The organism is Novosphingobium sp. BAM6, assembly GCF_057784955.1.
On the sequence record NZ_JBYNTR010000012.1, the window covers coordinates 1 to 44590 of the forward strand.

A 44590-nucleotide genomic window follows, 5' to 3' on the forward strand; every position below is an offset into this window, starting at 1 on the left:
TAGACCCGTCTGATCGGTTCCGGTCGGTACGTCTCCTTCCTGAGCGACAGCGCCAGTTCCGCCAGCCACCGCTCGACGCCGTAGTCCTCGATATCCGCAAAGTCCTGTCCATCCACACCCGGCGCGCCCTTATTGGAACGACACTGGGCGTAGGCATGGGCCAGAATGTCATCGCGGCTGATCTTGTCGTACAGCGCGTAAAACCGGTAGCCGACTTCTGCCTTCGCTTTCGCGTGCAACGCCTTCTGCAGTTTCTGGACGCTTATCGGAGTTGATAGGTTACCCAATCTCCTGCCCCTCACCACGTGTTGCGTTCATCTTGAACTGAGGCCCCTTCCCTCCACCGGCATTACCCGGCTTCCTCGGTACTACGGACCTCTCCGCCACCCCATCGCGCCCTTCCCTCCCTCGCGGGCGTCCGGTTGCCGATCACTCGGCACGCCATGGGGCTTCCCGTGTTGCGTGCACTTTCCTTGCGTACATGCTGTCGCCACTACCCCGGCGCAGCAGACGGGCTCAAGCGTCGCTCAGACTCGCCCATCATATCAGCCTTCCCCGTATGGGTTGACGGGTCGGCCTGCACATCGGCATTTTCGAGGATTGCTCAGCGTTCACTCACGTTACGGCCTGTACGCTCGCACGATCACCTACGTGACCGTTATCCGGGGGCTTCAGACATTTCGTCACCTCCATGCCTGCCCCGGTCGCTTCCGGCTGGAGCATCGCCGGGTAGGCCTCTCACCCACTAGAAAGTGCCGCCTTTTCACGGCGCACACCCATTATTGCCGTTCAGGCGCCAAATTTTTGGCGCCTAGGTCCGGACTTACAGCTATTCTGGCGGGTGTCGACGAGGCACTGTTTTTCCTCATTCGCTAGAAGAACGGTCGGGTTCGCCGTGGCCTGCCGTTTGTTCGCCGACGATAGATCGGATGAACGCCTAGTTTCAGGCCGGTGATGTGTCCTTGGGGAAGGCTATGACGAGGTTATTTCTCGTTGCGCCGAAACTATTTCCAGCCACCGCCTGCGGCCTGATAGAGTCTCACGGTCGCTAGCAATCGCGCACTGCGGGCTTGTATCAGGCCGAGGCGCGCTTGAAGTAAAGTCCTCTGGGCATCGATCACGTCGAAATAGTCGCCTTGTCCTACATCGAAGCGATGCCGCGCGTGATCGTAGACACCGGCGTCGGCATCGCGCGAGGCTACGGCAGCCTTCTCTTCCCGAGCGGTCTGCTTGAGCGCACTGAGCTGATCGTCGACTTCGCGGAAGGCATCGAGCGCAATGGCGCGATAGGCGTAGGCTGCCTCGTCACGCCGGGCGGCTGCAGCATCCTCGTTCGCGCGCAGGCGCCCGCCTTCGAAGAGCGGCGCCAGCACGCTGCCGAACAGCGACCACAGGTTGACCGGTCCCGGATAGACGTCGGCATTGGTGCGGCCCAATGTACCGCCCAGCGAAAAGTCCGGCAGGAACGCCGCCCGCGACGCGCTGAGCGAATGGTCGGCGGCGATCAGCTGCTCCTCCGCTGCCGCGATGTCCGGACGGCGGCGCAACAACCGCGATGGCAACTGGCCGACGGCGGGCAGGAGCGGCAGATCCATCAGCGATGCGCCGCGGGGGATCGCCTGCGGATTCTCTCCCAGCAACAGCGCCAGCGCGTTCTCCTGCTCGACCATCTGCTGCGTCATTTGCGCCTGTTGCAGCTCGACCTGATGCAGTGCGGCATCTGCCTGGAGGACCACGTCCTGCCCAATCTGGCCGACGGCGCGCTGGTGCTGGCGCATGGCCAGTTCGCGCGCCAGGCTGGCATGGGTATCGTCCAGGACCTGCTGCGTCGCGTCCAGCGCGCGAAGCTGGCAGTAGTCCGCGACGACCGAGGCGACGACGGCAATGCGCACGCCGTCCTGAGTGGCGCGCTGGGCCAGGTATTGCGCCTGCGCGGCGGCGGTCTGGCTGCGCAGCTTGCCGAAGATATCGGCTTCGTAATTCACCGAGGCCTGCGCCTGATACTGCGTCAGATCGACGCCGACGAGCGTGGTCTGGCTGAGGATACGTTCACGCGGGTAGCCGGTTGCACCCGCACTTATTTGCGGCAATTGATAGCTGCGCGTGCCTTTGACTTGCGCTGCGGCCTGCTCGACACGAGCAGCGGCCTGTCCGAGATCGGTATTGTGCGCAAGGGCCTGCGTGACCAGCCCTGACAGTACCGGGTCGCCCAACTGCTTCCACCACTCGGGATCGATATCGACACCTGCCATGTCGGGGTCTGCTCGCCACGCTTGCGGAGCACGGACCTGCGCATCGGCAGGGGGCTGGGGCCGTGGCCCCATGCAGCCACTCAACACCAGCGAAACCGCTGTCGACAAGAGCAATACCGTCCCGCGTGAAGCGAATACGGCCTTCACGAGCCCCGCTCCGCTTGGCGAACCGGGGTGGTCGTGTCGATCCTGGTTTCTACCGACATGCCCGGCCGCAGCCGCGCAGCCAGCGGCTGGTCGATATCGGGAGAGATGCGGATACCAATGCGTTGCGGGATCTTCACGAAGTTGCCCACCGCATTGCTGGGACTGACAGCGGAAAACTCCGCTGCCGTCGCCGGGGCGATCTGCGTTACCCGCCCGCGCAGCTTCGCGCCGCCCAGCGCATCGACGGTGAACCACACCCGCTGCCCCAGCCGCACGTTGGCGATATCCGATTCCTTGTAGTTCGCGATCACCCAGGCGCCGCGCGGGATCAGCGTGAACAACTGGCTTCCGCTGGCAACCAACTGGCCAAGGTGAATGGTGACACGTCCCAACTGGCCATCCTCGGGCGCGACGATGCGGGTACGTGAGAGGTCGATATCGCTGGAAAGCTGGCCAGCCTTCGCGGCGTCAAGCTGGGCTGCCAGTTGGGTGCGATCGACATGCGCCGTCTCAAGGTTCTCCTGCGCGATGCGGATCTGTGCGCGGGTCTCGTTCAAGGCCGAGCGTGCGGCATGATAGGCCATGGCCGCTGCATCCAGATCGGCCTGCGAGACGCTGCCATCACCAACGAGCGCCTTTGCCCGCTGAAAATCCGCTGCTGCCTTGCGTTCGCTGGCCTGCGCCTTTTCCAGCCCTGCCTGCTGGCCTGCCAGTTGCGCCGCAGCACTGGCCTGCTGCTGCACATTATTGGCAAGATTGGCGCGGGCTACTTCGACTTGCGCGGCGGCCTGCCGGGCTTGCGCGCGATACGTACTCGGATCGATCTCCAGCAGGACCTGTCCCTTATGAACCATGGCATAATCGCTCACGTAAACCTTGGTCACATAGCCGGTCGCCTGCGGCGCGATCACTGTCGTGCGCCCCTGGACATAGCTGTTGTCGGTCTGCGGCCCTATCCCACGAAACGGCCAGAGCCCCCAAGCTGCAAGCACGGCCAGCACTGCGACCAGTGCCAGCACCGCGATAATCACCCACGTCAGCGGGTGCTTCTTAGGGGGCGTCCAGTTGACCGGGGCATCGGCGTCATCGTTCGGCGGCGTCATGTCTTCGCTCAAGGTTCCACTCTTTCCCAGCGTGCGATGCCGCGCATCACCAGCATGTAGACAAACAGGCAGGCCGCTCCGCTCGCGGTCAGAACGCCTACGAAGCGAAAGGCGTCCAGATATCCGAAAACGCCCGCGCCGGAGGTTATCGTGGCCGCGCCGGTTGCGGCGGCATCACCGCCCGATGCGGCGAAGGGGCTGGCAAGTGGGCTCCATGACGCCAGCACCGTCAAGGCATCCTGCTGTGCCACGAACTGGTAGCTGCCGATCAGCGCTGAGCCGATCAGCCCCCCCATGTTCTGCGTGAAGGCAAACATCAGGATCATCGTCACCAGATTGTGCGGGCCGCTGCTCATGACCTTGCCGACCATGAACAGCAGGCCGGACGCGACGAAGGCCACGCTCGCACCGCCGATCACGAATTGCGTGACCAAAACGTCCATCGGCGTCACGAAGCCGTTGCGGCCACCGTCGAACCATGCCGCGCCCGCTGTTGCCAGCATACAGATCAGCATGATCCATCCTGCCCGCTCAGGCTGAAAGAAGCGGGCGAGAAGGACGACACCTGTAACCTGCCCCAGTAGCGAGGCCAGCGACATCAGGTGAAGCTGGTCACTGTCGAAACCCAAGGCCGCCATCAACCCGCGCATGCCGGTGGTCTGCTCGGCGAGGCCGATCCGTTCGAACACAACGACAAAGATCAGCATCAGGAACTGGCGCGAGGTCATCCACTCAATCTGGAGTAGGGGGTGGCCGCGGCGATGCTCGCGGATCATGGCTGCGGCCACCAGAGCGATCCCGCCCGCCAGCATCCAGCCGATCCACGGGGCCTGCGACCACCAGTACGTGCGCCCCTGCGCCAATGCCCCTGCCAGCAACAGAACGCCAGGCACCGCCATAGCAATCGTCACGAAATCGCCTGGCGAAAATACCTTGTAGCGATCCGTTGGGGTCAGCGGGAACAGCAGCGTCAGCGCCAGCATGGCACAGGGTGCAGCGAGGCAGATCAGCCTGAACCCCAGCGCGCCATTTTCGGCGATCGTCTCGACCGGTACGAAGCCCACTAAAGAGGAAGAGGCCAGCAATGCCCCGATAGCGGTCATTGGCGCGCGGAAGCGCTTGTCTGCCGGCACGACCACCAGCATGTAATAGACAGCCATGGCAATCGCCATCGAGTAGACCGCACCGTTCGCGGCCCGGTTCAGCAGCAGCGTGACGAAGGTGGGATACAACAAAAACAGCAGCGACGTCGCCGCATAGATGCTAATGACAATATGGAAGAAGCGCGTAGTGCCGAACTGCATCCGTCCCTTAATGACGAAGAGCGCGTTGCTGGCTCCAAAGCCGTAGTAGAGCGCCGTTGCCCAAGTCGCCTGCGCGCTGGTCAGATGAAGCGGGCCTGCCAGATAGGCAATATCGGTCGCAAACAGAAACTCACCGAACGTCGCGAGCGTGGCGATGCTGATGGCGCAGATGACATAGGCTATCTTCAGCTTTGGCCCGATGGGAAAGAGATAAGGCCCGCTCGGCATCGTCGGGCGGAGTGCAGGAGATATCCGGGCATGGCGCAGATCAGATGTCATGCAACCAACCCGTTGCCACTGCTGAGGCGCCGGTGAACTCGCTCGATACTACCCTAAAACCCATGCCCACCATCTGCCATCTCCGGAGATCGGGCACAAAACGCGAGGTCGTCAAATCGCGTGCCCGTCCCCCTATAAATGCGTGCTTCTCTCCTTTCCTGTCATGCTGGCAAGAGCGCGTGACTTTGATCTCGCTGGGCAACGCACCTTTCCAGAGTTTGTTTCATGGGCTGCCCATCTTATTGATGGCGATAGTGACCCGCTTTCTGGCTCCCCGATCATAAAGAGAGACCAGAGGTTAGATACAATGGCCTGCAGGCGTCTGCACAAGAGCGTCGGGCATGGCGACCCGGTCCTGCTCTGACTGAAGCCGACCGATAGTGTTGAAAAACTCGGGCTTGAAGTAGTCTTCGGGGTCTGATTCACTGTTCTCGCAGGACGGAGACAGACCGATGATGGGCGAGCGGACGGTGGCGCAAGAGGCGCTGTTTTACAGCTTCAACCTAGAACGGCACGTACCGGCAGGACATCTGCTGCGATCGATTGACAGGTTCGTCGATCTGTCCGGCATTCGCGAGCATTTGCAGCCCTATTACAGCGAGACAGGTCGCCCTTCGATTGATCCGGAACTGATGATCCGGATGCTGCTTATCGGCTACTGCATGGGGATCCGCTCGGAACGCCGGTTATGCGACGAGGTACACCTCAATCTGGCCTATCGTTGGTTTTGCAGACTGGGACTGGAAGGCGATGTGCCCAACCACTCGACATTTTCCAAGAACCGCCATGGCCGGTTCCGCGACAGTGATCTGTTGCGCAAGCTGTTCGAGACGACGGTAGAGCGCTGCATGACAGAGGGACTGGTCGGCGGTGAAGGCTTTGCCGTCGATGCGAGCCTGATCGCAGCCGACGCCAATCGCCAGCGCGGGGTTCGCGGCGGTGAGCCCTTGCCGCCGGAGGCGACCAACCATGCTGTGAACGAGTATCTGGCCGTTCTCGACAATGCCGCGTTTGGCGCCGCGACGCCTGTCGTCCCGAAGTTCCTGTCGCCTGCCGATCCTGCCGCGCGCTGGACCAGCGCCAAGGGCGGTCAGGCGTTCTTCGCCTACTGCACCAATTATCTGATCGACCTGAAGAACGCCGTCATCATGGATGTGGAAGCGAGCACGGCGGTGCGTCAGGCTGAGTTGACTGCCGCACGGCGGATGATCGATCGCGTCCAAGACCGGTTCAAAGTCTGGCCTGCGCGACTGGCGGCGGATACCGCCTATGGCTCTGCAGAAAACCTAGCGTGGCTGGTGCACGAGAAAGGGATCGAGCCGCATATCCCGGTCTTTGATCATAGCAACAGGCGCACCGGCAGCTTCCAGCGATCCGCCTTACGCTTCGAGCATAAGCGCGATGTCTATGTCTGCCCGGGGGAAAAGGATCTGAAGCGGCAGCATCGCAACTTCGCCACAGCGCGTTCCGGTGTCGATCAGGATGGCTTCATGCGATATCGCGCGTCCAAAGCCGATTGTGACGGTTGCGCGCTCAAGCCGGACTGCTGCCCGGGCCAGCCCGTCCGCAAAATCCTGCGTTCAGTCCATGAAGGCGCTCGCGATCTGGCCCGCGATCTGGCGCTGACCGACGCCTATGTCACTTCACGCCGGGAAAGAAAGAAGGTCGAGATGCTGTTCGCGCATCTCAAGCGCATACTGAAGCTGGACCGGTTGCGCCTGCGTGGGCCAAATGGAGCAAATGACGAGTTCCTCCTCGCCGCTACCGCTCAGAACCTCCGCAAGATGGCCAAGCTTCTGCCGATGAAGGCTCAACCAGCAATGGGCTGAAGGTCAAAACGTCATTCAGGCCATTCCCGCGTCGATCCCAGTATCCGGCGAAGATCGACTTCTTCAACACTATCCACCCTTTATGGTCGTTCAAAGACGCCTTTCCGTTGCCTAGGTGCGGATGGGCAGCTTTCCTTTTCTGGACACCCAAAACGGGCCGTGAAGAGACGGTCCGCTCAAAGACCAGCAGATTTGGCGACCTCGGCACCAAATAAGGTTCCACGTCACCAAGGTTCATCACAACAGTACGCGAGACCCATCACGAAATCGCTGCATCATATTGATCGATGAGGATACTCCCGATGCGTGCAGCTTTGTAAATCGTAGGGTTGTGCGATGATACCGCACGTGCATTGCGCCAATGTCGGTCGAGCCTGCTGTCCGTTTCAATCGACGATGCGCTTCCCGCATCGAACAGCAGCCATGCCGCTTCCCCTACCAAACGCGTATTGGAAACTTGCGCTGCTGCTGCTGCCAACTCCGCATTTTCAAGCAATACGCCCCGAGGGAGTTCGGTGGGAAGGGACGTGAACGCATCCAGATCTGTCGCCAGTTGTCGAGCCGTGGCGCGCGCAGCATAGGCGCGGCTCTCCACTTCGCCGATGACACCCAGCACTTGCGGATCTTCCCTGGGGCTCGCGGTCGACGCCAAGGGATAGGATCGGGTTCGCCCGTGAACGACCTGCGTAATGTCACGGCTTGCTCGGGTCGCGATTCCGGCCTGGGTCGCGACATGCACGAATTGATAGAAGGCCTGTATATACCGGAAAATGTCGGGGTCGGAGTGCGCGAACACATTCTGGGGGTCTACGGCGACGCGATCGAAGGTTGCTGTCCCGCTTGCGGTCAGGCGCTGGCCGAACCCGTTCCAGTCGTCGATCACCGACACTCCGGGCGCATCGCGAGCGACGACGACTTCGAGGAAACCGTCTTCGGTGCGGACAAGAACGTTGATCCAGTCAGCAAAGAGACTCCCTGTGGTGTAATACTTTTCTCCTGACAGCCACAGCCCGTCAGCATCTTCGTTCAACGTCGTACGAATATCGAATGGTGTGGTCGCCCCGCTATCCGGGCGGGCTTTTTCGGACGCGGCGGGGCCAAACAACTGGCCCTCGCCAGCCGCTTTCAGCAAGGCCTGCGATGCGGGTGTCCGGGGCCAGGCTAACAGTAACTCCACGAACCCAAGATGACCGCGAAATATCTGCGCCAGGTTCGAATCCGCTGCAGCCAGTGAAATCAGGACATCGGCAAGTTCGCCGATGGTGCTGCCGCGCCCGCCGAATTCTTGGGGCACGCGCAACGAACCGAGACCGGAAATCAGCAGGCGCTTCACATAGAGCGCGGGCAACTCACGCTCCCGGTCCCGCCGAGGCGCATCAGACGCGAGATCTGCGATGATCTGCTCTAGCGTTTCGATTTCGGGGACGGTTTCGATCAAGATGGTACGGGACATCCGATATCTCCTTAACGGGCCGAGGAAGGGAGCGGCTTGACGGGTGTGTTTTCCCAGACGCTGAAGGGCGTTGCCTCATCGACGATTTCTCGTCCGTGCTCGATGTGACCTTGGAATGCCCACACATTCGCCTGCCGGGGCTGTCCGATGTTGCTGGCAGCAGAGGGTACGGTGAAATCGATAGGATGCAGCAGCGTGGAGCCGATGTCCGGGCCGAAGCTCTTCGCGTGGCTCACGTAATCGCGGAAGCTATCGGCGCTGACTTTATCCAGCTTGCGCGCGATCTGGGCGAACGACCACACCGCATACCAGTCCGTGGTCACTGACCCATCGGTAGGGCTGGTGACTTTGCCTTGTGGATCGTACTTGGCCAGCTGGCGCAGATATTCCTTCCATATCGGGAAGCGGGCGGCATCCTCGCCCTTTTCCAGCGCGATGGAGTTGGGGAACGGCGCGGCGCTCAGCGCCGAGATCGTCGCATTTTCGATGACGTTGTTGCTGCCGACAAACGGGATAGCGAGACCTTGCGCGACTGCGGCTTCAACAAGCTGCGTTTGCTGACTAGGGGGATAAAGCATGCCGCCCCAGACATCAGGATGAAGGCTTCTGATCCGGGCGATATAAGGGGCGAAATCGGTGGTGGCAGGCGGGATCTCGATCACCGTGACGTTTTTCACGCCCGCGCGCGCATATCCGAACTTCGCCGTCTCGGCATAAGTGACGTTACCCGTCATGGTCACAAAAACGCCGGACTTCGCGCCAAAACGCTTCGCCCCGAGGTACGTGCCCTGTGCCGCACCTGCCGAGTTGAGTGCCGTGATGAAAGACAGCGGATTCTTCACATCGGACGGAAGACTACCCATCGGAAACCAGTTGACGATACCTTTTGCACGGCTGATGCGGTCGACGCCGCTAGCACTGCTGCCACCGATGAACGTGACCACGCCTTCGTCCGCCAGCTTGCGGGCGCAGGCCAGGCTGGCGGCAGCCTGACCCTTGGTATCGCAGACCAGAACCTCAAGGGCTCGCCCGCGGATGCCGCCGGTGTCGTTGACCGCTTTTACCGCAATCCGGGCGACTGCACTGGGGTCGGTCGCGGCGAAGGGGGAGCTTGTCTCCGGCAGGATCATGCCGATCTTGACGGCGTGGTCAGACGTTCCCTGACCGTTATTGGAACAGGCGGTCAAGGCGGTGCCAAGTGCCAGCAAGGCAAGAGCACCGGTATGCGAAGCGGAAAAACGGGCACGGCTCATGGCGTGTTCTCCGAACATGGAAAGTCAAACAGGAAGGTGTCGAAAGATTGAGGGGGCGTGGCTTCACACGTCTGGCGGCCGCCCCAGGTAAATGCGTTCAATCTCGTCGCCCCGGCGAGCCAGTTCCTCCCGCGGGACGTGGAGGCGAACGAGTCCATCGCCGATCACAGCGGCGTGGGTGGCAATTCGTTCGGCAACGTGCAGGTGTTGCTCCACCGCCAGCACGGCGACGCCATCGTGACGCGCCTGGTGTACAACGGCATCGACGACACGAACCGCCATGGCCGGGCTGAGACCGAAGGTCAGCTCATCAAGCAGCACGATCTTGGGTCGCCGCAGCAGCGCTCGCGCCACGGCGACCATCTGCTGCTCCCCGCCACTGAGTTGCCCTGCCGGAACATCGAGACGATGCTCCAGTTCGGGAAAGAGCTCCAGCAAAGCGTTTGCAGTGACAGCGGCGAGTTGCAGGTTTGCGCGCACGGTCAGCGAAGCCGCGAGACTGCGGCCCTTCACCACGAGCCCCACATCGGTTCGTGCCCGCTTGTAGGCCGGGCCCGATAGCGGCTGGCCGTGCAGCAGGATTTCTCCGGCAGTCGTGGCCAGGAAACCGGCGATGGCTAGAAGCACAGTGGACTTGCCCGCGCCATTACGCCCGAGCAGCGCCAGTACCTCGCCCGGCCCGACATCGAGATCAATGCCATGAAGCACCTGGCGGCGACCGTAGGAAGCGCATAATCCGCGCACGGACAAAGCAGGTGCAGGACGATCCGGCGAGAGAAGTGGGGTTTCCTTCATAGCGGGCTCACTTCCTGAGAATGAGGAATAGGGGATGCCAGAGGCACGCGCTCCGGGACTTCATCGGGCGGGGCACCGAGGTAAGCGCGCTTCACGTCATCGCGGGCGAGCACATCGCGCGGCGTGCCCCGCGCCAAAACGCGCCCGGCATCCAGCACCACGGCTTCGTCACAGGCATCGAGCACCACGTCGAGGTTATGTTCGACCAGCAAGACCCCGATATTCAGTTCGCGCGCAACCCGCTTGATCAGCGTCGTCATGTGCCGACGTGCCTCGGCACTGAGTGCAGCGGCAGGTTCATCAAGCATCAACACACGCGGACGTGCAGCCAGAGCGCGCGCCACGGTGACACGCGCATGCCAGCCGAGCGAGAGGCTTTCGACCAGAGAATCGAGGTGATCCGATAGTCCCGTGACGCTGGCGGCGGCTTCGGCGACCTGAATTTCACGCCGGCCAGTGGGGCGGGCCGGACCAGTCACGTAAGCGAGCGCGTCCTGTGGTTCGGCCGCGACCAGCAAATTCTCCCGGACACTGAGATCCTCGAACAGCAGATGATCCTGAAAAGTGCGGGTCAGCCCGAAGCGCGCGCGTTTGTGTGGTGGCAGTCGTGACAGGTCATGGCCGGTGACGCGTATGCTGCCAGAGGCCGGGACGAACCCGGAAATGGCATCGATCAGCGTGCTTTTACCCGCGCCGTTCGGCCCCAGCACGCCGAGAACCTGACCGGCACGCACGTCGAGCGAGAGGCCGTCGACGGCCAGACTTGATCCGTAGCGAACCTGCAGGTTCTCGACATGCAACACGGTCTCACCTGCGCGCGCGCCCACAGGCGCAAGGGGTGACCAAACATGCGGATCGGCCTGTTGCTGGATCACGGGCGTTGGCACTGATGCCTCGCCATGCTTCTTCACACGACGGATCCCGCGCAACACTTGCGCGACGAAGCCGTCCGGCTCGGATACCAGGACGAATGTCAGGTTGAGGCCCAGCACCAGTGAAAGCCAGTCGTTGATCGAGGCACTGAACGTCAGCAACTGGTCGATGACACCGCCGGGCGCGAAAACCCCGGCAAGGATGCCGCCGACGATGTAGCCAGCACCGCCCAGTACCGTCATCGCGATGATTGCCAGCGAGTCCGAATAGGTCAGCCCTTCACCGAAGCGCATGCCGCCTACAGTCCCGCTTTGCAGCGCCAGCAGAACCCCGGCCATGCCTGCAAGAGCAGAGGCCAGCGTCGAGGCGGCGAGCTTTGCACCGCCCACCGAAATGCCGCTGGCCGCTGCGGCGCGCTCGTCCGCGCGCATTGCCAGGATACGCCGACCGGCACGGCTGCTCCGCAATCTGGCGATTATCAGCGCAGCCGTCAGCACAAGGCCCCAGATCAACAGGGCAAAACGGTCAGGATAAAGGGCATTGTCGAAAGAGACGCCCAGGATCGAGGCATTGGAGATGACCCAGCCGTCAACACCGTTGAGGAAAAGACCGCTCCGGAAGACCCAGCTTTCCAATATCGTCGCGACGGCCAGCGTAGCAATGGTCAGCCCTACGCCGCGCGTACGGACCGTTGGAAGCGCCACCACCGTTCCGAAAATCGCTGCCACGGCTATGCTGCCAACAAGCGTTTCGGTCAGCGAAGCGCCGATCTGGTTGATCCAGCCCGCCAGCAGTGTCGTCGCGCCTGCAAGGCCGATCGGCAGGAGGTTGATCTGTCCCGCGTATCCCGTGGAGATCACGACCGACAGCCCCAGCAGAGCAAAGATGCCGGTAACAGCGATCACATCGGCCCAGCGGTCGGCGAGCCCGCCATAAAGAGCAGCGACCAGCAAGGCTGCGCAAACCGCGATGCCGATGGGCTGTATTTTGCCGGAGCCGACACGGAACAGTCTGCGGATATCCAGCGTGCCGCGCCCTGGCAGACTGCGGCCGGTAATGACCAGCGCCACCAGCGTTACCAGAGCGGGGATCGACTTGCCGAGACCGGGCTCGATGTTGAAGCCGATCGCCAGCGATTCCACGATCCCCGCGGCAATCCCGACAATCGCGGCAAGCCAGAACTTGCGAAATCCCGCGATAAGCGCCGCGCCCAGGGCGGGGACGATCAGGGTGCTCAGGGCCGTGGGCCCGACTTCGGTTATGGGGGCCAGCAGGATCCCGGCGATGGCCGCCAAGGCGCCGCCTATAGCCCAGGCCGCTACGCCCCAGGGATGCGGAGAATAGCCCAGCGCCTGTGCCCCCATCGGGCTGTCCTGAAGAGCGGTGGTGATCCGGCCGAAGCGGGTTCGCTCGAACAGCAGCGTCAAAGCGATGGTCAGGATTACGACGACCGCCGTGACCAGCAGCCCCAGGAACTGCACTCTTGCCTCGGCGATCACGGTGCCGCCGTCGATCAGGAAGGGCGTGACCCGCTCCTGCGTGTTGGTCCAGATGATGCGGACACCGGCCTGCAGCGACATCAGCAGGCCAAGCGTCACCAGAATGCGGGTTGTCGTCGTCGCATTGACCAGCTTGCGGCCGACCAACGCGTAGAACAGCACGCTGATCACGATCCCGGTCGTGATGCCAAGGAGGATCGCACTCCACAGCGGTAACCCGGCATGGGCAAACAATTTCCAGAAAGCGTAAGTGGATGCCATGCCGACAGCCCCTTGCGCGAAATTGATGAGGCCGGTGCCGCGGTGGACCGCGATAAGCCCCAGCGCGACAAGGGCGTAGGCGCCACCTGCTGTCAGGCCCAACAACGCATATTCGATAGCGTGGATCATGGTTCCGGCTCCGACGTCAGATCAGGGGGTGTCGTGGCGGCAGAATGCCATCAAGCACGAAGCGGCCGATATGGCGGTACTTCCAGCGAACGGGGTCGTGCAGCGTGTGCGTGCGGGCATTGCGCCAATGGCGATCAAGGCCGTGGGCGGCATCGGTGGCGCTGGTGCCAGCCAGTTCGAACAGGGCGCTGGCCGTATCGACCGCCACTTCGCTGGTGGCGACTTTGAGCGCGGCCACGGCGATGGAGGCACGCGCGGCAGAAGCATTGTCGAGCGGTTCGGCCTGAACGGTATCAAGCAATAGCGCCGTCTGCGTGAAAGCCGCCTCCAGAACCAGAACGCGGGAGGCGATCTGCCCTGCCCGTGCCACCAGTTCGGGTTCTTCCGCAGCGCGCGGCACGTTCGCCTCGAACCACGGTCGGCTGCGTGTTCGCACGAACCGGGCGGCGTCATCGAGAGCGGCCCGAGCGATCCCGAGATCGATCGCAGCGTGCAGCAACTGATCGAAAGCACCACCTGTGAACGGCCCCTCGAAGGCCTGCCACAACGGAAGCACATTCTCGTCGTTTACCGGCACACCCTCGAATATGGCCGTGCCGCTGACGGTGGCGCGTTGACCGAACGAGGTCCAGTCTTCGGCAAGCGTGATGCCCGCTGTCTCCCGCGGGAGAAGGACCAACACCAGCCGGTCTTCAGGATCCTTGGCAGAGACCCCGATCCAGTCGGCGGTCAGGGCCCCGGTGGCGTAGTATTTACGCCCGTCCAACCGCCAGATATCGTCATGACGGGCCAGACGGGTTTCCGGATTCCAGGCATGCTGCGTACCGCGCTCGGACAGGGCGTTGCCGATGCGGGCTCCGGCCAGGACTTCGGTGAAGATGCGCTGGCGCAACGAAGGGGATGCGAGCCCGGCGACGGCGCCGAGCAAGACGAAATGCGGCAGCAACGTCTGCGCCAGCGCCGGATCGGCGACGGCAAGCCGTCGCAATATGTCGGCCTGAACGCCTGCGGAAAGGCCCGCACCACCCTCTCGGGTTTCAATCGGCGCCCCCAGCAGGCCCGAGGCAGCGATGGCTTGCAGTTCTGCGGTGGGAAGCTGCTTGCGCTGGTCCCGATCCCCGGCGCCGGGCAGGAAACTGGCGGCTAGCGCGTCGGCTATCGCGATGGCCGACGCCGCCGTGGCGATCTGCCCGGGCACGGCGTTTTGCAAGGCAGCCGCGCTCATGCCTTCACCCCATCGGCCCGGATATCGAAAGCGCCGCCCGTTAGCGAGCGTTCGCGCAAGGTCACCGGCGCCTTGCCGGACAGCAGCGGGAAGACCAGTTCAGCGAAGCGGATCGCCTCTTCCAGATGCGGATAGCCGGAGAGGACAAAAGTGCCGATACCAAGGTCGGCGTATTCCTGCAGCCGTGCAGCGACCGTTTCGGGATCACCTACCAGCGAGGTGCCGGCACCGCCGCGCACCAGTCCAACGCCGGCCCACAGGTTGGGAGACACTTCGAGGCGCGAACGATCGCCTGCATGGAGCGAGGCCATGCGCCGCTGGCCGACCGAATCCATCTTGGCATAATTGGCCTGCGCCTGCGCGATGTCGTTGTCATCAATACGGCTGATGAGGCGTTCTGCCGCGGCCCATGCCTCGGCATTCGTCTCGCGCACGATCACATGCAGGCGAATACCGAAATTTACGACGCGCCCATGGCGTGCCGCGCGTTCGCGCACATCGGCAATCTTCTGCGCGACGGCAGCGGGCGGCTCTCCCCACGTCAGGTAAGCATCGACGTGACGTGCGGCAAGATCGTGGGCAGCCTCGGAAGACCCTCCGAAGTAGAGTGGAGGGTAAGGGCGCGTGACGGGCTCGAAGTGGTTGCGCGCCTGCCGGACGCGGACGTGATTTCCATCGAAATCGACAACCTCGCCTTGCAACAGCCGCTTCCAGACCGTGAGGAATTCATCGGAAGCCGCGTAGCGCTCGTCATGGTTGAGGAACACGCCGTCTGCGGCCAGTTCCGCCGCATCGCCTCCGGGTACGACGTTGAGCAGCAGGCGTCCGCCGCTGGCCTGATCCAGTGTTGCCGCCTGCCGGGCCGACGCGGTGGGGCCGCCCAGCGAAGTGCGCAGTGCCACCAGCAGCTTGATGCGCTGCGTTGCCGACGCGACGCTTGCAGCGGTTACCCAAGGGTCCAGGCAATTGCTGCCGGTAGGGATCAGCAGCCCGTCGTAGCCCAGTTCATCCGCCGTGACAGCGATACGCCGCATGTAGTCCTGCGTCGCAGGCCTGCCACTGTCCGAGCGGCCAAGATAACGCGCATCGCCGGACGTAGGCAGATACCAGAAGACTTCGGCGCTCATTCGCTGACCTCCTGAAGAGAGGTCTTGTCGTGCGGCTGCCTGACGGGAATACGTTTGCCGAGATCGACGCCGCTGTACCAGGCGCGAAGGGCTGTTCTGTCATTCAGCTCGTAATCGCCGATGGCCTTCAGCCGGAAATCCACCGGGTTGTGGCTGGAAAGCGTGCGGGCGTTGCGCCAATATCGATCCCAGTTGCGGTCGGCATAAAGCGCTGAAGCACCACCAACGTCGAACAGGCGTGTCGTGGCGGCAAGCACGGTGGTTATGACCGAATACTGGGCGCGGAAAACGTCGGCTTCGGTCTGGTTGACGATGTGGTCTTCCGGGGTGCCGTCAGCCAGCAGGACGACGAGTGCGCCCAGCTTTGCCGCCGTATCGCGCACGGCGATGGCTGCAACGTAGGCGGCAGAGCTGATCTCGCCGACAACCGCCTGCACGATTGGATCGTCCTTGGGCAGAACCCCGCTGCCATGGGCGAAGTAGCGGCGCCTTTCGCGCACGTATTCCACCACATCGTGGTGAGCGGAGCGGGCGATCCCGGCCAGGCCGATCAGATGGAACAGCTGTGCCAGCGATGTCCCGTAGGCCCCCAGTGCCCCGAACTGAGGAAGGTAATCGTCCTCGCTGATGCTGACCTGCCGGAACAGTGTGGTCCCGCTGGCGGTAAGCCGCTGGCCGAAGCCGTTCCAGTCGTCCCGAAGCTCCACGCCCGTCGCATCGTGGGCTACCGCGACACTGCGCAATTCGTCGCCCGCGTCCTCGGCAACGGTCACGATCCAGTCGGCGTAGAGCGAGCCGGTCGAATAGAATTTCTCGCCGGAGAGAAGCGGTCCACGTGCCGCATCGTGTTCGATACGGGTTTCGAAATGGTCGCTGTTGGCAATATTGCGCTCGGTATGTGCGCCGCCGATGATCGCGCCTGCCGCGATCCGCTTGATCCACTGCGCCCTGCTCGGGGTGGGGGGCGAGAGCAGGATCGATTCCACGAAGATGAAATGGGCACGGAAGATTTGCGGGAAATTGGAATCCGCCGCAGCCAGATCGAGCAGCAGATCGGCAAGGTCCGGCACTGAATAACCGGCCCCGCCGTCTTCTTCGGGAAGCCGGACCGCGCCGAAGCCCCGCGCGGCGAGTGCCGCCACATCATCGCGGGGCAGTTCGCGGTCCCGATCGCGTCTGGGGGCCTGTTCCCGGATTCGGGTGAGAATGTCGGAAAAGTCAAAGCGATCAGACGCAGCGACATTTGCGGACTTTGGTGCAGTAACAGTCATGAAGGTTCACCTCGGATTGCGAAAAGAGGGTGACGAGCCTTGGAGGGACCGACCTCAGGCCAGTGTCAGGCTGCGGCTGTGATGTTCGGCGGGGAGATGATCGCCGCTGCCGAACAGCTTCTGGCGCAGCGTTCCCGGCGCGTATTCACGCTGGAGCAGGCCGCGCTTCTGCAGCACCGGGACGACGTGATCGACCCACTCGTTCCACCAGTTGCCCAGGGTGCTGATCGGGACCACGTTGAAGCCGTCTACCCCGGCGTCGGCCCAGCGCTCCACCTCGTCGGCGATCTGTTCGGGCGTTCCGGCAAACCGGCCGGGGAGTGCCGATCGCTCCAGCAGATACTCGCGCCAGGTGGAAATCCCGGTTTTCGAGGCCTGATCCAGCACGTTGCGGAAGCCGGAACGGACGTGCTCGCTGACGGAAGCCTTTTCCGCCAGCTCGGTAAGCGGCGTATCCGGATCGATCGCGGACAGGTCGATGCCGATGCCGCCACTGAAGAAGGCCTGAAGCGCAGCGAGATCGGTATTCTCGCGAAGGTGCGCCTGCTTACGGCGGGCTTCCTCTTCCGTGGCGCCGATGACGGTGGAGAGCATGACGATCTTCTTGAGCGACTTGGGATCCCTCCCTTGCGCCCGGAGAAGATCGTCGAGGATGGCGATGTCCTTGCGTGCGGCCTCCGGCGTTCCCGAAGGCAGAAAAGTCACTTCTGCGTTGCGGACCGCGAAGTCGCGGCCGACGACCGAGTTGCCGGCCTGAAACAGTACCGGCGTTCGTTGCGGCGAAGGCTCGACGATGTGCGGGCCTTCGACGCGGTAGCGATCGCCCACGTGATTGATCCGGCGGATCTTGTCGGGATCGAAGAAGCGGTTGGTGGCCGGGTCGTGCAGAACGGCGCCGTCTTCCCACGAATGCTCCCACAGCTTGTAGAGCACATCGATGTATTCCTGCGCCCAGGCATAGCGATCATCGTGCGGCGTGATCGTATCGTAACCGTAGTTGCGAAAGCCGTTGGCCAGATAGGAGGTCACGATGTTCCAGGCGATGCGGCCATCTGTGAAGTGGTCGAGCGAGGACAACTGGCGGGCGAATGTGAAGGGATGGCTCTGGATGATGTTGCTGGTTACCGCGATGCCCAGATGCTCGGTGACATAGCCGAGCGCCGATACGATAGTGACGGGATCAGGCTCGGGAAACTGAGATCCTGCGCGAATGGTCGCTTTGCCATCGCCATATTCCAAATCGTAGACACCCACGACGTCGGCGATGAACAGCGTATCGAATTTGCCGCGTTCGAGCGTCTTCACGACATCGATGTAGGGCTGCAACTTGCTGTAGCCGTATTGGGCGCTGCCTTCTTCGGTGCGCCAGTACCCATGGCTATGGTGGTTTGGCGTCAGGTGCAGGAAGGCATTGTAGATCAGCTTGCGGGACATCGGGGGGCTCCTGTAACTGGTAGGGAAAGGAGACGTGCGGCTCCGGTTTGTGGAGCCGCAGGCCGTTACGTCGCGATCAGAGATGGATGGTGGCGCCAGCGAACACGCTGAAGCCGTCGCCGGGATAGAACACAGCGGAATCAACGCCCTTCAGATCGTAGGACGTGTAGGCCGCGGTCACCCATTTGCGGTTGGTGAGGTTGCGGAAGTCGAGGAAGGCGCTCCAGTTCTGGCCTTTCGGATCGTAGCCGACCTTCAGGCCCCAGATGCCGTAGGCAGGGGTCTTGAGCGTATTGGCGTAGTCCACGAAATAGCTGGAAGAGGCGCGGTAGTTCAGGTTCGTGTAGATGCCGATCGGGCTGTCGTACTGCAGGTCCGCCTGATAGACGGTACGGGGCACCGAGGGCAGCTTGTTGGCGCCGAAGGTCGGGTCGTTGCGATAGTGGAAATCGTTCACGGTGAACGCCTGGCGGAACGTCAGGCCATCGTCGCGTCCGAGCCCGAAGATCTTCGTTGTCAGGCCCGCTTCGATGCCCTGGTGGATCGTCGGGCTAGCGTTCGACCAGTTGACGACTTCAGCCGTCGTCGACGTCGCCGCCTGGACGACGACGGACAGGATCTCGTCCTTCACCCAACTGCGATAGAATGTCAGGCTCCCCTGAAAGCGCCCGCTGGAGCCCTTGACGCCGAACTCGACAGAATTCGCGCGCTGGGCACGCTGCGGTCCGACCATGCCGGTGTCGTTGTAGGGACTGCCGCCCTTCTCCTCGTAGTTCCACACCACGGGCGGATCGATGAGGCGGCTGAAATTGGCAAAGGCATCCAGCCCGTCCAGCAGATGCTGGCGCACGCCAAACCGTGGGGCGAAGAACGTCTTGTTGTAGACGATGTCATCCTGCAGATCCGGAGCGGGGACGGCGCGGTCGGTGATGCGGACGTTGCGGTGGATCGAGATTACCGAAAGCCCTGTTGACAGCCAAGTGCCGTCCAGCGCTTCAGTATCGTTGCCCAGTGCGAGCACGGTATCGCGCGAACCGCCGTACTTGGTTTCCTGATGGAAATCCCAGTCGCTGCGATCTCCGGTGTCTGCCGGAGCCGTGGTCGTGTAATAACGCGCATCGCCGCTGACCAGATGAACGTCGCTCAGCACCACGGTCGAATTGCTCGGACGACCGAACAGCTTGTCTTCGCGGGTATATCGCAGTGAATTGTTGATGTCGGTATAGCGCCACAGGCTGGGCTGGAGCGTGCCCTTGGCGACGAACAACGGGTAGTTGTTATACGCAACGCCATATTCGAGCTGCGACTTGTCGTCGAAGTCGTAAGTGGCCTTGATGCCGACCATCTTCGTGCCCTTGGCGCGACGCTCGCCCCAGTCATTCGGGTTTTGCGAGGGATCGTCCTTGATCTGGGCTTTGGTCAGCAGGCCGCCGTAATGCAGCTGCCCCTGATCCCAGCGGCCGATGATCCGCACCGAGAACTTGTCGCTGACCTGATAGCCTACATTCGCCACGGCATCGTTGCGCCAGGTTCTGGTATGATCCTGAAAACCCTTGCGGTCGGTTCGCGCCAAGGTGACGTAATAGTCGCCACGGCCACCGTCGAACGTCCCACCCTGGCTGATCTGCTCATTGAATGTACCGAAACTGCCGCCTTCGAAATGCGCCATGAAACCCGGTGCCGAAATGCCGGTATTGGTGACGAAATTGATGGCGCCGCCCAGCGCCGTTGCCGCGTAGCTGAAGGCATTCGCGCCATACAGCACTTCGGTACGCTGGTAGCCGGTGGTGTTGAGACGATCTTCGTGCAGGCCGGCAACGCCACTGATGGTAAGACCATCGACGAGGTACTTCAGGCCGATGCTGTTGCCGCCGTAGAACATGCCTGCGCCCGACCCACGGATCGAGATCTTGTTGGCAGTGCTGCCGCTGGTGGCGGAAGCCAGAATGCCGGGCTGGAAGGACAGTGTGTCTTCCAGCGTCGCAGCACGGCCTTGAGCGATCCGCTTCGCGTCGATCACGGCTGTGGTGCCGGGGATGACCTGCAATTTTTCGGCAGCGGCAGCGATCGGGTTTTTGGTACCGACCACGGTGATCTCGGTCCGTTCCTTGCCGTTTGGATCCGTATCGTCTTCCGCATGAGCGGCAGACGTCATCACCAGGAACAGCGCACTGCCCCCAAGCACATGCGCGCAGGCTTTGGTGATCGTGATTGCCGGGCGGCGCTCGCCACGCCCTGCTTCGTGCAGGCGGCTTCGGCCTAGGGGGGCGGATGCACCCAGGCGTGACAAATGGGCGCGCGTCGATGCGCGAAGTCTGAGAGACACGGAATTCCTCCAATGAAGCTGTTTTGTGCTGCACCCGGACGGGCGCCAGCCTTGGCCATGCATCTTCCGGAGCGGGACGCGATTTGCCCAAGGCATCGCTTCCGCTTGTGGCCGGAATTGGCTCCCTTCGAAGGGTCCCCAGAACTTGGCACCGGTTTCGTTATACCGATCGTTCTATATCAACTGAAATTGTAGACTTTAACGAGAAAGTTTTTTCGTTCCTGGGATTAGCTTTTGTTTAGTGCCTCTCACTTGATGGTCGCTACTCTCCAAGATAGATAGAACGATCAGTCTATTTGGCTCTCGGTTGACCCAGGCGATGCAAACGCGCATGGCTAGGGGCGCAATCCCTGATCGAGGGTATTTGGTTGTGAAACGACATGGATAGTTTGTTGCCCACTGCGGCTCCTTGGGAGCTGCGTCGTTCCAAAGGGTCGGTGGGAGGCAAAGCGCCCACGCCGCAAGTGGCGGTCCTAGAAGCAGCTATTCGTCTGTTTTGTCGGGACGGCATCGCGGCAACCGGGATCGACGCGATCGTGCATGAAGCGGGCGTGGCCCGGATGACAATCTACAATCATTTCGGCTCGAAAGAAGGATTGGTCATCGCTGCGCTCGAGCGGGAGAGCGCGGCATGGCGCGCCTGGTTCTTCTCCCGTCTGGCGGCGTTACAACTGCCGCCGCGTCAGCGCTTGCTGGCGGTGTTCGACATTCTTACCGAGTGGTTCGAGCGTGACGATTATTTCGGCTGTGCCTTGATGAATGCGGTGCTGGAAGTGCGCAATAGCAGCGAAGCGCTGATGGCCGTCACCATGGCCCACAAGCGCCCCTTGCGTGAGCAGCTTTGCGCCATCGCTGTCGCTGCAGAAATACCGGCCCCCGAAGCTTTTATCGATCGTTTCGATCTCATCATGAACGGTGCAATCGTCAACGCGCTTTTCGCAGGCAGTGCGGCGCCCGCTGGCGAGGCCAAACTGATTGCTGCGGCGCTTATCGAGGCCCAGTTCAAATCGGAATGATTCATGTTCGGACAGTACTTCAAGTGCTGTCTCCCGCGGCCCGCTCCACGCGATATTAGCAAGCTCGCAGTGAACTTTCGCATCGAGCGTACTTCCTGGTAGCCGGCCCTATTTCGGCAAGTCAGTTCGCTTGACTTCGACCGCGAAGGCATAGGTCGGACCGAACATGTTCGAGCGGAAAATCACGTACTTTCCATCGGGCGTGAAATTGACGTTCGGTTCCAGATGATAGTTCTGTTTTGACATGTTCACGAGACGCTCGGCGTGCAACACGCCCGGCTGGATCAAATCCTTGCCAAGCGTATGGTCGTCGGAAATCAGTTCGGGCCGGAAAAGATAAATCCATTTCGCCCCCGGTGCATCGCTGCCGTCACCCGCAAACAGGGTGCCATCGGCTGAGCGGTTGAAGTGGATCGACGCTTCCTGCGGCTGGTAATGATACCAGGTCCGCTCACCATTCTTCACGTTGTAGCCGGCGACATAGGAATCAAGACCGGCAGGAATATGCAGATCGTACCAGATGATATTGCCGCTGGTATCCCACCACTGGTGCCCGCTGCCCTGCATCTTCATGATGCGCGGGTCGATATGCTGCTGATGCGATCCGTCGGTGCGGATCGTCCAGAGCTTGTCCACCTGCTGCCAGGCACCCTGATGGGCATACATCAGCAATTTGGGGTCGGTGGGTGAGAACTGGAGGTGATCGATCCAGTCAGTGCTCTTGAAGACGGTCCTGATACGGCCGGAACGCAGATCGAGCGTGAAGATGACCATGGGCAGGCGCGCAGCGAGCCGCCTGGCCATCTTTTCTGCCTTGTTTGCCGGCTCCTCGTTGCCTGCAGTCTGCGCGACCTGTCCGGCCTGGCGCCCGTTATAGTCCTCCCCGTTGCCGACGATATAGCTGCCGACACCCAGCGTTTCGTCGGCGTTGATCGAGAAGATACCGGCACGCGGGGGCAGATCGGCGATCTTGCGCTGCTTGCCTGTGGGAATGTCGACCACCCACAGCGAGGCGGCCTTGGGGTCCGCTGCCGATCCCTTGAAGAAATAGACCCGGGGGTTGCGGCGTCCAACCAGAAGGGCGCCCGGACCACCGCCGACAGGGCCTGCGACCAACTGCCGTTCAACAAATGTCGTCAGGTCGATAAGGCCGATGCCCCTGTTCGGCGTGCTGTAGACCATCTGCTTGCCGTCGGGTGTATAGGCATTGATGTTGAAGTAGAGGCTGGAGGATCCGGGCTCATCGGTCAGTCTGATGATGCGATGGCCAGTATCCGGATCGATCCAGGTGCGTGGCGGCGTTGCATCGGGTGTCTGGCCAACGGCCGGCACACAGACCGTGGACAGCATCAGCATAGCGATGCCGGAAAGCGAGCGCAGACCAATCTCTCGAAAACGCATAAGTCTGTATCACCCCTGTTGGATAGGTCGGGCATCAGGAAAAGATCGTCGCAAACACCGCTTTACAGGAACGTCTCGATCCAGCGCGCCAGACTTTTCAGTGTTTGATGGCCGCGAGCTTTTCCAAAAAATAACAATCTATTTCCATCAGGATAGCGATGGCGTGGCGCAAGTCTTGAAAGATTTGCATGGCCCAAAAGAAGGTTCTGTTTGCAACTTATGTACTTGCTCGGAGGGGCCGGAGCATCCCAATCTGACCGAACATGCCCAGCCAAGCCGTAGCGCTGTGCGAAGGCCCAAGGCGACCTCATCCCAGCACAAGATGGTCGGCCAGAAAATCGACGAACACGCGGGTCTTGGGCGGTAGGTAACGGTTCGCCGGCCACAATACCCTGAAAGACCCCGCATCGCGCAGCATGTCATCGAGAAGCGGAACCAGCGTACCATCCGCGATTTGCCGGTTGACTGCAAAGGGCGGCAGGCACGCCACACCAAAGCCTTGCTCAGCGAGATAGAGGAGAGGTTCTATCGTGCTGACCACCGCCGTCTGTGGCAGATCGAGTTCCAGATCCATACCGTTCTGTACGAGTGGCCACCGCTCCAGCCTGCCGCTGTTCATGTAGCGGTGATGCAGGCAGGCATGATCCAACAGGTGTGCCGGAACAAGCGGCGTGCCGCACCGGGCCAGATAGTCAGGGGAAGCGACTATGCGGTGCCGGAAGACGCCCAGATGGCGGCTCATCAGGCGCGTATCGGCAATTTCGCCGGTACGGATCACCGCATCGAAACCCTCCTCGATCACCGCGACCATCCGGTCGGTGAAATCGATATCCATCCGGATCTGTGGCCATGCTTTCATGAATGCGGCGATCACGGGCATCAAAAGCATTCCCGCGATCGGCAGGCTTACCCGTAATACTCCAGAGGGCTTGTCGCTGGCCTGGAACAGCATCGCTTCGGCGGCGTCGACTTCATCGAAGATACGGCGGCAGTGATCGAGGAAAGTTGCGCCTTCCGCCGTCAAGGTCATGCTGCGGGTACTGCGATGGAACAGTCGGACGCCCAACCGCTCTTCCAGCCGCGCGACGGCCTTGCCCACAGCGGAAGCGGAAATGCCGAGGTCGCGACCTGCCGCGACAAAACTGCGTGTCTCAGCAGCACGCATAAAGGCGTTGAGAGCGCCTAGCCGGTCCATCATTGGAAGCCCTCCATTCCGGACACTAATGTCCTGACTATCCGGAACTGTAGCCGATTTTTCTGCAATTGCACTGCGGCTAGGGCTGACCAGCCGAAAACATCAGTGAATTGCGAGAACAGCCATCATGCAGCCTCAACGAACATCTCCCGCGCGCGAGGCAGATAAGGAACGGGACCGCCTGCCGTTCGCCAGCCTGCTGGCGCTGGCAGCCGCAGGCTTCCTCACCATTCTCACCGAGACACTCCCTGCTGGCCTGCTGCCGCAGATCAGTGACGGGCTGCACATCTCCCATGGGCTCGCCGGCCAATTGGTGACGATTTACGCGATCGGCTCGCTGGTTGCGGCAATCCCGCTGACAAGTGCCACCCAGGCCATGCGGCGGCGGCCCTTGCTGCTGGCGGCGATCACCGGCTTCGCCCTCGCCAATGTCATCACGGCCCTGTCATCCTCGTATGCGGTCGTGATGGTGGCGCGCCTGCTGGCCGGAATCTCCGCCGGACTGCTCTGGGCGCTGCTCGCAGGCTATGCATCCCGCATGGTTGCGCCCCATCTCGAAGGACGGGCGATCGCTGTCGCTATGGTCGGCACCCCGCTCGCGCTATCGATCGGCGTGCCGACTGGCACGTTTCTGGGCACTCTGGTGGGGTGGCGGATCAGCTTCGGCATCATGAGCGCGTTGACACTGGTGTTGATCGGCTGGACCTGCTGGAAGGTCCCGGACTTCCCGGGCGCGAACCGCGGCAAGAAAACATCCCTGAGGACGGTATGGACAACGCCCGGCATTCGGCCAATCCTGATGGTGACGTTCGCGTTCGTGCTCGCCCACAACATTCTCTATACCTACATCGCGCCCTTCCTGGCCCAGTCCGGCATGGTCGCGCAGACGGACCGGGTGCTGCTGGCATTCGGCGCTGCAGCCTTGCTGGGCATCTGGGTGATCGGTGCCTTGATTGATCACCGGCTACGGCTTTTGACTTTGGGCTCTATTATCCTGTTCGCTGTTGCAGTGCTGATCCTGGGCCTTGGCCGATCCGAGCCCATGGCCGTCTATGCCGGTGTCACGATCTGGGGTGGCGCCTTTGGCGGCGTTGCGACCCTATTTCAGACAGCATCGGCCAAGGCGGCGCGCGAGGGGGCCGATGTCGCGCAGTCGATGATCGTGACCGTATGGAACCTTGCGATAGCAGGCGGCGGCATCGCGGGCGGACTTATCCTTGGAGGCCTGGGCACGGCCTCCCTGGTGTGGAGCTTGCTCCCTCTTTTGGCAGCTGCCTTTTCGATTGCCCGCTTAACCGACGCATTCGGAGGGCCGAAATTGTTTAATGCCTAGAAAATGCTCGGCAATGGCCATGCCGATGGATGACGAAATCGAGGCTATAACCCAGCGATCAATCCCAAAACGACCCTGTGTGGACGGCTCTCCGTTGGCAAGTGCATATTGAGCTTTGCGTCGTTGGTTGGTGCGGCCATGTGTCCGACCTATTCGTGCGGCACATTAGACCGCTGGTCATAATGCCATCAGCGTGGCTCGGGTCCCTACCATTTGCACGCACTCGAGGTGCTGGGTCGAAATATGGGTTTTCCCGGTCCGGCGGTTTCAACCGACTTTGTGCATTAGCTCCTGTCCGCCCTTCCCAACAACGTGAGCGCCGAGCGCTATAGTTTATGCAACCTGCGGCTCGCGATACCGCTCGCCGTTCGTCATCATCGCCCAGATCATGCGAGCATTCTTATTGGCAAGCGCCACAGCGGCAACCTTAACCTTCTTCCGCGCAAGCAACTGCACGAGCCAGGGCCGCTTTGATTTATGGCGTTCAGCAAAGCGAATGACCGCGACGGCACCGACGATGAGCATTTGCCTTAAATAGCGATGCCCGGCCTTTGTGATGCCACCAAGGCGCTCCTTACCGCCGCTGGAGTTCTGTCGAGGCACGAGGCCGATCCACGCAGCCAAGTCACGGCCTGAACGAAAGAGTGAGGGATCTGGGACAGTCGCGACAATCGCACTCGCCAATAAAGGCCCGACGCCCGGGATTTCCATTAGTCGGCGACCAATCTCCGTTTCCCGCGCACTAGCCATGATCCGACGATCATTCTCGAGGATTTGCTCCTTCACAATGCGCAACTGAGCGGCCAACATTTCAAGGCAGGTCCGGACATCGGCGGGCAAACGAGCGTCATCCGCGTCAGCCACAATGTCCATGAGCTGCTCGATGCCATTTCTCCCAATCGGAGCGACAATGCCAAATTCTGCGATATGCGCTCGCAAGGCGTTTGATAGCTGCGTCCGCTGGCGGCTGAGAATTAAGCGAACACGATGCAACATCATCGCGCTTTGCTGCTCCGGCGACTTGATGCCGACAAACCGCATGGTTGGGCGCGTCACCGCTTCACAGATCGCTTCGACATCGGCGGCATCGTTCTTCCCGCGCTTCACGTACGGCTTCACATACTGCGCGGGCATGAGCTTCACATCATGCCCCAGTGCAATGAGCTGACGAGCCCAGAAGTGTGATGAGGCGCAGGCTTCGATCCCGATCAAGCAAGGCGGTAGCTTTGCGAAAAACTTTAGCATGCGCGCCCGCGTCAATCGCTGACGCAATACCGCCGCACCATCTGCATCCACTCCGTGAACCTGAAACACGTTCTTCGCCAGGTCCAAACCGATCGTCGTAACTGTCCCCATCATGGCTCTCCTTCCGACTCAATCCGCAGATCATCCTGCGGGAGGGGTGGAGAGCCGTCCACGTCATCAATTGCAGACTCTCAGCGCGCGATTTTCGGTCTCCAGCAGCAGACGTTCTGCTTTTCTGGCAGCGATCGATGAACCGTTGGCGAACTGCTGTCCGTTCTCGCTTGTAACGTCGACAGCCTTCCCCATGACGGGCGAGGCCGGAAGCATGATGTCGATGGCGAACGAGTTCAGCGCCATGAGCGCGGCGATCAGGCAATGAATTCCGAGCGAGCGATGGGCCGGCTGTCGGTTAGCGTGATGGTGTCCTCAGGCGATTGTCGATGTTTTGAGGGAAATGCACGGTCGATGCCGTGCCCGCGCGTAGCGGGTGGCAATCCACGGGCTAGATGACTCTGTCTCGGCCGGCGAGCGTGGCGAACAGTGCGACAAGCAGGCTGGCCACGATCAGCAGCACGAAGGGAGCGGTCCAGGTGCCGGTCGCATCGTGCAGCACCCCCATCAGCAGCGGGCCTGCCGCAGCACCGGCATAGCCGATGAACTGAGCCATGCCTGAAAGGGCGCCCGCCTGGTGATGGTCGCGTGTGCGCAAAGCGAACAATGACAGGCTGGTGACCATCGCGATCCCAGCCCCGAGCCCACCGGCAATGACCCATACGAGTGCGAGGCCCGGTACAAGCAGCAGACCACCGGTCGCCACCAGCAGGCTCAGGCCGCAGGCAAGGCCGAGCCACGTTTGATCAAGCAGGCGCCGGATCAGCGATGCGCTCCCCAGGTTCGTTGCGACCGCCACGACCTGATAGACCAGCAGGTAACCGCCCGCTGTGGCCGGGCTGACGCCGATGTCGGCGACATAGGAGGCAAGCCAGTCGACGATGGAATAGAAAACCAGCGAGTGAAAGGCGAAGAACATCGATACCTGCCAGGCCACCGGATGGCGCCAGATTGACCCCGTACCTCTCACCTGCGTTTTGCCTGGCCCGCGATCCACGCCCCCGTTTCGCATGGTGGGCAGCCAGATCAGCAACGTCAGCAGAGATAGTGCTGTCCAGATGCCAAGCGACCAGCGCCAGCCGGCGAAGGGCAACCGCGCGATTGGCACGGCAAGCCCCGCTGAAAGCCCTGCCATGCCCGCCATGGCTGCGGCGTAGAGACCGATCAGGCTTGAGGCGCGTTCCGGAAAGTCTCGCTTGACGAGGCCGGGCAGCAACACGTTGCCAAAAGCAATGCCACAGCTCAGGACAACCGTGCCGAGCCATACGCCCTCCGGAAGCCACATCGAGCGCACCAAGGTGCCCAGCACTATGGCTGCGATCGAGGCGCCCAACACGCGCTCGAGACCGAAGCGGCGGCCGAGTTGGGGCGCTATCAGCGAAAGCACCGCGAAAAGCAGCAAGGGCAGCGCGTTTAACAGCCCTGCGGCGCTACCATCGAGGCCAAGGTCTGCCTGGATATCGGGAAGTACCGGGCCAAGGCTGGTGATGGGCGCGCGCAAGTTGGCGCCGATCAGGACCACGCCGGTCGCGAGAATAAAACCCGGCAGGCGCCGGCTTGCGGGGGATGATGTGGGCATCTGTCAACTCTGCACGGCAACACGTACCCTTCCGTTGAAGGGGCGTGTGCAAGTGGTGCGTTGGTTGACGTTAACGCTTACGCGAGAAGCCTTGAGCGGCTGCTCGTCTGAGGGCGAACTAGGTGAAGCTCGAAGGAGGGTCAAGGTAGTCAGCCGTCTGCGTGCAGGAAATCCGAAAAGCTATCGGCCCAGCCCGGATGCCAGCGCGAGAGCGCGGGGCGGTTGTCGATCATGTCGTGCATGGCCCATTCGATCCGCTTGGCATCGATCTGCGGCGTGACCGCGTTATCAGGGCACAGGATGTAAAAGTCGCCGGCTGCGAGGCGGGGGAGAAAATAGGCGACGAGTTCATCGCTGGTCCAGGCCTCATCCGGCTTTGCAGTACCCTCGGGCTTGCTGGACTGGTTCATCGGTGTCCATGTGTAGCCGGTCACGAGAAGGTGGGCGGAAAGGCGCCCATTGCTTACCACGCGAAGTTCGTGGGCGAGTTGCTCGGTCAGCACCTTCACACCTGCTTTGGCAACCGAATAGGCCGCGTTCCCCGGCGGTGTGGTGATGCCTTCCTTCGAGCCGAGGTTTACGATGCACCCAGCCCCTTCCTGCGCAAGCATGCGCGGGACGAAGAGGGACTGGGCCATGACCATCGACAGCAGGTTTACCTCGATCTGGTGGCGCCATGCCGAAATCTCCGACCAAGGCCCGGCGCCCGCGCTGACCCCCGCATTGTTCATCAGCAGCGCAACCTCGCCGAAGGTTTCATAGGCGGTGTCGGCCAAGTTCGTGAGGTCGCTTTCGCAGGTCACATCACCCGATTTGACGACCACCCGCGTGCGCGCCTCAAGTGCAGCGGCAACGGCGTGAAGCGCATCATGATCGCGGTCGAACAGGCACAGGTTCATGCCAATGTCGGCAAGGTGTCGGGCGGTGGCTTCGCCGATCCCCTTTGCCGCTCCCGTAATGACGGCGGTGCGGTTTGGTGTGAGGATGCTTCGGGGCAAGGTCATTCCATTTGCTCCTTTGAACTGGATCGCAGGGCAAGCACTGCGGAAAGGCCCATCATCACGAGGCCGCCAAGGGCGAGAGCCGCTCCGACCAGCCCGGTTGAGGCCCAGCCCAGGCCCGCAGAGATGGCAAGGCCGCCCGTCCAGGCACCGATCGCATTGGACAGGTTGAAGGCGGAATGGTTCATCGCGGCGGCAAGCGATTGGGCCTTGGGTGCAACTTCCATCAATCGCGATTGCAATGCGGGAACGAGTGCGAACCCGATCCCGATAAGAAACAGCGAAGCCCCGCTCATCACCGGGCTGGAGGCCGCGAACCAGAAGACCGCAAGAGAGACGGCATTCCAGAGCATGATTGCGAAGATCGCCGGGATCAGCGCACGGTCCGCCATCCAGCCGCCTGCAACGTTGCCAAGGCACATGCCCAAACCCCAAAGCGCAAGAAACAGCGGCACACTATCTTCTGCGATGCCGGTCGTTTCGGTAAGCGTGGGCGTGATATAGCTGTAGACCGCGAACATGCCGCCGAAACCGATGGTGGCCGTCGCCAGCGTCAGCCAGACTTGGGTGCTCGTGAAAGCCGAGAGTTCGCCCAGCGGGCTGGCGCCATTCTGCGCAGGAACACGGGGAAGCCCCACGTAGAGGAAACCCGCAAGGGCTAGCCCGCCAAGCGCAACCAGAGCAAAAGTGCCTTGCCAGCCAAAAGCCTGCCCGAGCCAGGTGGTCAGTGGTACGCCGATCAGGTTCGCAGCCGCCAGTCCCAGCATGACCCGTCCAATGGCTTGAGCGCGCTGCTCACTGGGAACGAGCGCGGCTGCAACGATCGAGGCTGTGCCATAATAGGCGCCATGAGGCAGGCCCGCGACGAAGCGCGCTGTGGCCAGTCCCCAGAAGGTCGAGGCGACCGCACTGAGGGCATTGCCGGCGACGACAATGACCGCCAGCAGCATCAGCAATTTGCGCCTTTCCATCCGGGCCGTCACGACGGCAAGGGCCGGCGATCCGATGACGACGCCCAGCGCATAGGCGCTGATGAAGTGGCCGGCCTCGGGGATGGAGACCTGCGCAGTCTTGGCCATGCCCGGAAGCAGGCCCATTGCGGCGAATTCACCGGTGCCGATGAACAGGCCGCCGAAGCCAAGCGCGATCTGGGCAAAGGCTAGCCCGTGGGGCGGGAATGGTCTGGACATTTGGCTCATGGATTTTCGCGATAGGAGGTTCGCCCCGCTACGGCGGCTCTTTCTGGTTGGCGCCTTCTTGGCTTGGATTGACCCTCTGTAACGGGCTGGAAAGTCCAGGGATGCCCTGATAGAGTTCAACGCAACGTTCTATTTTTCTCATGATTGGGCGTGCTCGGCGTCCATCGAACCTGCTCGGGGATTTGCACTGATAAACCTCTCCCGATCCGATCTGGGCGATCTCAAGGTCTTTATGGAACTTGCGCGTCATGGAGGCTTTCGCAAGGCAGCGCTGGAGATGGACGTGTCGGCCTCCGCCCTCAGCCATTCCTTGCGTGCCCTGGAAACCCGACTCGGCGTTCGCCTGATCAACCGCAACGCCCGCAGCGTGACATTGACGCAGGCTGGCGAGGAGCTTCTTGTTCAACTCGAAACCGGCTTCGGAGCCATTGGGGCGGGTGTCGAGGCGCTTAATCGCTACCGCGCAAGCCCTGCCGGTCGCCTGCGGATCAATGTCCTGAGCGATGCGGCAAGGTTGCTGCTTGGGCCGGTGATCGCGCGCTACACCGCAGAGCATCCCGATGTGGACCTCGAAATCGTAGTACAGGACGCCATGGTCGATATCGTTGGCGAGGGATTTGACGCCGGCATTCGCTTCGGCGATCGCGTACCTGAAGACATGATCGCCATGCCACTCGGTGCCCCGTTACTGTGGATCATGGTTGCCTCGCCAGCCTATCTTGAAGCCGCAGGGGAACCGGAAAACCCGGACGATCTGGCAAGGCACCGCTGCATCGGCATGCGTACTGGAACCGGCGCCATGTACCACTGGGAGCTCGGCACCGGAAAAACGGCCTGCACGCCCAAACTCGCCTGGTCCGTGATCGTCGATGAAAGCGCACTGGCCATCGACATCGCCCTGAGTCATGGCGGCGTTGCATATTGCCTGCGCGAACGGGTCGTGGAACTGATCGAAGCGGGGCAACTGCGCGAAGTCCTGCCGCACTGGTCATCGCCAGGCGAAGCGTTCCACATCTATTATCCGAGCCGACGCCAGCAACCCGAAGCTCTGCACAAGTTCATTGCGATGGCACGAGAAAATGCCCGCGCTAAAGCTTTGCAACTAGATAATTGAACAGGTTCTCGTGCTTCAACGAAGACACCTTGGCCTGGCCTGAACCATTCTGGACCCGCAGAATTAAGTTTCTGATCGCCAAGTGCTGACGGTCTGCTTTTCCAACCGCTTTAAACTAACGTACGCTATATTCAGCTATGAAATGGCGCCAGCTTTCCGTGGCGATGCGAATATTCGTGATCAGCCGCGATAGCGCAAAGTCTCCACGAACAGCGCGAAAGCCGGCGATGCGTGGCGACGGCTGGGATAATAGAGGTGATAGCCGGGAAAGGGTTCGCACCAGTCTTCCATCACCCGGATCAGCTCTCCACGCTCGATGTAGGGCATCACCTGATCCTCCGGGAGATAGGCCAGTCCCAGCCCGTCGAGTGCCGAGTTCAGTCGCAGGCTGATGTTGTTGAAGACCAGCTGCCCCTCGATCCGGACATTGACCTCATGGCCGTCCTTGTCGAGATCCCAGGGGAAGATGCCGCCATAGGTCGGCAGGCGAATGCCGATACAGTTATGCGCGGTCAGATCCTGCGGCGAACGCGGCGCGGGATAGCGACTGAAATAATCGGGCGAACCGACGACAGCCATGCGCAGATCCGGCCCGATGCGCACTGCTATCATGTCCTTGGCCACCTGGTCGCCCAAGCGCACCCCGGCATCGAAGCCTCCGGCGACGATATCCGTCAGGCCGTAATCGACGACGATCTCGACGCTGATATCGGGATTGTCGGGCAACAGTTTGCGCAGAGCCGGCTGCAGTACGGATACGGCGGGATGCTCGCCCGCATTGATGCGGATCTTGCCCGAAGGCTTGTCGCGCAGTTGGCTCAGCGAGGCCAGTTCCTGTGCGATCTCCTCAAAGCGCGGCGCCACAGTGTCGAACAAGCGGTGCCCCGCCTCGGTTGGCGAGACGCTGCGGGTCGTTCGGGTCAGCAGGCGCAGGCCGAGGCGTTCCTCGAGCCCCCTAATTGTCTGACTGAGCGCTGACTGCGAAACACCCAACTGAGCCGCCGCGCGAGTGAAGCTCCTCTCACGAGCCACCATTACGAAGGCCGCCAGCTCGTTGTAGTTCTCGCCTGCCATTGATTAGACCACCTTATAGCGACATGCTGATTATGGCGTCTAATCGCATTCCGGCGCGCGGGCTACATTCAATCCGACAATTCCCTGTGCAGCCTGTGCCCGATTGCCGGACAGCCTGATGAGAGCTTCGGACCCACCTCGCGATGACCCAGCGTCTTCAACCTATCGGCGAACCGCACAAGAGCGCCATTCTGGCGATCATCCTTGTGAGCTACGTGATGATCGTCCTCGACATTTCGGTCGTGCTGACAGGGCTTCCGAAGATCGATAAGCAGCTCGGCTTCAGCGAGGCCAACCTTGCCTGGGTCCAAAGCGCCTACACGCTAACGTTCGGGGGCTTCATGCTGTTGGGCGCGCGTGCCGGAGACATTCTCGGGCGTCGGCGGATGTTCGTGACGGGCCTTGCTATATTCACACTGGCTTCGCTCGCGATCGGAGCGTCGCCTTCGGCCACATGGATGCTGTCTTGGCGGGCGATCCAGGGCTTTGGCGCGGCCGTGCTGGCGCCATCGACGCTGGCCTTGCTGCAGACCAATTTCGCCGAAGGACATGAACGCACCCGCGCGGTTTCCTACTATGCAGCTGCGGCCGGTGCGTCAGCCACGGTCGGGCTGGTCCTCGGCGGTGTGCTCGCTGAATGGGTGTCCTGGCGTGCAGGGTTCTACGTCAACCTGCCGGTCGGCATCGGCCTGGTCATAGCTTCCTATCGCTATATCCAAGAGACCCCAAAGCACACGGGCCGCTTCGATCTGCTCGGAGCTCTCACTTCCACGCTAGGCATCGGCGGCTTGGTCTTCGGCTTCATCCGGTCTGCGCAAAGCGGATGGAGTGATCCGATCACGATCGTGTCGATTGCCTCAGCGGTCGTGCTCATCGCCGTATTCGTCATGATCGAGCGGCGCGCTGCCCAACCGATCCTGCCGCTGAATCTGTTTTCCAGCCGGGTGCGTTCGGGCGCCTATGCGGCCCGGATACTCTATCTCGCCGCCATGGTCGGGTTCTTCTTCTTCACGACCCTCTACCTGCAGGATGTAAAGGGCTACGGCCCGGCAAAAAGCGGTCTCGCGTTCATCCCGGCGACCATCCTCCATGTACCATTCGCCATCGCATTCCCTCGACTGGTCAAGACGTTCAGTGCCAACCGCCTGATGGTTGCGGGTATCGTCATTGGTATCGCGGGCATGGCGTGGCTGAGCTTTGCCAACGCCGGTTCGCCCTACATGACTGCCGTCGCGCTGCCGATGCTTCTGATCGGCGTGAGCCAGGGCCTGACGCTCAGCCCGCTGACGTCCGCTGGTGTTGCGGGAGTGGCCCACGCTCATGCCGGGGATGCTTCGGGAGCCGTCAACGTCGCGCACCAGATCGGCAGTTCGGTTGGCCTCAGCGTCCTCGTCGCGGTCGCGGGCATCGCAAGCTCTGGGCTTCAGGGACAGGCTTGCACCGTCAGGCGCATCGGCGCCGCGTTCGACACCGGCACGGTAATGCTGGTTCTCGCCTTGCTGGTGGTGCTCACCACGATCGTCGCCGCAGACAAAGTTTCGCAAACCAGACCCTTGGGCGCCACCGGCGCTGCTTGAACAAAGGACAGTCCCATGAACACACGCGAGCTCGGCCGTACTGGCCTCGAAGTTTCGGAAATCGGTTTCGGCTGCATGGGCCTCAGCTTCGGATATGGCCCTCCGATGGAGCGCAGCGCAGCAGTAACGCTGATCCGCGATGCCCATGAGCGAGGTGTGACATTCTTCGACACGGCAGAGGCCTATGGCCCCGGTCTGAATGAAGAAGTAGTGGGCGAAGCACTCGAACCCATCCGCGACGAGGTCGTGATCGCCACAAAGTTCGGCTTCGTGAACGGCGTTCCGGCGCAGGGTCTCGACAGCCGCCCGGAGCGCATCCGCCAGGTTGCCGACGAAGCGCTGACCCGCCTGCGCACCGACAGCATCGATCTGTTCTACCAGCACCGGGTGGACCCCAACGTGCCAATCGAGGATGTGGCAGGCACCGTCAAAGACCTGATCGCAGCGGGCAAGGTCAAGCATTTCGGCATGTCCGAGGCTGGGATCGATACGATCCGCCGTGCCCATGCCGTGCAGCCGGTGGCAGCGCTGCAGAGCGAATACTCGATGTTCTGGCGCGAGCCGGAAAACGCCCTTCTGCCGGTGCTCGATGAACTCGGTATCGGCTTCGTCCCGTTCGCCCCGCTGGGCAAAGGTTTCCTGACGGGCAAGATGAGCGCCGATACGGTGTTCGCCAAGGATGACTTCCGCAGCACGGTTCCGCGCTTCCAGACCGATGCTCTTGAGGCCAACCAGGCTCTCGTCGAACTGGTCACGAGCCTCGCGGCCGAGAAGAACGCAACTCCCGCGCAGGTAGCTCTGGCTTGGTTGCTGGCCCAGCACCCATCGATCGTGCCGATCCCCGGCACAACCAAGCTGCACCGTCTTGAAGAAAACCTCGGCGCTGTGGCGGTCGAACTGAGCGAGCCGGACCTGACCCGCATTCGCGACGCACTGACCGCCATCGAACTGGTGGGCGAGCGCTATTCCGCCGCCAACCAGAGCCTCGTCAACCGCTGATCTAAATCGAAGGATCTCCCATGTCCCAGTCCGTTCCCAACGTCACGCTGAACAACGGCGTGGAAATGCCCAGCCTCGGCTTTGGCGTCTTCCAGGTTCCCGACTCGGCCGAATGCGAGCGCAGCGTGCGTGACGCGATCGATGTCGGCTACCGCCTGCTCGATACCGCGACCTCTTACGGAAACGAGGAAGCCGTCGGCCACGCGATTCGCAACCACGGCATCGACCGCAGCGAACTGTTTGTCACCACCAAGCTGTGGATCGAGGACGCCAGCTACGAAGGCGCGAAGGCGGCCTTCGAGCGATCGCTCAACAAGCTGCAACTGGATTATCTCGACCTCTGGCTGATCCATCAGCCCTATGGCGACGTCTACGGCGCATGGCGAGCCATGCAGGAGCTGCACCGCGAAGGCCGCATCCGGGCCATCGGCGTGAGCAACTTCTATCCCGACCGTCTGCTCGATTTCGTACTGCACAACGAGATCACGCCTGCCGTAAACCAGATCGAGATCCACCCGTTCCACCAACAGGATGATGCCCAGGCGCTGCTCGAGGAATACAAGGTTCAGGCGGAGGCCTGGGGGCCTTTTGCCGAAGGCAAGAACGGGCTCTTCAGCAACGAACTGCTCGCCTCCATCGGGGCCAAGCACGGCAAGAGCATCGCCCAGGTCGTCCTGCGCTGGCTGAACCAGCGTGGTATCGTCGCGATCCCCAAGTCGGTGCGCAAGGAGCGCATGGCCGAGAACTTCGCGATCTTCGACTTTGCCCTCGACGACGAGGACATCGCCGCGATCGCCACCCTCGACCAGAAGGCCAGCAGTTTCTTCGACCATCGCGATCCGGCGATGGTGAAATGGCTCGGCACTCGCAAGCTGTAATCGAAAGGCGAAACCATGTCAGATCAAGCAGTATCAGGGCAGGTCAGCCGGCGTGGGCTGCTTGGCATGGCCGGAACCGGGATGGCCATCGCCGCGCTGGGCACAAGTGCAAGTGGGGTCGCGAATGCAGCGGCGCCGTGGGCAGGCGACGCGAAGCAGCCCCCTACCCGCCGCAAACTGGGAACGCTGGAAGTGTCGGCGGTCGGCCTCGGTGTCCAGAATATGCACCGGACCTATCAGACGACCATTCCAGACCGCGCGGAGATGATCCGCATCATACGCGCGGCTTATGAGCGCGGCGTCACCCTGTTCGATACGGCGGAGGCTTACGGCCCGTTCGAGGACGAACGCATCCTGGGCGAAGCCGTGCAGCCCTTCCGCAAGGATGTGGTGATCACCTCCAAATTCGGGTGGAACATCGACCCCGACGGCAAGCGCATCACGGTCGCCCCGCTCAACAGCCGCCCCGATCACATCAAGCGGGCAGTGGAAGGGTCACTCAAGCGGCTACGCACCGACTACCTCGATCTCGTCTATCAGCACCGCGTGGATCCTGCGGTGCCGATCGAGGACGTTGCCGGTGCGGTGGGCGATCTCATGCGGGAGGGTAAGGTCCGGCATTGGGGGCTTTGCGAAATGGGGCTCGGCACGTTGCGTCGCGCCCACGCTACGCTGCCGGTGAGCGCTGTTCAGAACGAATATTCGATGCTGTGGCGCGGCGCTGAGGCCGAGGTGCTGCCGCTATGCGAACAACTCGGTATCGGCTTCGTATGCTGGAGCCCGCTCGGGGTAGGCTTCCTGAATGGCGCGATCGATGCGCAGACCCGGTTCGCCCAGGGCGATATCAGGGGTGGCGAAGGGCGGTTCGCCCCTGAGAATCTGCCGCATAATCTCGCTCTGGTCGAACTGGTGAAGCGGTGGGCGGTCCGAAAAAATGCGGCGCCCGGCCAGATAGCGCTTGCCTGGCTCCTCGCGCAGCGCCCGTGGATCGTGCCGATCCCGGGCACGACCCAGATGGCGCACCTGACCGAGAACAGCGCCGCAGCTCAGGTGCGCTTCTCGCCGGAGGAGATCGTAGAGTTGAACGCGGCAGTGCGGGCCATCGAGGTGCAGGGCGCTCGGCTCCCCCCGCCGGTCCTGTCCTTCTCTGGCGTCGAGGCGCCAAGCCGAGGGTCGTAGCCATCAAGGAGGCTCGAACCGATCGGTCCGTTCGAACGTCGAGCATTCAAAAGGAGAGTTACATGCGAAAGCTGGCTATCGGTCTCACATTGTCGATGCTGCCTATGCAGCCCTTGCTGGCGCAACAAACGCCGGCGCCCCCGACGGAGACGATCAAGACCGCCGCCTCCCACACGCCGACCGAGCAGCAAATCATCGACCTGTCGAACAGCAAGTGGGACTGGATGGCGGACAAGAACGTCAACGCCTTGGCGACACTTTTCGATGATCGGGCCATGTTCACACATATGGGCGGAACCTGGGGCAAGACCCAGGAACTCGCGACGATCAAAAGCGGCGGCATCTGGTACAAGAAGGCGTCGATCCACGCGATCGACGTGCGTGTGTTCGGCGATACCGCGATCGTCCTTGAGGATATGGACCTTGAGGCCGTAGTCGGTGCCCGCACCGTTACTAACGCCTTCATGGTGACCGAGGTCTACACCAAGAAGTCTGACGAATGGCGCCTGGCCCAGCTCACATTCTCGCATCTGCTCCGGCCGGTGAAGACAGAATCCGGTCGCAATGAGCATTGAAGAACGCAGTCGTTTACAGACCACCAACACTGTCATGGGCGCGTTCAGTGATTTCTCGCGTCGCACGCTGCTGGCCGCGCCCGCAGTGCTGGCTTTTGCCAGTACCGTCGCCTGCGCACAGGAAGGAGGAACAACTAAGATGACGGGAAGCAGGACGCTTGTCGCCTACCTGACGCGGTCGGGAAACACGCGGGTGATCGCCGAGACGCTGCAGCGTAAGCTGGGAGCGACACTGTTCGAGATAAGGCCGGCGCGCGCTTATCCCGCCGATTACGAAGAGCATGTCGCTCAAGCGGAGCGCGAACGACAGGCCGGCTTCGAGCCCCCGCTTGCGGCGAAAGTCGAGGATATCGCGACATATGACGAGATTTTCCTCGGGCTGCCGATCTGGGGAACCACCGTACCAGCACCGATACGTTCGTTTCTCAAAGCACATGACCTGGCTGGCAAACGGCTCCGCCCGTTCATCACTCACGGCGGCTATGGTGTCGGAAGTGCGACGGACGTTATCGCCAGCCACGCGCCCCGATCCCGCATAGAGCCTGCCTTCGTCATGGAGGCCGATCAGGAACGGCGAACGCTCGACGAGATTACCGGATGGCTGGGGCGGATACGGATCTGACAGGCAGATTCTAAAGGGTACGTTAACAATCAGAACGGCTTGCATGGGCACAGAACGACCCCTTCTGCCGTCGACCCACCACAGACTTCCAGCATGCAATTTTTGGCCCGCGGCTTCTGACGGTCTGCTATCGGAGCAGTTATCAAATACTTCGCGCCGCTCCGGTGCGATTACTAGAACGACGGCTACCGTCGGAGCCGGTCAGTTGTTTGGCTCGCCAGTTGCCGAGCCCTTTACACCGATTTTCAGCGGGGCTTTGCCTGACGGATGCTTCAACCCGCTTTCTTCCGCTTGGAAACGCAATACGAACGCCGCCATCACCGGATAGCCGGCCCGAGCCCCGCGCTGGTAAGCACGGGCTAAACGAACGGCGTCGCGCTACACGGGCTGGTCACCACGAGCGGGACCCGGTGCCTTTGGCGCGAAGCATGATCGGGTCGGTCTCGATCAACCTGAGCGAGCGTACCATCGTGGCGGTGCCGTTCTTGTATTTGAGGAAATGCGGCGTCTTCAGATGCGCCTCATAGGCTGCCTGATCGGCATAGCCCTCCAATATGCGGATCTGCGCCGGATCGCCCCTTACGGACACGGCATTCAGCGACAATACGCCCGGCTCCATGCGAACCGACGCTTCAATCTCTTCCATCAGATAGGATTTGTAGGCATCGATCCGAGCTGGATCGATGTCCAATTCTGCAATCCGGACGATGGGATGATTTTCGGGTTCAGCCATGGCGTGGCCTCCTGATAGGGTCAGCGCAATGGCGCCCACCAATACTGCGCCGACGCCAGCAATTCGTGCTTTCATCCGTCAGACGCCAGCTTCTTCGAAGGCCTGCTTCAGGATCGGCAATGCGGTCATCGCGGGCGGCCATCCGGCGTAGAAGGCGATATGGGTGACGGCCTCGACAATCTCATCCTTCGTCACGCCGTTTTCGAGCGCCTTCTTGATGTGAAAAGGTATCTCATTGATCCGGTACATCGCGATCAGGCAGGTGATCGTGACCAGGCTGCGGTCACGGGGCTTGAGTGCAGGGTTCTCCCAGACCTCGCCGAACAACACCTTGTCCGTGATTTCGGCGAGGTGCGGCGCGATGTCGCCGAAGGATTTGCGGGCATTGGTCGGTTCAGTCGGCATCTTCATTACTCCTGCAGCGATGGACCATGGTGTTACTGCGGCCATGGCCATCGTGATGGTGGTTCGACGGGTGAAACCTGCGTCCATTGCGATCAGTGCGCCGTAAACCCGCCATCGACAGGCAGTGCCGCGCCGATCACGAAACTCGCCGCCGGGCTGCAAAGCCACAAAACGGCAGCGGCGATCTCCTCGGCGCGGCCGAGGCGACCGATCGGCTGTTCCTTCATGATCCCGGCCATAGCGTCCGGCTGACCGGCCAGCATGTCCTGCACCATCGGTGTGTCGATCGTGCCTGGACAGATGGCGTTGATCCGTACGCCGCGCGGCGCATACTCGACACCAGCGCTTTTGGTCATCCCGATCACGGCGTGCTTTGTGCCGTGATAGGCCGCGCGCTGCGGCAGGCCGACGAGGCCGCCGAGCGACGAACAGTTCACGATCGCTCCCGATCCCTGTGCGCGCATGATCCGCAGTTCGTGCTTCATGCATGCCCAGACGCCGAGTTGGTTGACGGCGGTCACGCGCTCGAAATTTTCGATTGGCTCATCGGCGGCGTCGGATGGCGGCACCTGGATGCCCGCATTGTTGAACGCCATGTCCAGCCTGCCGTAGCGAGCGACCGCCAGATCGATCATTGCGGCCACCTGGGTTTCGTCGGCGACGTCGCACGCGATGCCCATCGCGACACCGCCCTTGCTGACGATCCGCTCCGCTTCGCGCTTGGCGAGCTCACCGTCCATATCCGCCAGCACGACAGACGCGTCGTTCGCCGCGAAGGCCTGCGCGGTGGCCAGCCCCATTCCCTTGGCCGCGCCGGTCACCAGCGCAACCTGGCCTTTGAAATCATATACGGGGTTCATGGCTCAGCCCTTCCGCTCCGCATCGGCAACGTGCCGCTTCTTGCCAAACACCGGGAATGCGCTCGCTTCGCCATAATCCGTGTCGGCGTCGAAACCCTTGAGGATGGCCATGTCCGCGTCGGAAATGACGAAATCGACCGCTGCATTGTCCCGCAGATGCCCCGCCGTTGCCGTCTTGGGCAGCGGGAGCAGGCCAAGCTGGAGACAATATCGGATGCAGAGCTGCGCAATGCTCACTCCATAGCCCTCCGCAAGCAGGCCAAGTCGTGCGTCCTTGAGCGCCGCGCCATGCGCCACGGGTGAATAGGCTTCGACGAGCATACCCTTCGATCGCGAATAGTCGATCAGATCGAACGGCGTGTTGCCGACATGGGCGAGGATCTGGTTGACCATCGGCGCAACGCTGCCGTTGTCGAGCAGATTGTCGAGATCCGCCCGCTCGAAGTTCGAGACGCCGATCGCACGGACCTTGCCTGCCGCATAGGCATCTTCCAGCGCGCGCCACGCTTCGAGGTTGCCCTCGAAGAAATGCTCGCCCTCGCGGAATTCCGCCCATGGCTGCGGACTATGGATCAGCAGCAGGTCAATATGATCCAGCCCGAGCGCCTGGAGTGATCCGTCGATGCGGGCCTTCGCCTCGGCAAAGGTCTTGCTCTCTGCAGCGAGTTTCGTGGTCACGAAGATATCGTCGCGCGCCGTATCGACGGAGCGGATGCCTTCGCCAACCCCATGCTCGTTCCCATAGGCCTGCGCGGTATCGATGTGGCGATAGCCGATCCCGATGGCCTCGCGCACTACCCCTGCGGTATCAGCGTCAGAGATGCGCCAGGTGCCTAGACCCAGCTTCGGAATCTCGACGCCGTTGGCCAGCGTGACCGTATCGTTCAAGATCATGTCATGCACCTTCATGGTTCAATTTCTGCACCTGCGCCGTAACCCGGCGCCTTGGTAAGCGTGGTCCACTTGCCCCGGATCTCGGGTTCGTAGACGCGGGCAGTCCAGTCGTCGGGACCAACCTCCTCGATGCCGACGGACACCGCCGCTTCGCCGTAATTCAGGACGCGGCACGTCTCGAGGACAATGGCATCGGTCAATGCACGGATTTGCGCCTCGGATTTACCCGGCCACAGCTTGACGACGATATGCGGCACGGCTCATTCGCTCGCCAACGGGGCGAGATACTCTTCATCGGTCACCTTCTCCATCCAGACGACATTCTTGCCGTCGACCATGTCCTGGATGGCGATGTGGGTCATGCTCTCGTGCGCCGTGGCGCCATGCCAATGCTTTTTGTCTGCCGGGCACCACAGGATGTCACCGGCATGAAACTCGTATTTTCCGCCGCCCTCGATCTGGGTCCAGCCCACGCCTTCGGTAACAATCAACGTCTGGCCAGCAGGATGGGTATGCCAGGCGCTGCGCGCGCCGGGCTCGAAATGGACGATGCCGCCGGTCACGCGCGACGGAGCCGGGCGCTGGAACTGCCCCGAGACCGTAACGTTGCCCGTGAAGAATTCGGCCGGCCCATCGATGGTCTGCTGGTCGGCTTTGCGGGTGATTTCCATGTTGGTCGTTCCTTCTTGCGCCATGGCAAAGCTGTTGATCGACATGAGCGCGGCAACGGCGATTGCGGCTTTGATCATGATGGCCAGCTTTCCTTCGAAATGTCCGTTCGGAGACGGTCAACGTGTCAGGAATTTAGGACGTTCACGCGGTCAGGATTAGCGCCCTCGCACGCAATGAACTGATGAATATAGATCAACAGTCTGATAAGGAGGCGCGATGCAGATCAGTCGGTCGGACCTAGCGGATTTTCTCTACTTCCTCGCTGTCGCGCGGCACGCCAATTTCCGGCGCGCGGCTATGGAGATGGGCGTCACCACTTCAGCGATCAGCCACGCCATTTCCGGACTGGAAGCGCGGCGAGGCGTGCGATTGTTGAACAGAACCACGCGAAGCGTCACGCTTACCGCCGCAGGAGAGGAACTTCGGACTTCGATTGAAGATCCGTTGCGGACGGTCAGCGAGGCCGCGGAAAACCTCAATAGGTTCCGCGATGCGCCGACGGGACGCGTCCGGATCAGCATCCTCGAGGACGCCGTGCCGCTCCTGCTCGAACCCGTCATGCCGATCTTCATCGACCGTTACCCCGAGGTCGAGGTTGATATCAGCGTGAGCAACCGGTTGATCGACGTCACAGCGGGCGGCTTCGATGCCGGTGTACGCTACGGCGGCACTGTCCCAGAGGACATGATCGCGCAGCGCCTCTCACCCGATATTCGCTGGGTCGCGGCGGCATCACCCGCTTATCTCGAGCGCTTCGGCACGCCGATGGTGCCGCACGATCTGCAACGCCATCGCTGCATCCGTATCCGCCTCGGCAACGATCAGGTGTATCAGTGGGAGTTTGAACGGGGAGAAGAAGCGGTCGCGATTGCGACGCCGGGGCCGTTGACGGTGGACAGTAGCCATCCGGCGATAAGCTTCGGCCTTGGCGGCGTCGGCATTATTTACGGCGCGGAACCTATTCTGCGCCCTTATCTGCAACGTGGCGCCCTGAAGGTTGTACTGGGCGACTGGGCATCAATGGGGGAAGGCTTTCACGCCTATTATTCCGGCCGACGGCAAGTTCCTACCGCCCTGCGGCTTCTCGTGGATTTGATCCGGGAGCTTCGTCCCATGGATGATCCCGATTGAAGCCACGAGTTGCAGATCAACTTCTAGAACCTACACTTCGGCAGAGTCTCGAGAGTGGCTTCGGCTCCCGGTAGAGTCAGGAAGTGGCGCGGTGTCGTGCGGCGCGCCTGTGGGGCTTGCCAGACGGTCCGTTTCCACTCCCTGCTCATCGAACCGGACATGCAGATCTCCCGCATCCGGCTCTCGGACAAGACATCACGCCTTCACCCACGGCGGGCTGCGGCCAAGTCGGCCAGACGCACGAGGCCGAAGCGCTCGTACAGCTCGGGGGTGTGATAGGCTCCCGCTCGCTTTCGTCTGGTCTTGTGCTTGGCGCGTAGCCACCGGCGCAACCGCACCGCTGTGTAGCTGTCGATGGCGCGGTATGCGTTGCTCGTGGTCCCTACCGAGAAGTAATTGGCCCATCCGCGCAGCACCCGGTCATCTTAGCCACCAGATATGTGGTATCCTGCCATGTACGCGCTCGGTCTGTCAGTTCGTGGATCGTTGCGACCACGCGCTGGATGCTTTTCTTCGACGGCCGGTAGCCTATGCGGGCTCTGCCGGTAATCGGGGAGTACATCCGACCGAACGTGTATCCCAAAAAGTCGAACGTTTCGTCCGGCACCGTACAGATACGTGTCTTTTCCTCATTCACTGTCAGCTTCAGCTTTTCCATGAGCCTGCGCATGTGATCGAGCGCAGCTTCCGCATTGCCCTTCTCACAGAGGATCACGAGGTCATCAGCATAGGTGACGAGCCGCGCGCCTAGACGTTGCCCAAGACCGAGCTTCCGCCAGCCCAACACGAACCGGCGCATGTAGAGATTTGCCAGCAGTGGTGAGATGGGTGATCCTTGCGGGATGCCGCGCCGCTGATCGCGGGCCTGCGTCGTTCGTGTCTTCCTGCCCTTGTCATCCGTTTCTTCGACAGCGCATTCCAGCCAGGATTTGATTAGATGCAGCACGCGCGGATCCACGATCCGGCGCGATACCGATTTCATCAGCTCAAGGTGGGGGATGCTGCCGAAGTAGTCGGCAAGGTCGGCGTCCACGACATCCGGTCGGCCGTAGAACAGTTGCTCTTCCACCTCGACCACGGCCTACTGGGCGTTGCGCCCGGCTCGATAGGCGTAGATCTCGGGTGGGAGGTCGGCTTCAAAGATCGGTTCCAGCACCAGTATCGCTGCCGTCATGCAGACCCGATCCCGCACGGTGGAGATGCCCAGCGGCCTGAGTTTGCCGTTGGCTTTTGGTAT

39 protein-coding genes and 1 pseudogene are annotated in these 44590 nt (G+C 61.7%); 11 read left to right on the plus strand and 29 right to left on the minus strand.

Annotated features, from left to right (window positions below; translation table 11 throughout):
* The 4 genes and pseudogenes from AC3EC3_RS17845 to AC3EC3_RS17860 form a co-directional block, all read right to left on the minus strand.
* Window positions 1-239, minus strand: a pseudogene (locus tag AC3EC3_RS17845) (group II intron reverse transcriptase/maturase); the annotation flags it as partial.
* A 765-nt stretch (window positions 240-1004) separates the two neighbouring features.
* Window positions 1005-2399 carry an efflux transporter outer membrane subunit gene (locus tag AC3EC3_RS17850; RefSeq protein ID WP_488490945.1) on the minus strand — a complete coding sequence of 465 codons (1395 nt, stop codon included), beginning with the start codon at window positions 2397-2399 and terminating at the stop codon, window positions 1005-1007.
* A complete protein-coding gene (locus AC3EC3_RS17855) occupies window positions 2396-3502 on the minus strand; it encodes an HlyD family secretion protein (protein ID WP_488490946.1) in 1107 nt (368 codons plus the stop codon). Before AC3EC3_RS17855 ends, AC3EC3_RS17850 begins: the two co-directional genes overlap by 4 nt.
* Before the next feature lie 8 nt (window positions 3503-3510).
* Window positions 3511-5085: a hypothetical protein gene (locus AC3EC3_RS17860; protein WP_488490947.1), complete on the minus strand. Its 1575-nt coding sequence runs from the start codon at window positions 5083-5085 to the stop codon at window positions 3511-3513.
* A gap of 452 nt (window positions 5086-5537) precedes the next feature.
* Here AC3EC3_RS17860 and AC3EC3_RS17865 point away from each other — a divergent pair, with 452 nt between their 5' ends.
* Complete coding sequence (locus AC3EC3_RS17865; RefSeq protein ID WP_488490948.1) at window positions 5538-6914, plus strand: transposase; 1377 nt, start codon at window positions 5538-5540, stop codon at window positions 6912-6914.
* A 259-nt stretch (window positions 6915-7173) separates the two neighbouring features.
* On the opposite strand, the gene AC3EC3_RS17870 is transcribed toward AC3EC3_RS17865, so the two are convergent.
* The 9 genes from AC3EC3_RS17870 to AC3EC3_RS17910 all read right to left on the minus strand — a co-directional run bounded on the left by AC3EC3_RS17870 (window position 7174) and on the right by AC3EC3_RS17910 (window position 20389).
* Window positions 7174-8367, minus strand: a complete 1194-nt coding sequence (locus tag AC3EC3_RS17870) for an acyl-CoA dehydrogenase family protein (protein WP_488490949.1) — start codon at window positions 8365-8367, stop codon at window positions 7174-7176.
* An 11-nt stretch (window positions 8368-8378) separates the two neighbouring features.
* A complete protein-coding gene (locus AC3EC3_RS17875; protein ID WP_488490950.1) occupies window positions 8379-9620 on the minus strand; it encodes an ABC transporter substrate-binding protein in 1242 nt (413 codons plus the stop codon).
* Between the two features lie 63 nt (window positions 9621-9683).
* Window positions 9684-10415: an ABC transporter ATP-binding protein gene (locus AC3EC3_RS17880; protein WP_488490951.1), complete on the minus strand. Its 732-nt coding sequence runs from the start codon at window positions 10413-10415 to the stop codon at window positions 9684-9686.
* On the minus strand, window positions 10412-13177 hold the full coding sequence (locus AC3EC3_RS17885) for an ABC transporter permease subunit (RefSeq protein ID WP_488490952.1): 2766 nt from the start codon (window positions 13175-13177) through the stop codon (window positions 10412-10414). Before AC3EC3_RS17885 ends, AC3EC3_RS17880 begins: the two co-directional genes overlap by 4 nt.
* A gap of 16 nt (window positions 13178-13193) precedes the next feature.
* Window positions 13194-14402, minus strand: a complete 1209-nt coding sequence (locus tag AC3EC3_RS17890) for an SfnB family sulfur acquisition oxidoreductase (RefSeq protein ID WP_488490953.1) — start codon at window positions 14400-14402, stop codon at window positions 13194-13196.
* Window positions 14399-15529, minus strand: coding sequence for an FMNH2-dependent alkanesulfonate monooxygenase (gene ssuD / locus AC3EC3_RS17895; protein WP_488490954.1), 1131 nt, complete (start codon window positions 15527-15529; stop codon window positions 14399-14401). Before ssuD ends, AC3EC3_RS17890 begins: the two co-directional genes overlap by 4 nt.
* Window positions 15526-16800, minus strand: a complete 1275-nt coding sequence (locus AC3EC3_RS17900) for an acyl-CoA dehydrogenase family protein (RefSeq protein WP_488490955.1) — start codon at window positions 16798-16800, stop codon at window positions 15526-15528. The genes ssuD and AC3EC3_RS17900 overlap by 4 nt, the downstream gene beginning before the upstream one ends.
* A 54-nt stretch (window positions 16801-16854) precedes the next feature.
* Window positions 16855-18234, minus strand: a complete 1380-nt coding sequence (locus AC3EC3_RS17905) for an NtaA/DmoA family FMN-dependent monooxygenase (RefSeq protein WP_488490956.1) — start codon at window positions 18232-18234, stop codon at window positions 16855-16857.
* 76 nt (window positions 18235-18310) lie between these two features.
* Window positions 18311-20389, minus strand: a complete 2079-nt coding sequence (locus tag AC3EC3_RS17910; protein WP_488490981.1) for a TonB-dependent receptor family protein — start codon at window positions 20387-20389, stop codon at window positions 18311-18313.
* 551 nt (window positions 20390-20940) lie between these two features.
* Between AC3EC3_RS17910 and AC3EC3_RS17915 the strand changes: the two genes are divergently transcribed.
* On the plus strand, window positions 20941-21576 hold the full coding sequence (locus tag AC3EC3_RS17915) for a TetR/AcrR family transcriptional regulator (protein ID WP_488490957.1): 636 nt from the start codon (window positions 20941-20943) through the stop codon (window positions 21574-21576).
* A 108-nt stretch (window positions 21577-21684) separates the two neighbouring features.
* Here the strand turns inward: AC3EC3_RS17915 and AC3EC3_RS17920 are convergent, their stop codons facing one another.
* Together AC3EC3_RS17920 and AC3EC3_RS17925 are read right to left on the minus strand one after the other, a co-directional pair.
* Window positions 21685-22977 carry an oligogalacturonate lyase family protein gene (locus AC3EC3_RS17920; protein WP_488490958.1) on the minus strand — a complete coding sequence of 431 codons (1293 nt, stop codon included), beginning with the start codon at window positions 22975-22977 and terminating at the stop codon, window positions 21685-21687.
* Between the two features lie 307 nt (window positions 22978-23284).
* Window positions 23285-24175 carry a LysR family transcriptional regulator gene (locus tag AC3EC3_RS17925; protein WP_488490959.1) on the minus strand — a complete coding sequence of 297 codons (891 nt, stop codon included), beginning with the start codon at window positions 24173-24175 and terminating at the stop codon, window positions 23285-23287.
* A gap of 124 nt (window positions 24176-24299) precedes the next feature.
* Between AC3EC3_RS17925 and AC3EC3_RS17930 the strand changes: the two genes are divergently transcribed.
* Window positions 24300-25505, plus strand: coding sequence for an MFS transporter (locus tag AC3EC3_RS17930; RefSeq protein WP_488490960.1), 1206 nt, complete (start codon window positions 24300-24302; stop codon window positions 25503-25505).
* Window positions 25506-25838: 333 nt separating this feature from the next.
* Here AC3EC3_RS17930 and AC3EC3_RS17935 read toward each other — a convergent pair whose 3' ends face one another.
* The 5 genes from AC3EC3_RS17935 to AC3EC3_RS17955 all read right to left on the minus strand — a co-directional run bounded on the left by AC3EC3_RS17935 (window position 25839) and on the right by AC3EC3_RS17955 (window position 30631).
* Window positions 25839-26861 carry an IS110 family RNA-guided transposase gene (locus tag AC3EC3_RS17935; RefSeq protein ID WP_488490982.1) on the minus strand — a complete coding sequence of 341 codons (1023 nt, stop codon included), beginning with the start codon at window positions 26859-26861 and terminating at the stop codon, window positions 25839-25841.
* Between the two features lie 66 nt (window positions 26862-26927).
* Complete coding sequence (locus AC3EC3_RS17940; protein WP_488490961.1) at window positions 26928-27107, minus strand: hypothetical protein; 180 nt, start codon at window positions 27105-27107, stop codon at window positions 26928-26930.
* Between the two features lie 145 nt (window positions 27108-27252).
* Window positions 27253-28440: an MFS transporter gene (locus AC3EC3_RS17945; protein ID WP_488490962.1), complete on the minus strand. Its 1188-nt coding sequence runs from the start codon at window positions 28438-28440 to the stop codon at window positions 27253-27255.
* 149 nt (window positions 28441-28589) lie between these two features.
* Window positions 28590-29444, minus strand: coding sequence for an SDR family NAD(P)-dependent oxidoreductase (locus AC3EC3_RS17950; protein ID WP_488490963.1), 855 nt, complete (start codon window positions 29442-29444; stop codon window positions 28590-28592).
* Window positions 29441-30631, minus strand: coding sequence for an MFS transporter (locus AC3EC3_RS17955; RefSeq protein ID WP_488490964.1), 1191 nt, complete (start codon window positions 30629-30631; stop codon window positions 29441-29443). The genes AC3EC3_RS17950 and AC3EC3_RS17955 overlap by 4 nt, the downstream gene beginning before the upstream one ends.
* A 220-nt stretch (window positions 30632-30851) precedes the next feature.
* Between AC3EC3_RS17955 and AC3EC3_RS17960 the strand changes: the two genes are divergently transcribed.
* Entirely contained in the window at window positions 30852-31754 is a 903-nt protein-coding gene (locus AC3EC3_RS17960; protein WP_488490983.1) for a LysR family transcriptional regulator, read from the plus strand.
* A 180-nt stretch (window positions 31755-31934) separates the two neighbouring features.
* Here the strand turns inward: AC3EC3_RS17960 and AC3EC3_RS17965 are convergent, their stop codons facing one another.
* Window positions 31935-32828 (minus strand): LysR family transcriptional regulator, encoded by an 894-nt coding sequence (locus tag AC3EC3_RS17965; protein ID WP_488490965.1) that lies wholly within the window; start codon window positions 32826-32828, stop codon window positions 31935-31937.
* Between the two features lie 143 nt (window positions 32829-32971).
* On the opposite strand from AC3EC3_RS17965, the gene AC3EC3_RS17970 reads away from it, so the two are divergent.
* The 6 genes from AC3EC3_RS17970 to AC3EC3_RS17995 all read left to right on the plus strand — a co-directional run bounded on the left by AC3EC3_RS17970 (window position 32972) and on the right by AC3EC3_RS17995 (window position 38658).
* Window positions 32972-34405 (plus strand): MFS transporter, encoded by a 1434-nt coding sequence (locus tag AC3EC3_RS17970; protein WP_488490966.1) that lies wholly within the window; start codon window positions 32972-32974, stop codon window positions 34403-34405.
* Between the two features lie 15 nt (window positions 34406-34420).
* Window positions 34421-35404 (plus strand): aldo/keto reductase, encoded by a 984-nt coding sequence (locus AC3EC3_RS17975; protein WP_488490967.1) that lies wholly within the window; start codon window positions 34421-34423, stop codon window positions 35402-35404.
* A 20-nt stretch (window positions 35405-35424) separates the two neighbouring features.
* On the plus strand, window positions 35425-36282 hold the full coding sequence (locus AC3EC3_RS17980) for an aldo/keto reductase (protein WP_488490968.1): 858 nt from the start codon (window positions 35425-35427) through the stop codon (window positions 36280-36282).
* An 81-nt stretch (window positions 36283-36363) separates the two neighbouring features.
* Window positions 36364-37461, plus strand: a complete 1098-nt coding sequence (locus AC3EC3_RS17985) for an aldo/keto reductase (RefSeq protein WP_488490969.1) — start codon at window positions 36364-36366, stop codon at window positions 37459-37461.
* A gap of 62 nt (window positions 37462-37523) precedes the next feature.
* A complete protein-coding gene (locus tag AC3EC3_RS17990) occupies window positions 37524-38036 on the plus strand; it encodes a nuclear transport factor 2 family protein (protein WP_488490970.1) in 513 nt (170 codons plus the stop codon).
* Between the two features lie 34 nt (window positions 38037-38070).
* Complete coding sequence (locus AC3EC3_RS17995) at window positions 38071-38658, plus strand: flavodoxin (protein WP_488490971.1); 588 nt, start codon at window positions 38071-38073, stop codon at window positions 38656-38658.
* 391 nt (window positions 38659-39049) lie between these two features.
* On the opposite strand, the gene AC3EC3_RS18000 is transcribed toward AC3EC3_RS17995, so the two are convergent.
* From AC3EC3_RS18000 to AC3EC3_RS18025, 6 genes are all read right to left on the minus strand, one after another.
* Window positions 39050-39391 (minus strand): putative quinol monooxygenase, encoded by a 342-nt coding sequence (locus AC3EC3_RS18000; RefSeq protein WP_488490972.1) that lies wholly within the window; start codon window positions 39389-39391, stop codon window positions 39050-39052.
* Between the two features lie 78 nt (window positions 39392-39469).
* Window positions 39470-39883 carry a carboxymuconolactone decarboxylase family protein gene (locus AC3EC3_RS18005; protein WP_488490973.1) on the minus strand — a complete coding sequence of 138 codons (414 nt, stop codon included), beginning with the start codon at window positions 39881-39883 and terminating at the stop codon, window positions 39470-39472.
* Between the two features lie 5 nt (window positions 39884-39888).
* The gene (locus tag AC3EC3_RS18010) at window positions 39889-40656 is read right to left on the minus strand and encodes an SDR family oxidoreductase (protein ID WP_488490974.1); all 768 of its coding nucleotides are present in this window, start codon (window positions 40654-40656) and stop codon (window positions 39889-39891) included.
* 3 nt (window positions 40657-40659) lie between these two features.
* Window positions 40660-41550, minus strand: coding sequence for an aldo/keto reductase (locus AC3EC3_RS18015; protein WP_488490975.1), 891 nt, complete (start codon window positions 41548-41550; stop codon window positions 40660-40662).
* 11 nt (window positions 41551-41561) lie between these two features.
* Window positions 41562-41807 (minus strand): tautomerase family protein, encoded by a 246-nt coding sequence (locus tag AC3EC3_RS18020; protein WP_488490976.1) that lies wholly within the window; start codon window positions 41805-41807, stop codon window positions 41562-41564.
* A 3-nt stretch (window positions 41808-41810) separates the two neighbouring features.
* Window positions 41811-42299, minus strand: a complete 489-nt coding sequence (locus tag AC3EC3_RS18025) for a (R)-mandelonitrile lyase (protein ID WP_488490977.1) — start codon at window positions 42297-42299, stop codon at window positions 41811-41813.
* Between the two features lie 139 nt (window positions 42300-42438).
* Here AC3EC3_RS18025 and AC3EC3_RS18030 point away from each other — a divergent pair, with 139 nt between their 5' ends.
* Entirely contained in the window at window positions 42439-43353 is a 915-nt protein-coding gene (locus tag AC3EC3_RS18030) for a LysR family transcriptional regulator (RefSeq protein WP_488490978.1), read from the plus strand.
* A 203-nt stretch (window positions 43354-43556) separates the two neighbouring features.
* Here AC3EC3_RS18030 and AC3EC3_RS18035 read toward each other — a convergent pair whose 3' ends face one another.
* A complete protein-coding gene (locus AC3EC3_RS18035; RefSeq protein WP_488490979.1) occupies window positions 43557-43769 on the minus strand; it encodes a group II intron maturase-specific domain-containing protein in 213 nt (70 codons plus the stop codon).
* The gene (locus tag AC3EC3_RS18040) at window positions 43736-44431 is read right to left on the minus strand and encodes a reverse transcriptase domain-containing protein (protein WP_488490980.1); all 696 of its coding nucleotides are present in this window, start codon (window positions 44429-44431) and stop codon (window positions 43736-43738) included. The genes AC3EC3_RS18035 and AC3EC3_RS18040 overlap by 34 nt, the downstream gene beginning before the upstream one ends.
* Window positions 44432-44590: the final 159 nt, after the last annotated feature.

Bases quoted from the DNA above. Each gene is read 5' to 3' on its own strand.
- AC3EC3_RS17855 (WP_488490946.1), bottom strand. From the start codon at position 3,502: ATGACGCCGCCGAACGATGACGCCGATGCCCCGGTCAACTGGACGCCC.
- AC3EC3_RS17860 (WP_488490947.1), bottom strand. From the start codon at position 5,085: ATGACATCTGATCTGCGCCATGCCCGGATATCTCCTGCACTCCGCCCG.
- AC3EC3_RS17865 (WP_488490948.1), top strand. From the start codon at position 5,538: ATGATGGGCGAGCGGACGGTGGCGCAAGAGGCGCTGTTTTACAGCTTC.
- AC3EC3_RS17870 (WP_488490949.1), bottom strand. From the start codon at position 8,367: ATGTCCCGTACCATCTTGATCGAAACCGTCCCCGAAATCGAAACGCTA.
- AC3EC3_RS17875 (WP_488490950.1), bottom strand. From the start codon at position 9,620: ATGAGCCGTGCCCGTTTTTCCGCTTCGCATACCGGTGCTCTTGCCTTG.
- AC3EC3_RS17880 (WP_488490951.1), bottom strand. From the start codon at position 10,415: ATGAAGGAAACCCCACTTCTCTCGCCGGATCGTCCTGCACCTGCTTTG.
- AC3EC3_RS17885 (WP_488490952.1), bottom strand. From the start codon at position 13,177: ATGATCCACGCTATCGAATATGCGTTGTTGGGCCTGACAGCAGGTGGC.
- AC3EC3_RS17890 (WP_488490953.1), bottom strand. From the start codon at position 14,402: ATGAGCGCGGCTGCCTTGCAAAACGCCGTGCCCGGGCAGATCGCCACG.
- ssuD (WP_488490954.1), bottom strand. From the start codon at position 15,529: ATGAGCGCCGAAGTCTTCTGGTATCTGCCTACGTCCGGCGATGCGCGT.
- AC3EC3_RS17900 (WP_488490955.1), bottom strand. From the start codon at position 16,800: ATGACTGTTACTGCACCAAAGTCCGCAAATGTCGCTGCGTCTGATCGC.
- AC3EC3_RS17905 (WP_488490956.1), bottom strand. From the start codon at position 18,234: ATGTCCCGCAAGCTGATCTACAATGCCTTCCTGCACCTGACGCCAAAC.
- AC3EC3_RS17910 (WP_488490981.1), bottom strand. From the start codon at position 20,389: ATGACGTCTGCCGCTCATGCGGAAGACGATACGGATCCAAACGGCAAG.
- AC3EC3_RS17915 (WP_488490957.1), top strand. From the start codon at position 20,941: ATGGATAGTTTGTTGCCCACTGCGGCTCCTTGGGAGCTGCGTCGTTCC.
- AC3EC3_RS17920 (WP_488490958.1), bottom strand. From the start codon at position 22,977: ATGCGTTTTCGAGAGATTGGTCTGCGCTCGCTTTCCGGCATCGCTATG.
- AC3EC3_RS17925 (WP_488490959.1), bottom strand. From the start codon at position 24,175: ATGATGGACCGGCTAGGCGCTCTCAACGCCTTTATGCGTGCTGCTGAG.
- AC3EC3_RS17930 (WP_488490960.1), top strand. From the start codon at position 24,300: ATGCAGCCTCAACGAACATCTCCCGCGCGCGAGGCAGATAAGGAACGG.
- AC3EC3_RS17935 (WP_488490982.1), bottom strand. From the start codon at position 26,861: ATGGGGACAGTTACGACGATCGGTTTGGACCTGGCGAAGAACGTGTTT.
- AC3EC3_RS17940 (WP_488490961.1), bottom strand. From the start codon at position 27,107: ATGGCGCTGAACTCGTTCGCCATCGACATCATGCTTCCGGCCTCGCCC.
- AC3EC3_RS17945 (WP_488490962.1), bottom strand. From the start codon at position 28,440: ATGCCCACATCATCCCCCGCAAGCCGGCGCCTGCCGGGTTTTATTCTC.
- AC3EC3_RS17950 (WP_488490963.1), bottom strand. From the start codon at position 29,444: ATGACCTTGCCCCGAAGCATCCTCACACCAAACCGCACCGCCGTCATT.
- AC3EC3_RS17955 (WP_488490964.1), bottom strand. From the start codon at position 30,631: ATGTCCAGACCATTCCCGCCCCACGGGCTAGCCTTTGCCCAGATCGCG.
- AC3EC3_RS17965 (WP_488490965.1), bottom strand. From the start codon at position 32,828: ATGGCAGGCGAGAACTACAACGAGCTGGCGGCCTTCGTAATGGTGGCT.
- AC3EC3_RS17970 (WP_488490966.1), top strand. From the start codon at position 32,972: ATGACCCAGCGTCTTCAACCTATCGGCGAACCGCACAAGAGCGCCATT.
- AC3EC3_RS17975 (WP_488490967.1), top strand. From the start codon at position 34,421: ATGAACACACGCGAGCTCGGCCGTACTGGCCTCGAAGTTTCGGAAATC.
- AC3EC3_RS17980 (WP_488490968.1), top strand. From the start codon at position 35,425: ATGTCCCAGTCCGTTCCCAACGTCACGCTGAACAACGGCGTGGAAATG.
- AC3EC3_RS17985 (WP_488490969.1), top strand. From the start codon at position 36,364: ATGGCCATCGCCGCGCTGGGCACAAGTGCAAGTGGGGTCGCGAATGCA.
- AC3EC3_RS17990 (WP_488490970.1), top strand. From the start codon at position 37,524: ATGCGAAAGCTGGCTATCGGTCTCACATTGTCGATGCTGCCTATGCAG.
- AC3EC3_RS17995 (WP_488490971.1), top strand. From the start codon at position 38,071: ATGGGCGCGTTCAGTGATTTCTCGCGTCGCACGCTGCTGGCCGCGCCC.
- AC3EC3_RS18000 (WP_488490972.1), bottom strand. From the start codon at position 39,391: ATGGCTGAACCCGAAAATCATCCCATCGTCCGGATTGCAGAATTGGAC.
- AC3EC3_RS18005 (WP_488490973.1), bottom strand. From the start codon at position 39,883: ATGGACGCAGGTTTCACCCGTCGAACCACCATCACGATGGCCATGGCC.
- AC3EC3_RS18010 (WP_488490974.1), bottom strand. From the start codon at position 40,656: ATGAACCCCGTATATGATTTCAAAGGCCAGGTTGCGCTGGTGACCGGC.
- AC3EC3_RS18015 (WP_488490975.1), bottom strand. From the start codon at position 41,550: ATGATCTTGAACGATACGGTCACGCTGGCCAACGGCGTCGAGATTCCG.
- AC3EC3_RS18025 (WP_488490977.1), bottom strand. From the start codon at position 42,299: ATGATCAAAGCCGCAATCGCCGTTGCCGCGCTCATGTCGATCAACAGC.
- AC3EC3_RS18030 (WP_488490978.1), top strand. From the start codon at position 42,439: ATGCAGATCAGTCGGTCGGACCTAGCGGATTTTCTCTACTTCCTCGCT.